Source organism: Oscillatoria salina IIICB1 (genome assembly GCF_020144665.1).
GTDB lineage: Bacteria > Cyanobacteriota > Cyanobacteriia > Cyanobacteriales > SIO1D9 > IIICB1.
The window spans coordinates 1-44,708 of sequence record NZ_JAAHBQ010000068.1 but is presented as its reverse complement, the minus strand read 5'-3'; the positions used below and the strand labels follow the sequence as shown (position 1 = coordinate 44,708).

The following is a 44,708-nucleotide window of genomic DNA, read 5'->3' as shown; positions in this document are numbered from 1 at the left end:
ACTTATGGTAAACTCTTTGAGCATTGCTAGTTTTGGTAATTCATGAGTAGCGATCGCGATATTTTCTCTTCTGGGGCTAGTTATTGGTCCGATCCTGATTTATCTCAAGCGGCTTTTATCGCCCCTAATGCGGTAGTTATGGGCAATGTGATTGTTAAAACTGGCGCGAGTGTTTGGTATGGGGCGATCGCGCGCGCAGATGTGGAAAGGATCGAAATTGGCGCACATACTAATATTCAAGATGGCGCTATTTTGCATGGCGATCCCGGAAAACCGACAATTCTCGAAGATTATGTCACCGTGGGACATCGGGCTGTGGTGCATTCGGCTCATATTGAAACAGGTTGTTTGATTGGTATTGGCGCGATCGTTTTAGATGGCGTGCGTGTGGGTAAGGGGAGTATTATTGGCGCAGGTTGTGTGGTGACGAAAGACGTTCCTCCCCGGAGTTTAATGGTTGGCATTCCCGCCAAACAACTGCGCGAAGTGAGCGAAACCCAAGCCGCCGAACTAATCGAACACGCGCAAAAGTATGAAAAACTTGCCCTGGTTCACGCCGGGAAAGGTAGTGATCTCGGCTTTAGTCCTTCATCTTGAGCAGCATTAGGCAACATTTAGTAAAAAAACTCTTGCAAATCTTCGCAATTGTGCTAAATATAAATATGAGAATAGTTTAAGATACTTAAAATTTTTATCAAGAGAGGGTAAGAAAAAATGGATTGGAGATTGATTGTTGTTTTTCTTCCGGTAATCGCGGCTGCAAGCTGGGCGTTGTTTAACATCGGCGCTGCTGCTATCCAACAAGTTCAAGCTTTTCTGAACAAAAGCTAAGCAAAACAATAACTATTAGCAACAGAAAACCGATTCCTAACACTGTCTGGGGGTCGGTTTTTTGGCTTTCTATCGCGAAACTTTACCTTGACACGCTTTTGGCAGTCGTTCGTTACAAAAGNAAAATACAAGTAAATGAGATATAAATAAAAGTTAAATAGATCGCATCTACCAAAAGTTATACTTTTGCTTAAAGGCGATCGCTTCCTTCGTATCGTCTAAATCTCGCTTGTGCCAGGATGACTGTGACTAATCAAACCAATGAATCGAAATTCAATCGGGATCTCGTTCGTTACGCCAAAGCCGTTAATGAAATTGAGCAAGCCGAATTCAAATCCACCTCAGAACAAGTTTTAGAAGTTTTGCTAGCCAGAGACGCGATCGCCGCAGCACTCTCTTCAGAAACCGCAGCCGATCCCGAAGCGATCGCCAAACTCTTCGACTTAGACAACCGTTTGCAGGAACAAGCCCCCAATATCACCAAAGTTGGCAAACTGGAAACTTGGCGAGAAAGCTTAAATCCGCCAGAATCAGCTTGGTGGTGGTACTTCCAACCCGAGACAGAAATCGATCCTTGGGATCGTTTGGACTGGTTGTGGAACAGTCTCGCCGCAGCTTGCTTGGGCTTAACCGCTAGCTTCACTGTAAGTATACTTCAAGCCATCTCCGTCAACGGCATTAGTTGGACAGAAACTTTTGCTACCCTCAGCCAAGGTGCAGGAATCGCTTTACTCGGACGAGGTTTAGTTACCACAGACGGACAAGAAAAAGTCAAAAGTATTCTCAACAATTTTCACATTCCCGATCGCTTTCAAAGCGAAGCAATCTGTGGCTTTTCTGCAATTATCTGCTTATTCACCTATCACCAATACCGCTACTTTTTACCTCAATTTTTCTATAGTCAAGGGCTAGCAGCATACGAAGAAGGCGATCTCTCCACAGCCGAAGAAAAGTATCAACAAGCGATCGAACTCGATCCCGATGAAATTAGATACAATCTTGAGTTAGGAAAAGTTTACGAATCTGTAGGCGAACTCGACGAAGCGATCGATCAGTACGAAGAAGCCCTTTCTGTAGGCGATCCCGAAGGCTTTAATAATCTCGGACGCTTGTATATTCAACGATTCGATCCTGTCAAAGGAAGAAAAGACCCCCTAATCGCCGAAACCTTGCTCAGACTTGGATTACAACGCGCTCGCGCCCAAGGAGAAGAGAATTCTAACATCAGATATCAACTCCACCGCAATCTCGGTTGGGTACTGCTGGAGCAAAAAAGATATGCTGAAGCGGAACAAGAACTCAAAAGAGCGATCGAACTCGACGATCGAATTGAAGGATATCAAATCGGGGGAGCAATGGCTGATTGTATGTTAGCCGAAGTCTACCAAGCTCAGGGAGACGCAGAAAATGCCCAGATTAAATGGCAAGACTGTCAAGAGCAAGCACGTCCTGAAACCCTAGACGAGTATCTCTGGTTTATCCAAATCGGGCAACGTCAACTAGCAAATTGTATCAACACCAGTTCGATTGTAACTGGTCTACGCGGTCAAATTCCCTCTGATTTTGCCGATGCTTGTGAAAGTACGGCTCCCATATCTAACTCAGCCGAAATTAGCGATCGCAGTGAAATCGAAGCCTTGAGAATTAAACTTTACGATCGCCTCAACGCAAGCTGGAATAATAAACCTGCTTTCGAGCAAGAATTAGTTTACCTCATTAGCGCTACTCAAGATGGAGAAATTGTTGATTATCAACCTCTAAGTAAACTAGCTGAATCTCGTGTTAGCGACACTCCCCTGACTGAGTTACTTACATCCCCAACAAACGAAGATGAGCCTCTCGCTCAGTTTCAAGTCATCTTTTCACCTGCTGGCAAAATTGAAGTTACTTCCTGGGGAAATTAGTTAAATTTCAGCTTACTCAACGACAAAATTCTTATTAACATTTTGTCGTTGACAGTTATTTTTGCAAGCGTTCCCAAGCAGTTCCTTCATAGCCAAAACTGAATAAATCTGGATGCAAAATTTCCGCTAATATTTCTAAAGAATCTCCTAATCTCGGTCCCGGACGATTAAAATAAGCATTGCCATCAGTCAGATAAACTTGCTTATTTTTCACCGCTTGCAAATTTGACCATTCTGCTTTTTCAGTTAAAGCCTGAATTTCTTGACGAGTGCGTTGTAAATCAAAGCCACAAGGCATAATTATAATTACTTCTGGATCTGCTTTCACCAGATTTTCCCATTCTAAATAAGGCGAATGTTCTCCAACTAAGCCAAACTCAGTTTTTCCCCCTGCTAATTTAATCATTTCGGGAATCCAATTACCCGATGCCATTAAGGGATCGATCCATTCCAGCGCCACTACAGATGGTAAACTAACTTCTGAGAGAACCTTGGTTTTGTTAGTACAGGCATCAATTCGCGCTTGTAATTGTTTTAAAACAGGTTGAGATTCAACATTTAAACTACGTCCAACTCGCTTGATATCTGCCCAAACTTCAGTTAATAAATTAGGTTGCAAAGATATAACTTTCGGATTACTTTGAGTTAATTCGTCAACCGCTTTTTCCACATCGCCAAAACTAACCGCACAAACATCACATTGATCTTGGGTAATAATATGAGTTGGTTTTAACTGCTCGATTGTCTCAGTTTTGATTTGATAAATACTCAAAGCTTGGGCTATTAAATCAGCGACATCAGCATCAATTTCCACACTAGGTTTCGCACTGTTTAATCGGGCTTCCGTGCAAATAGGTAAATTTTTGACTTCCGGTGGATAGTCACATTCATGAGAAACACCAACCAACTTTTCTGTTAAGCCCAAAACAGCGACAATTTCTGTTGCTGAAGGTAGGAGCGAGACAATTCTTAAATCATTTTCCTGAGTCATTTTTTAGTTTTCCCGATCGTCCACTTTTTTTTTTCAGGTTAAACTGTTAACTAGGAAATTGAATCTTCCGGACTTCGTATTTTACATTTCCAGTCAAGCTGGTTTATAATTGTATCTTTGGGTATTTAAGAAAATCACAGGAGAAAGAAAACTATATGTCTCGATATCGCGGACCGCGCTTGCGGGTGACACGTCGTCTAGGAGAACTACCAGGATTAACTCGTAAAACAGCACGTCGTTCTTATCCTCCCGGAGAACACGGTCAAGGACGACGTAAGCGTTCTGAATATGCTGTACGCTTAGAAGAAAAGCAAAAACTGCGTTTAAACTACGGTATAACGGAAAAGCAACTAATACGCTACGTTCGGAAAGCTCGTCGTTCCACGGGTTCCACAGGTACAGCGTTATTAGAACTTTTAGAAATGCGCTTGGATAATACAGTCTTTCGTTTAGGAATGGCTGGAACAATTCCCGGAGCGCGTCAGTTAGTAAATCACGGTCATGTTACTGTCAATGGTAGAGTAGTTAATATTGCTAGCTATCAATGTCGCCCTGGAGATGTAATTGCAGTACGCGATCGCGATCGCTCTCGCAAACTCGTTGAAGCTAATATGCAATATCCCGGTTTGGCTAATTTACCTAGCCACCTCGAATTTGATAAAAATACGATGACGGGTAAGGTGAATGGGGTTATCGAACGCGAGTGGATAGCTTTGCAAATTAATGAACTACTCGTGGTTGAGTATTATTCTCGGAAAGTTTAATCATCATCCGACGAGTGTAGAGACGTTACCTCGAACGTCTCTACTTGCAGTTATCCTAACCGCCAATTTGCGACATGGTACGAGTATAAATGCCTGTAGTAGTGCCTGAGTCTCGCTGCTTAAAGTTAATTTCTGGTTTAATCGCTAGCAGGTGGCTAACTTTGCTTCTTAACTCCGAGGTCTTGACGCGATCGCGCAAAGCTGCTTTAAGATTAATTTGGTTGGATTCATTGAGTAAACAGGGACGCAACCAACCATCAGCAGAAAGACGCATTCGGTTGCAGCGATCGCAAAAACATTCTGACATTTGCGAAATAAAGCCTAAAGTTCCCTTTGCACCAGGTATCTTAAACACATCCGCAGGACCGTTTCCGCGCACCTGAGACGCTTCTAAACCCCATCGCAATCTAATCTGATGACGTAATTCTTCCGAGGGTATCCACGCATTTTCACTGAATAATGCTTGATTTCCAATCGGCATAAATTCGATAAATCTGACGTGCCAATTTCGCTCTAAAGTTAATCCAGCTAAGTCTAACACTTCCCCATCATTGACACCAGGAATCACTACCACATTTAATTTTAAAGGGTTGAACCCCACTTCATAAGCCGCCTGTATGCCCAACCACGTTTGCTTCCAACGGCTTCTACTGCGATTTCCGATAATTTTGTCAAAAGTGTCAGGATTCAGCGAGTCCAGGCTAATATTAATGCGGCGCAACCCGGCATCATAAAGCGGTTGAGCCATTTTCGCGAGTAAAAAAGCATTCGTTGTCATCGCCAAATCTTCCGTTTCCGGCAGCGCAGCGATATCCTTAACTAAATCTACCACACCCGGACGCAACAACGGTTCGCCCCCAGTCAGCCGAAACTTGCGAAACCCAAGCGGAATAAACACTTCCGCGAGTAAAGTGAGTAATTCTGCATGAGATAACAATTCCTGTTGCAGTAGATAATCCAGTTCTGCCCCTTCTGGCATACAATACTGACAGCGAAAATTACAGCGATCGATGAGGCTGATTCGCAAATAATCTACTTGGTTCATCTTTAAAATATTTCTCAGTTAGTTCTTAATCTTAGGATACAAATTACTGAAAATATTTTTCCTCTACCCTAGTTCTGCCAGACCACGTTACTTAACGGAATAGTAAAATATTATTATCCTGTCTAAAATCTCCGATTTAGCCAGAAAGTGTCAAGCTCTAAATCCTGATAGTGAAAATTATGACAGAATTACTCCAACAAGCCCTCGAAAAACTCTCAAGTTTACCAACCGAAAAACAAGAAATGATTGCTCGTTTAATTGTACAGGCTCTCGAACAAGAGTCTGGGAATGTAGTAGAGACTAATGTTATTATTTCAGAAGCTTCCACTCAAGACCAACAAATAACAGAAACTACTACCCAACAAACTTTACCATCATCGGTAGGTATGGGAGCAAGTGGTCGAACAGATTTATCAAAACGCTGTCAAGAATTATTATGGCAAGAGGATTAATCGCAGATACGAGTGGTATTATTGCGCTATTAGACCGAGATGACAGCTATCATGAATTAGCGAAAAAAGCCATTAAAAATAAACAAGTTTTTGTTCCTGTAACTATATTACCCGAAGTCGATTATTTAGCTACCAAGTATCTTGGCGAACGAGTGGCTAGAGCTTTTTTAAAAGATGTAAACAACGATAATTTTCATTTGCTGCCTTTCGACTTAGTAGACTTAGGTAAAGCGAGTGAAATTATGGGTCGTTATCGAGATTTACCATTGGGGTTAGTTGATGCTAGTTTATTAGTGTTAGCCGAGCGCTACTCCCTTACTAAAATATTAACCTTAGACCGCAGACACTTTAATTTAATTCAATCAGATCGAGTTAGCTATTTAACGATACTTCCCTAAAATTTCCAATTAGAGGAATTTTCATGACAAGCGAGGAAATTAAAGAAAATACACCTCATTCTGGATATACTTTACCTGTTTTTGCTAGTGCTGCGGCAGTAGACGTAATTTTAGCACTAGCGGGCAAGATGCCCCCACTACAAATTTCTAATTAAAGGAATTTTCATGACAAGCGAGGAAATTAAAGGAAATACACCTCATTCTGGATATACTTTACCTATTTTTGCTAGTGCTGCGGCAGTAGACGTAATTTTAGCACTAGCGGGCAAGATGCCCGCACTAAAAATTTCTAATTAGAGGAATTTTCATGACAAACGAGGAGATTAAAGAAAATACACCTCATTCTGGATATACTTTACCTGTTTTTGCTTGTGCTGCGGCAGTAGCGGCGCTGAAATGCTTGCGTGGCGAACAGCAAATTGATACGGTAACGATAGATTTAATTCAACCTCCGCAAACTGTAAATATTCCCATTCAACAAGTTGCACCTCTCAACTCCCGAATGGCTTTAGCTGTGACGCGCAGCGATCCTGGTGCTAATCTGGATCTAACTCGCGATACTCCAATTTGGGCTTTGGTAGAAACTTTACAGCCAACCTCTTTACATCCTCACCAAATTACGATTAAAGGTGGAGAAGGAATTGGACGCATAGTTACTGCTGAGGGAAAAGCTGCTATTTATAGTTATGCTGAGAAGTTATTGCGAGCTAATCTTGCGCCTTACCTGAAATCAGAGGAAAAAATTGAGGTGACAATTATTTTACCTGAAGGTCGCCGCTTGGCACAACGAACTTCTAATGCGGCTTTTGGGGTGTTGGAGGGACTTTCGCTGCTGGGGACTACGGGAATTTCGCAACCTTTGAGCGCTCCGGAGCAGTTAGAATTGTATCGGGAAGAGTTACAGCAGAAGGCAGAAAATAGCGAGATTCTCGTGTTTTGTTTGGGCGAAAATGGTTTAAACTTGGCGCAAAGGCTAGGTATTGACGCCAAATATTTGGTGAAAACGGCGAATTGGATTGGTGCTATGTTAGTTGCGGCGGGAATTTCGCAAGTAAAGTCGCTTTTGCTGTTTGGCTATCACGGTAAACTGATTAAGTTAGCGGGAGGAATTTTTCATACGCATCACCATCTTGCTGATGGGAGATTAGAAATTTTGACTGCTTATTGTGCTGAGTGTGGTTTACCAACTTCTATTTTGCAGCAAATATTTGCTTGTCCAACTACGGAAGCAGCGTTGCAGTTATTGCGGGAGATAGATACTGACAGTGCGAGTACGTGGGTAGAACAAGTTTATGGTAAGTTGGCGACAGAGATTGCTACTCGCTCTCAAGATTATATCCAGAAGCACTGTGAAAGTGAAGTTGAGGTTGGGGCAATTCTTTTTGGACGAGAAAGAAAAATTATCGCCCAAAGTTCAAAGGTAACTACTTTGCTTGCCAAATTGTGCTAAAATTGCAAGAATATACAAAAATTAATGCGCGACTAAATTAAACAGCTTTTGTGCATCTATTCCTCCACCGAATAGATGTTTGTTGTATCGCTAAACAATTGGTTGCTGAAAGGCTCCACAAACCCCTTGCAAATTCAATTTTAACCGTGACTACCCAGACAGAAAAATTATCCAACCAGGCTGAGGCTTTACCAACAAAGCCGATAACTAAGAGCCTTAATCGGCAAATGATTGTTATTCTTGACTTTGGCTCTCAATATTCAGAATTGATTGCTCGTAGAATTCGGGAAACTCAAGTATATTCTGAGGTACTTTCTTATCGTACGACAGCAGAGCAGTTGCGTCAGCTTAATCCCAAAGGAATCATCCTTTCTGGGGGTCCTAATTCAGTTTACGATGACCTGGCACCGAAATGCGATCGCGAAATTTGGCATCTGGGAATTCCTATTCTCGGTGTCTGTTACGGAATGCAGTTGATGGTGCAACAGTTAGGTGGTGGTGTAGAAAGAGCAAAACGCGGTGAATATGGGAAAGCTTCGCTGTTTATTGACGATCCTACCGATTTGCTGACAAATGTGGAAGATGGTGCGACGATGTGGATGAGTCATGGTGACTCTTGTACGGAGTTACCTGCTGGATTTGAAATTTTGGCTCATACTGAGAATACACCTTGTGCGGCGATCGCGGATCACGATCGGAAACTCTATGGTGTCCAATTTCATCCGGAAGTTGTTCATTCTATCGGCGGGATCGCTTTAATTCGTAATTTTGTTTATCATATTTGTGATTGTGAGCCAACTTGGACCACAGAAGCTTTTGTCGAAGAGTCGATTCGCGAAATTAAGGCAAAGATTGGCGATAAACGAGTTTTGTTAGCGCTTTCTGGTGGTGTTGACTCTTCAACTTTGGCTTTCTTGCTTCATCGCGCGATCGGTGACAAACTAACTTGTATGTTTATCGACCAAGGCTTTATGCGTAAAGGTGAGCCTGAGCGATTGTTGAAGATATTTAATGAGCAGTTCCATATTCCGGTAGAATATGTTAACGCACGCGATCGCTTTCTCGAACAAGTGAAAGGTGTAACCGATCCTGAAGAAAAGCGTCGTCGGATTGGACATGAGTTTATCAGCGTTTTTGAATCAGAATCGCAACGTTTGGGACCTTTTGACTATCTCGCTCAAGGTACACTTTACCCTGATGTGATCGAATCTGCCGATACGAATGTCGATCCCAAAACTGGGGAAAGAGTTGCGGTGAAAATCAAGAGTCACCACAATGTCGGTGGTTTACCGAAAAATTTACGCTTTAAATTAGTCGAGCCTTTGCGTAAACTATTTAAAGACGAAGTGCGTAAAGTTGGGAAAGCGATCGGTTTACCCGCAGAAATTATCCAACGTCATCCTTTTCCGGGTCCCGGTTTAGCAATTCGCATTCTCGGTGAAGTTACGGCGGAGAAGCTGAATATCTTACGGGATGCGGATTTCATCGTTCGCGATGAGATTAGTAAGTGGGGACTGTATAATGAGTTTTGGCAAGCATTTGCGGTATTGTTGCCAATTCGCAGTGTAGGAGTTATGGGCGATCGCCGTACATACGCTTATCCGATTGTACTACGTTTTGTCTCCAGCGAAGATGGGATGACTGCGGATTGGTCGCGATCGCCTTACGATCTTTTAGAGGTAATCTCGAATCGCATTGTTAACGAAGTGAAAGGCGTTAATCGTGTCGTTTACGATATTACCTCGAAACCGCCTGGAACTATCGAGTGGGAATAAATTTATTCTCGTTCCCTGGCTCCGCCGGGGAACCCTTTCAGAGGCTCCGCCTCCAGTTAAACTTCACTGGTTGAAATCAAATTTAAAGCAGAATTAATAATTTCTTCTTTGTTAACCAAATTTGCTAATTCTTCAGTAAGATAACGCCCCCCTTCTACCTCTAAAGAAGCTTCATCAATAGCATTCAAATAAGCCTCGGCTAAAGTCTCTCGTAACTCTTCAGAAGTTAAATAATAACCTCCAGCTTTGCGTCGCTTATTTTTGCGCTGAATTTCTCGCACTGAATTGCGAATTGAAACATCCCAAGAACGAGTAGAGCGATTTTCTGCTTGTTGTTTAATCAGATGTAATAAGAGTATGATAGCATGACTACGAATATTATTTATCAGATCGTTTTTACTCATTTCTTCGAGTTCTTCAACAATAGCTAGCGATCCTTTAATATCTCCCTTAAGTAGTAAATTTTTCAGAGTTAGGATTTCTTCCATAAAATATACCTCTAACCGTGTAAGATTATTTTTCCACCTTCCCTGGTTCCCTGGCGGAGCCAGGGAACTCTTACGGAGGCTCCGCCTCCCACCATTTTATCGAGGCAGAGCCTCTGGAGGTGCGTCCCTAGGCGGAGCCTAGGAACGAGAGCTAATTTATTTCCCTGGTTCCCTGGCTCCGCCGGGGAACCCTTTCAGAGGCTCCTGCCTCCACCCATTTTATCGAGGCAGAGCCTCTGGAGGTGCGTCCCTAGGCGGAGCCTAGGAACGAGAGCTAATTTATTTCCCTGGTTCCACCTTCCCTGGTTCCCTGGCTCCGCCGGGGAACTCTTACGGAGGCTCCTGCCTCCACCCATTTTATCGAGGCAGAGCCTCTGGAGGTGCGTCCCTAGGCGGAGCCTAGGAACGAGAGCTAGTTTATTTTTCGCGGGGTAAGAGTAACCATGTCAAACCCCCAGAAATTAAGCCGACTAAAATGCTAATTGTGAGAGCGACGCTGAAGTTGAGCCAGGGTGCGGGAAGTGGTACAATGGCGCGGGAGTTGAAAGGCGGGTACTCTCTGATTTCTTCGGCGAAGTTAGCCACAGAGGAAGCTGTAACGGAGGCTGTACCCAAGCCAACGCCGATGTAAGCGACTTTGTTTTGGAAATGACGGTTTTGGGTTTCGCTGCGGCGATCGCGCTCCGCTTGCGAAATTTCCACCAATCCTCTGATAGTATTGATATATTGTTCCCGTACTTTTAAACCGGGAGATAAACTCGCATAGTCGCGTTCGATTTGATTCAGGTATCTTGGTGCAATAATATTTTGGAAGTCTGCGAGTAATTTTAAATCAGTTTCACCGATTTCGCTGGCTTTTTTTTGGATAACTTGTAAGCGTTTTTCGTAGCTGTTAAGATTAGTTTTCAAGCTTTGTAATTGGACGGCTAAACCTTCTGTTCCTATCGTATATTTGGTTAGTTTACCTAAATTTTCCAGTAAATGTTTTTTTAATTCTTGTAATTGAGCTATATCTAAAAATAATTGTGGATTTGTTTTAACTTCTTTAGTAATTTCATCAGGATGAAGAAAGAACCCTTCGCTTACTGATTTTTCTTTAATTATCCGGCTTTGTTGCTCGATCCAGGCGATTTTTTGTTGATAGGAAAAGAGACGAAGTAGTTCGTAATAAAAGCTAGTTATTTTATCTAAAATGTCTTGATTTGGCGCAAGAAAAATTATAATATTTGACTCAAGATCGGCAAAAAAAGGAATATTCGCTAATGTACCAGTTTGCAAATCTACCGTGTTTTTTGTCGGATTAAAAGTTTGATAAATGGTTTGAGCTAATGTTTCCGGTGCGGTGCTATTAGGAAAGTCTAAATGTCCTAAAATTAGCCAAACTTTGCCAATATTTGCTTGAATATCGAGCTTGGTTTTAAATTGTTCCAAACAGTTGACATCGGCAGGTTTTTGGTGTAAAAAAGAACAGCCGACTAAAAGATTATCTGTATCGCCAAAATCGAGGTAATTGTAAATACCTTCTAGTTGATAGGTTTGGAAATAATAATCGCGATTTTGGTGGTATTTAGCCTCGCTGGGAATTTGCAAACGTTGACGTAAATCCTCCAACTCCGCTAACCAAGATTTGTATTCTTTGGTGTTAGGTTCTCGCAGTTGATAAGCAAAGAGAAAAAGTTGAGGATAGCCAATTAAAGTTTGCACAAATGTTCAGCCCAATTACAGTAATCTGGAGTCGTTATATTTTCTGGTGGATTTGCTTGAAATTGCTCGTAAGATTTCCGCGAGTTTTCTATAACATCGCCTTGAAAAATATCGCTTAATTTATCAATTGATTCTACCACTACTGTCGCAGGAAGGGAAACATTTGTTTCTTCATCTTCTGCATTTTCTTGCGCCGTTTCTAAACTTCCTTTCGCGGGACGCATAATTTTATCTTTTGGTTGAGCATGATAGTGCGATCTGAATTCCTGGTAAGCTTTGTCATAGAATTGATTAATTTCTGCACGTTTGACTAAAAGTTTGATTTGTTTAATCAATAATTCCGGATCTCGATAATTTCCTAAAGCGTTAATTTCTTGATGTAAATCGTCGGGTAAAGTTGCTGGTAATTGTACCAACGCGACTAAAAAAGCTTTTAATCTATGAATATCTGATTGTTTCATTTTTTACGCCTCAAAAATAAACCTAAATTCTTTTCACCCACGTAGGGGCAATCCCCCTGTGGTTGCCCCTATTTATCTTGTAATCTGTAAAAATCAAATTGTCTCATCTTTCCACAAAAATAAAAGTTAATTATTGCCTGAATTGTTTTCACCCACGTAGGGGCAATCCCCCTGTGGTTGCCCCTATTTATTTTGTAATCTGTAAAAATCAAATTGTCTCATCTTTCCACAAAAATAAAGGTTAATTATTGCCTGAATTGTTTTCACCCACGTAGGGGCAATCCCCCTGTGGTTGCCCCTCATAATGTTTAGTCATCGGGCGATGATAAATGTTGCTCATCAGGTAATAACAATTATTACATATCTATTGATAAACGCAGCGAGCGAGACGCTCGCACTCCGGGTAATAATAATTTAGGGGCAACCACGGGGGTAATAATAATTTAGGGGCAACCACGGGGGTAATAATAATTTAGGGGCAACCACGGGGGTAATAATAATTTAGGGGCAACCACGGGGGTAATAATAATTTAGGGGCAACCACGGGGGGATTGCCCCTACAGTATCTTACCTGTGGTAATAATAATCCGGGGGCAACCACGGGGGGATTGCCCCTACAATACCTTACCTGTCAGGACGAAACCAGCCCAAAAATACGCACTGCGATAAGGAGGAAGATTTGCTTCCATTTTAGCTGAATCCTGCTCAATAATTGCCGCATCTGCTTCTAAATCTTCTTGACAATCTTCATTCGTAGCTGCTACATCCGCCGCTAATTCGCGATACCATTTCGCTAAATCTCGATAAGTGACGCTACGCAACCAATTTTGGGCTTGTTTCAGGGCAACCGGGGGCGTTTTTCCCGTTCGCAATTGGCGGTAAAATTCAATTATAATCAGCGCCGTCGAGATTTCATTCACAGTCCATAATGTACTGAGAACAAAGCTGGTTTGCTTCGCGAGAAAGGTACTCGCTAAACCGACAAATTCGCTGATTAATTCTGACTTTCCGGTTAAGCCAGTTTCGCAAGCAGAAAGACAAACTAATTCATACGCAGGTAATTCTAACTCGAAAATTTGTTTTTGGGTGAGTTGGGTTTGGTTGGCTAAAGCTAAAGCGGAGTAATTAGCAGCCTGCAAATTGTGTTCCGCGTGTCCGGTAAAGTGGAAAATAGCCGCAGATTGTTGCATCGCAGCGATAACATTATTTGCGTCGGCGTTTGCGTATAAATGGGTATTTTTTTGGTAAAAATGAGTAATAACCGCCGCTTCAAGTTCCGCAAAGAGTAAACCTGCGTTGGTTTCTGGTTCGATATTCAGTAACTTAGCGTTAGGGGTGAGGGGTGTCGCAGGTTTGGTAGCGAGGGATAAGCCGATTTTGGCGCTGGGGAGGTAGGTAATTGTGTTGTGGGTGTCTTGGAAAAAGTAATGTAAGGGAAGTAGATGTAAGTCGCGATGGGGAATTAAGATTAGTTCGCGGCTGTGGGTTATTTCGGCTTGAATTGCTGCTAAGTTGAGGATTGACGCGAGTTGGTTGAGTCGCGAGTCGATATCATTTTTCCAGGTGTCAGTGGTTGCGGTTTTCTTGCGGCTGTTTTCGTAGTCTTGTTTCCAGTCTTTCATCCAGGTTTCAAAGTCGGGAGAGTCGCCGAAGATGGTTGTTGGGGTGGAGAAAGTCTTTAATTCGGCGTTTGGTTTGAGGATGAAGGTGGTGATGGTTACGGGGCTGAGATGCCAGTAGATTATCGCCCGGTTTTGGTTCCCAGAATCGCTTCGATTGGTGAGAAGTGGTAAAATTTCCTGATAGTGGGGGCTTTCTGGGGTGGGTTGCATCCAAGTGAGACAGAGATTTTTCCTGGCTTCGGCTAAGACTAAGGCTTGGATTTTTTCGGTGGGGTTGGTAGACTGGGCGAGGCGATCGACTTCTAACTGGTATAAGCGGTCAAATTTGCGGGTGAGGCGATCTTTATTTAGGCGATCGGGGATTTCTAGAAGCCATTTTTCTAAGATGACAATAGCAGTATCCCAGGTTTGTTTGGCTTTTTCCTCGTCGCCGACGCTGCGATAAGCAATGACTAATTTTTGTGAGACTTCGAGATAGGTTTCCCGCAGTTTCGGGTTATCTTCTAAGATAGCTAGGGCTTCTCTATAACTTTTAATCGCCTCGCGGCAAAATATACGCCATTGATGTTCTTCTCGCTTCGCCTGGTAAAAGTATGCCTTGCCTTTGTCATAATGCAGTGTACCGCAACCGAGTTGGTATTCTGGGTTATCGGGATTGAGTTTCGTTAACCCCTCATCCCAGTTTTCAATCGCTGCTTGGTAGCCTCTGCTGTTGAAAATTGCCCAGCCGCGATTTTTCCAAGCTTGCCAAGAATCAGGTTTGATAGACAAAGCTTGATCGTAATCGGCGATCGCCTTTTCGTTGCGTCCTAAAGCATTATAGACAATGCCACGATTAGTATATGCGTCGTAGAAGTTAGGATTGAGGGTTATGACTTGGGTATAATCGGCGATCGCCTCTTCGTTGCGTCCTAATTCATCATAGACAGCGCCACGATTAGTATATGCTTGGTAGTGGTGAGGATTGAGGGTTAGGGCTTGGGTAAAATCGGCGATCGCCTCTTCGTTGCGTCCTAATTCATGATAGACAAAGCCACGATTAGTATATGCGTCGTAGAAGTTAGGATTGAGGGTTATGGCTTGGGTATAATCGACGATCGCCTCTTCATAGCGTCCTAAAGCATTATAGACAAAGCCACGATTGTAATATGCTTGGTAGTAGTTAGGATTGAGAGTTATGGCTTGGGTATAATCATCAATAGCCTCTGTGTAGCGTCCTAATTCAGCATAGACACTGCCTCGATTAGTATATGCTTGGTAGTCGTTAGGATTGAGGGTTATGGCTTGGGTAAAATCGGCGATCGCACCTAACAAATCTCCTGCATAATATTTCTCTCCACCTCGATTATATAACGCTGCTGCTTCTGGGCTTCTTGACACTGGAGGTAGATTAGCATCTGTCGCTTCGCTGAAAGTCACATCTGGTGGTGGTGAAACGGGTTGCAGTCGCGTAGCAATGGCTGTGGCTACTTGTCCTAATTCCCCTTCAATTTCTCTACCCAGTTTACGCAATCGTCGCCCTAATTCTCGATGTTGTTCGGTTGACTCCCATCGTTGTCCAAAATCACGCAACCATGCAGCTAGTTTCTTATCAGTGGTGTTTTTCCCGATTAAAAAGCCTTTGATCTTGCCGCGACTCCAGCCAGCGTCTACACCGTCGAGTAACTCCATAAGGATGTTTTCGTATTCGGTGTCAGTTTTGCGGGGTGGCTGGGGAGGTGGGGTAGGTGGTGGTGGTGGGGTGGGTGAGAGAAGTCGCTGGATGAGGTTTTTCAGCCACCGCCAGATTTTTTGCAGCATTTTTGGGTGGGTGTAGTTGTTTCTGGTTTGATTTTAGCAATTGGGGGAATAACCTCTCCCCCAACCCCTCTCCTACCAGGAGAGGGGAGAAGAATTGCTACTGTTTAGATTCTCGAAACTAATGATTACTCCCCCTTCCCTCGGAGGGAAGGGGGTTGGGGGGTTAGGTTAATTTCTCTCAGGTAGCCGAACCCGTAAACGGGCGGCTACACGGACTAGGTCCCCCTTCGCGGGCTAATTTGTTTGATTTCAAGCATAATTTTGGCTCGTGATTCGGGTTACGATAGAGAAACTAAGAGCTTGCAAGCTATGAGTGAAACTGTCTACATCGAAACGAGTATCCTGGGATATCTTACCGCCAGATCGACGCGCAATTTAATCGTGGCTGCACATATAGAATTGACAAGAGATTGGTGGGAATTTCATCGCCATGATTTTACTCTCTATATTTCTCAAGTGGTTTTGGATGAGGTAGCCCGTGGAGATGCGGAAATTGCGGCTAAACGTCTGGAGATGCTTGACGGAATTGAGTTAATCGAACTTAATCAAGTGGTAAAAGAGTTAACAAGAGAGTTTCTCCAAAGAAGTAATCTTCCTGCAAAAGCTGCTAATGATGCGATTCAGATTGCCGCCGCAACGGTTCATGAGTTAAATTATCTGCTAACTTGGAACTGTAAGCATATTGCTAATGCTCAGATTCAGAAAAAGCTGGCTGAGATTTGTGGGGATTTTGGCTATACGTTACCAATAATTTGTACGCCTCTGGAATTATTAGGAGAAAATTATGTGTAAAGATGAGATTTTAGCAGAAATTCATCGCATTCGTGAGGAACACGCGAAGTCTTTTAATTACGATTTGGATGCAATTTTTGCTGATTTGGTGAGGAAGCAGGCTGCAAGTGGGAGAAGGGTGGTGTCTCTGCAAGGGAAGTCTGGTGAGGAGAAGTTAGCAAAAACAAACCAATCATAGCCGAACCCGTAAACGGGCGGCTACACGAACTAGGTCCCCCTTCGCGGGCTAGATTATTTGTTATATGGAAGGGGTGTTGACGGTAAGGTGGAGGTGAAATATTCGCGTTTAAGGAAGATTTTTGATGAAGGTTGGTGTTATTGGTACGGGTTTGATGGGTGAGGCGATGGTGGAAAGGTTGTTGGCGCAAAATCTGGCGGTAATGGCTTATAATCGCACTAAATCGAAGTTGACATCTTTGCAAAAGGCTGGGGCTGAGGTTGCGGATACTCCACGGGAGGCTATTAAAGGATCTGATTGTACTATTTTAATGTTGGCTGATGCGGAGGCGATCGCGCAAGTTATTTTTTCTGAAGAGACGGTGACAAGTTTGCGCGATCGCACGATAATTCAAATGGGTACGATCGCACCTGCCCAAAGCAGAGATATTCAAGCTAAAGTAGTTGCGGCTGGTGGTAATTATCTGGAAGCGCCAGTTTTGGGTAGTATTCCCCAAGTTAAAAGCGGTGAGTTATTGGTGATGGTGGGTGCATCTGAGTCACAATATCAGCAATGGTTGCAATTGTTACAGCATTTTGGCGAGGAACCAATGTTAATTGGAAGTGTGGGTAAGGCTGCGGCGCTGAAGTTGGCTTTGAATCAATTAATTGCGGCTTTAACTACTGGTTTTGCACTAAGTTTGGGTTTAATTCAAAGGGAAGAGGTGGACGTTGAGCAATTTATGCAAATATTGCGATCGAGTGCTTTATATGCGCCGACGTTTGATAAGAAATTGAGTCGTATGGAAGCACGGAATTTCGCTGACCCTAATTTTCCCACAAAACATCTACTGAAAGACATAAATTTGTTTCTCGAACAAGCACAACTAGACAATTTAGATATTACTGGTTTGGAAGGCGTGCAGCAAATCGTGACCAAAGCGATGCAAATGGGTTTGCAGGAAGAAGACTACTCCTCAGTGTATAACGCGATCGCACCCCAGAACTAAACATAGCCCACGAAGGAAAACCGAATTTGTCTAACCGTTTGTTTACGGATCGGGTTAAGATTTAATTAACTTAGGTAAAACGCGATCGGCGATCGATTTGACTACTCCCCTCCCTCCGCGTTGCTAAAGGGAGGGGATTCACAAGTAGTTCTCTTTCCTCTTGCCGGCACAGTCAAGTTGCCTCTAGACGCTCAATATGTTGACATATAGCCGCATATATTGCGCTTACTTTTTTGAGTTTTATGCTTTCAAACATCCATCACTCAGCTAGTTTAGTACGCTCCTCGCTCTGAAGAAAGCTTGCAGTGGTTTAGTCATACTGCCGTTAGAGCCAATCTAACCGTTGTTTCTTACTTACCGGGATTTCGACCTACTAGAGCGAAGAATCACGTAGATTTTCGTTTTACTCGCGATCAACTATTGTACTAACTTTCTAGTTTCTTTTCAATCAAAGTCGCCGTAGAACAGCGAGGCTTTAAACCCATTTTTTTTGGTAAATGTAGAGACGTTGCAGCCAACGTCTCTAAAAAGCGAAGATTATTCTTCTAATTCCGAGTTAAACTCATTAAAAGAACGTAACTTGAGTTCCACTGATTCCGAACGAGGTAACAAATTAAACACCTCGCGAAACACATCATCTACATCCTCAAATTTAACTTGTCCCTTCCCGTCATAAACAACCTTACCCGACTCATCAATCAAAATTGTTTCCGGGACTACACCTTTATAATAATAGCCCGGTTCGTCGGGACTATAACTAGATTTAATCGGAATCGAATCAACATCAATCGGAATAAAACTAGCCGCGCGACCGTAAAAAGATTGTAACCGATTAACCACCACCGCAAACTGCTTACAATCGCTGCTATCATCCACATAAAATACCAGCAGCGCAGGCTTTTCGTACTTCATCGACTCAGCCAAAGATATTCGCGGCGGAATCAGAGAACCATTGCCCCCATAAAGTGCGAAAATATTACCATCGAAGCGATCGTCATCGATACCTGCTAGGGCTGGTGATGTATTTAACACCAGACAAGCAAACAAACTGAACAGAGTTACTAAGGAAACTGAAACTACACGCTTCCAGAGATGTCCCCCGATCGCCTGATTAAAAACTATAGTACCACAAGATCGGCGTAGCCTTTGCCAAAAAATCATAAAATTCAAATGTCGAATCCTTATTTTCACCAGATATTCACAACTAACTCGAGCGATCGCGCTGAATTATTATTTTAGCTGTTCTTGGTTTTTACTGGCGTTTCCCCCTCGCACTATCTGCTTGTAATAAATTTTACCAACATCTTTCCTTTTGACAATTAATTTCGATATTCTAGACTATTGGTAGGAGTAGACAGTCAAACAAGAGTTGCTTTTTGATGCCAATCATGCACCCAAGCAGCAACTCTTATGTTAAAGTATAAACCATAATTATTGTATATTCAGACTAAACAATTTCACAGGCAGGTAAAAAGTAATCATGTCCGATCTTAGTAAAGATGAAATGCGGGAAAGACTCGGTAATATTGAGCAAATTCGCGACCTTTTGTTTGGTGACAAAACGCGCCAATTTGAGCAACGCTTTCAAAAAGTTGAAATAGAGTTAGCTGAACTTAAGCAAGAGATGCGCGAAGAATTTCAGCAAATTCAAGATTCTTTCTCGGCTGATTTAAATGCGGCTGTAGATTCTTGGGAGAAAAAACTTAAATATCTCAGTTTGACTAGTCACGAAGAAATGACTAAAATTCGTCAACAAACTGACGAAGAACGAGAAAAAGTCATTTACCGCATGGAAACTATTCATAGTAATTTAAATAGTCGTACTAATGCTTTGAGTTCAGAATTAGAACAATCCAGAGAAAAGTTAAATCAAGAGGTAAACAATTTACAAATTTTGGTCTTGGAAGAACTGCAAAAGCGGTTTGCTAACCTGAAAGAAACTAAAATTTCTCGGGACGATCTTGCTGAAGTTTTATTTGAACTTTGTATCAAAGTTAAAGGTTCGGATTTTGTTCCCGATTTGAAAGAAGCAGCAGATAGTAAAATGAAGGCAGAGTTTTTGTTACCTGATGATGGCAAAAATGAAGAAAAGAAACATTCGATCGAGCGGGATACTAAAATCCAAGAATAAGGTAAGGATATGTTGAAAATAATATAAGAGGAAAAAGGTGCATTGAAAAAGTAACCGATAGCAGCTTATGAAAAGTTCAAGATTATCTTCTAATAGCGATCGAGAAAAATCAATTTTGCCTGATGAATCTAGCAATAATAATAACCGAGAACAATTAGAAAATTTGCTCAAATTGTTGTGGGAATTAGGTATTTTAGATGCTAACTTAACGCCAGATTCTCAAGTTATTTTGGCTGAGGATAATTCAGGATTTAAATCGAGTTTAGAAAAGAAAAAGTTAAAACAGTCAAGGGTAAATGTTGAGCAAGAAAAAGGGGATTGGGTAGGGAGAAATTCCCAGGAAGATAATCCGCGATCGCCACTTTTTTCTTTCCCCGAAAGAGAGCTAGTTGCTGACGAAATTGACTCAAAATCTGAGAAAAATGAATCCCAGGAAACTGGTAACGAAGTAACAGATTTGTCAAATAATTCTGCGGAACTCGATTTTCTTTGGTCGAGTTTAGAAAATTTGCTCTTTGATTCAGAGTCGGGTAAAGCTGTAGGTAGTTCTGTGGAGACCGAAGTTAACAGTAATACTTTAGCACAAATTGAACAAAAAAGCAAGACCGAGCGCAGAAGTTTGCCAGCGACTAAATTTGAGTCAGAAATAGCCCAAAAAGAGCGCCAAAAACTAGCCGAAGTAGAAAGTAAAACCGAACCTGAGAAGCGAAAGTTTATCGAGTTAGAGTGGGAAAAAACAGCTGGAGCGAGCGAGTTAGAAAATCAGCGAGTAGTAAGAGAAGAAAAAAATAATATTTCGGTAGGAGCGAACGTAGAAAACAAAGAACAAAAAAAGATAACTCCTGGAATTGTCGAGCGAGGGGAAGTGCTAACGACAGACAGTGCTGAGTTAGGTAAACTGCGTCAAATAATTATTAATCTCGAAGCTAAATTAAAGGAGTTAGAAAATCAAGTATATGAACCGACAGAATTAATTAATCCGCTCATACCTTTAATGACCGAATTATTAAAAATGCGCGTCAACGATTCGCGGGAAATCATGATAGAAACCTTAACACCCGTAGTTGACGAATTAATTCAAGAGCGAGGTTTGTACAACCTACGAGGAATGAGTAGTATCCTCGCGGAGATTCTCCCAGAAGCAATTACTCACGAAATCGAAAAACAACCAGAAGCGATCGCGCGCGCGATCGCTCCCGAAATCGCGATCGCTATCCGGGAACAAATCAGACTTCAGCAAGGTGCGATCGCAAAAACTCTCGGTCCGGAAATGGGTAGAGCAATCAAGGCTCAAATTGCTTACGAGCGTGACGCAATGGTAGATGCACTATATCCAGTAATTGGTAATACTGTTGCTAAATACATGACAGAAGTAGTGCAAAGTATTAATCAAAAAGTAGAAAGCGCCCTTTCTCCAGAAGGAATTAGCCGCAAAATGCGTGCTGCTTTTCAAGGAGTTTCGGAAGCCGAATTAATCTTACGAGAATCTTTAGGATTTTCGATCCAAGCTATCTTTTTAATTCACAAAACTTCTGGCTTACTAATTCGCGACGTACAACCGATTGAATCACAAAAATTAGAAGGCGATATGTTAGCCGGAATGCTAACCGCGATCCGGAGTTTTGTCTACGATTGTATTGTCCAAAATGGCGAAGTTTCGGAACTAACAGAGATTGAATACGGTAACTCAAAAATTGTTATTGAAGTAGCCGGATACTGCTATCTAGCAGTGGTAATTGATGGCGCACCATCAAAAGAATTTATTGAAAAAATGCGCGCTACTCTAGGGAAAATTGTTGAAGAATACGATCGTGAAATTCAAGAATTTGACGGCGATCCAGGCACAATTCCTGAAGCGATTGAAGAATTTTTAAAAGCATTACTTAAAGCCGATAAGAAAACTGAAGACAGAGAGAAAAAAACCCCTGCTCTAGGGTTTTTAAAACTGGGCTTACTTTTACTATTTCTGTTAGGAATACCTGGGGGATATTACCAGTATCGTAGTTGGATAGCTCGCCGAATTGAAACAAAAACAGCCATAGCTTTAGATGCAACTCCTGAGTTATCAGTTTATCGCCTAGTTCCAGAATTCAAGCGAGATAAATTAATTTTAAAAGGACGAGTACCGAGCGAATCTTTACGCTCTTTAGCAGGTGAAGTTGCAGGTGAAATTGCACCAAATTTTGACTTAAATAACCAAATTATCGCTGTTGATGTACCGACAAATCCAGAATTAACTATAGCAGAAATAGAGCGAGTAACATCTTTATTCAATCAAAAAAAAGGAATCGAAATTTTTGCTCGCTACGAAGCTGGGAAAGTAACAGTTAACGGTAATATCGCTCAAATTAGCGATGTTGCAAAAGTTACTCAAGTTTTAGAGCAAGTTCCTGGAGTTAGATCGGTTGTTAATGTTTTTCAACTAGGAGAACCTCTCTTAAAAAAGCGAATTTATTTTGATTCCGGTTCAGCCAACTTGAATTTATCAGAAATAAACAAGACACTGATTCCGATTAGCGAATTACTCAAGCAAAATCCCCAAGTCAAGTTAAAAATTATTGGTCACGCAGATCGTCAAGGAACAAAAGAGCAAAATGAAGATCTGGCGATTAAACGAGCTAAAACTGTTCGAGATGCTTTGCAAAAGCGAGGTATTGAAGCAACAAGATTAGAAATTTTTGGTAGTCCAGAAAGTCCTCCAAATATTGCTATTAATCAGCCGTTACGCTTGAGTAGAGTAGTTAGATTTGAGCCATACATAAGTACGCAAGAAGAGTAAGTTAAGTATGTCAGTAATTTCTAAAAAAATTTGTTTAGTTGGTGATTTTAGCGTTGGCAAAACAAGCTTAATTCGCCGCTTTGTAGACCGTCAATTTAGCGATCGGTATTTATCAACAGTAGGAGTAAAAATTTCCCGCAAATCAGTTGAAGTACCTGCTCCAGAAGGGACAGGAAATCAGCAAGTACAGTTGATCGTTTGGGATATTGAAGGACAAACGAAGTTTAAAGCGATCGCACCTAGTTATTTACAAGGAGCGAAAGGAGCAATTATTGTTGCTGATGTAACTCGTTCGGAAACAATTGAGAATCTACAGCAACATCTCGATTTATTTTTTTCGGTTTGTCCCAAAGGTCTTGCAGTTATTGCTTTGAATAAATTAGATTTGGTTAGCGAAGAAGAACTTGAAGCACAATTTAAACTTGTTCATTTTCCCGAACAACCCCAAGTAATTGCTGCTCATACTACATCAGCAAAAACCGGGAAAGATGTCGATGAAATTTTTCACAAATTAGCTTATAATATGCTGAAAATAAAATGAAAATTGACCAAAAAAAAGTTATAGCTCTTAGCCAAATAGAATATTTAGTCATTAACAAAAATTTTCTGATTCAAGAACTATCTCCTCGGGTCGGAAAGTTTGCCGATCCTGCTGAAAAACCCCAAGTAGGATCTGATGTGCGTTTGAGTTTTCCGGAATTATTTGGTCTAGAAGATTTACTCAGCGAAATTATTGATGGAAGGAAAAAAAAATTCGATCTTAAAGGAATTGCTCGCAGTTCGGCTGAGGGAAATTTGTTATATTTCGATTTATATTTTCAGGGAGAAGAAGATCGCTTACTTCTAGTCATTCAAGATGTTACAGAAAGTAAAATTATCGAACAAAGATTGGTTCAAGGTGCGAATGAATATAGCTTGTTGTTAAATGATTTATCAGCAGCAAAAGATTATGTTGATAAAATTATTTCTGCGATGCTTGATGCTTTGTTGGTAACGACGAAAACAGGAAAAATTAAAACAGCAAATCGCGCCGCAGTTGAAATTTTTGGTTACGAGCGAGAAGAGTTAATAGGTAAACCAATCTCAGTTCTTTTGAGCGAAGATCGAGAAAACTTTTTACCGGAAAACTTGTTAGGTAAATATTCTGAAGTGACTTGTATCAAGAAAACTGGAGAACAAATATTTGTCGCTTTTTCTGGTGCAGCGATTGGCGGGATAGCGCCAGCAACCCAAGCGGTGTACCGCAAGGTTGGTGTAGCGATCGCGTCAGAGAAAACCACAAATAGTGATTTGGTTTTTATTGGCAGAGATATCACTAAACGCAAGCAAATTGAAATGCAATTGTTTTTATCGGGGAAACAATCGCGCTTTTTGCGTTTGGTGAGTGAGAAACTGCGGGAGTCGCTGAAATTAGAAGAGATTTTTAACTCAATCGTGACAGAAGTGCGGGACTTTTTTGAGTGCGATCGCGTCTTAATTTATCAGTTTTTACCTGGTTCTACTTTAACTTCAAAAGCTGAAGTTGTCGCCGATCGATCTATTCCTGAGTTAGTTAATAATTCTGCCTATCCTCAGTTTGAATCAAGCTTACTTCAAGCTTATCAACAAGGAAAAATAAGCGCTAGATCGAACCTGGAAACAGCTAACTTTGCTCCTAGTTATTTAGAAACCCTGAAAGAGTTTTCAGTACAATCTGAATTAGTAATCCCAATTTTGTGTAAAGCTGCCCTTCTTAATAGTCAATTAGGTATTTTATCGCGAAAATTATGGGGTTTTTTAATTGTTCATCAAACTCAAATAAGAGTCTGGGAAAAATGGGAGATTGATTTAATTGAAGAACTTGTCAAACAACTGGCAATAGCTATTCAGCAAGCCGAATTATACCAACAATTACAACTTACTAATCAAGAATTAACCCAACTAGCAATTATCGATCCGCTCACCAAATTAGCTAACCGTCGTACTTTTGAGGAACGTCTTATTTTTGAGTGGTGCAGACTTTACCGCGAGCAACAACCCTTGTCGATAATTCTCTGCGATCTTGATTATGGTAAAGCTTATCTCGATACTTATGGGCTTCTGGCGGGTGATTTTTGTTTGCAAGAAATAGCTAATATTTTGTCTGAATTAGTCAAACGTTCCGCCGATCTTGTAGCTCGTTATGGTGGTGATGAATTTGCGATTATTTTACCTAATACTTCTCAACCAGGCGCTATCCACGTCGCAGAAACAATTTGTCTGACTATCCTCGAAAAAAAGATACCTCATCACCGATCGCTAGCGAGCGCATATCTTTCTCTCAGTTTGGGAGTTGCGAGCATGATTCCTGACAGTAATTATACTCCCGAAAATTTAGTCGAAGCTGCCGATCGCGCTTTGAAACAAGCCAAAGAAACCGGGCGATCGCGTGTCGTTGCGGCTCATATAATAAAGTAACCTGAGTGTTATTGAGCGATATGACTGAGAAAACTTCCCGCAAAACGCCTTTATTTCCCTCTCAACCTCGTCTTTCTGCGACAGAAATAGCCCAACGCACCGCCGCAGATAACGCTTTCGCCCAACGCTGTCGAGAGATATTTTGGCGCGTCTATCCTGAATTAGTAGGCGATTATTATAACTGGGCAATTATAATCGAACCAGAAAGCGGCGAGTATTTTGTCGATCTCGATCCAGAAGTTGCTTTTCAAAAAGCTCGACAAAAGTACCCCAATGCGCGAATTTTGGAAAAGCGTCTGAATGAAACTGGGTGTGTGGGGAAAATATGATTCAAGGTTATTTTGGTAACAATGGAGAGTTATATTTTGAAATTGAGTTAGTCACTGCCGATCGAGAGATAATTGCTGTAGATGCTTTAGCAGTTAAAAATATTTTTTTGACATCAACTATTTAACGCGATCGCACTCTAAATTAAAGCTCTCTTTCCTGTTAGCACTCCCTTAGACAACTCCGAGCGAGATTCACAGTCAATCACACCAAGCAGGTATAACCTTAATTATACCAATGTGAAAAATCTTGTTTAGGACTAGCAGGTATGAAACACTTTTTACCAAATATAATTACCCCCAACCACATCAGTTATATATTAGTCAATCGAGATTTGATTATTCTTAGCTACTCTCCTGGAATTACTCAGTTTTTTGATTCTGTAGACGAGCTTACCATCGGAGAAGATATCCGTAACGGTTTTCCCGAACTTTTTGGCTGCGAAGAAATTTTAGTTGCTGTTTTAGACGGAGAGCAAGATTACTTTGATTTAAAAGCAATTACTCGTCAGACATTTAACCAAGAAAATATTTATTTCGATCTTTATTTTAACAAATATTTTGACTCAAAAAATAACTGTAATTGTTTAATTATTTTTCTCGAGAATGTGACTGATAAAATGAGTTTAGAGCAAACGTTGGTTCAAGCAACAAATGAAACTCAATTATTAGTTAATGCTTTAGAAAAAACTCGCGACTATACCAATAAAATTGTTACTTCCATAGCTGACGCCTTAGTAGTTACTACCGCAAGTGGAAAAATCAAAAAAGTCAACCAAGCTGCTTGCGATTTATTTGGCTATCTAGAAACAGAAATACTCGAACAAAAATTAACTTACTTGGTTGACAATCCTCAATTTGATTTATCGTTGCATCATGAAAATCTTTTACAAAAAAAAGAATTAATTCTCGAAGTCGTTTGTCGTTGTCAAAATGGAACTAAAATTATTGTTGCTTTTTCTTGTTCTGTAGCAGAAACAGAAATAAAAGACTCTTATGAGTTTATTTATGTGGGACGAAATATCACCGAACGCAAGCGAACGCAACAGCGTCTAACCGCCCAGTATGCGCTAGCAAAAATTCTTTCTGAATCCCATGATTTGGAAATAGCAACCCCAAAAATATTGCAAGCAGTTTGTGAATCTTTAGAATGGGAAATAGGCGAACTTTGGATGCCAGTTTTTGATTCGGAAAGCGAACTTGTAAACACCAATTCCAACTGCTTGCAACGAGTGAAAATTTGGTCTAAACCCGAGGAAAAAGTTACAGAATTTATTGAAGTTACGGGTAGAGTTACGCTCATAGCCGGATTTGGATTAGCAGGAATAGTTTGGTCAAGTGGTTCTCCCAAATGGATTACCGATCTGATTAATAATATTTATTTTGGCAAACAATCTTTTGCTGTTAAAGTAGGACTAAACTCGGCTTTTGGTTTTCCAATTAAAGAACGAGAAGAAGTTTTAGGAGTGATGACTTTTTTTAGCAGCAAACAACAGCCACCAGATCCAGAACTGTTGCAAATGATGGCGGCTACGGGAAATCAAATCGGTCAATTTATTAAACGCAAACAAGCCGAACAGAAGTTGCGCGAAAGTGAAAAAAGATATCGAGATTTGTTTGAAAATGCAAGCGATCTCATTCAAAGTGTCAATGTGGAAGGTAAATTTTTATATGTTAACAATGCTTGGCGAGAAACCCTTGGTTATAGCGACGCAGAAATTCGGAAAATGACCATGTTTGAAATTGTCCATACCGATTCTCGGCAACATTGTTTATCAACTTTTCAGAAAATTATCTCAGGAGAAAATATCGAACGAGTACAAATAGCATTAATGAGTAAAAAAGGTGAAAAAATTTCTTTAGAAGGAAGCATTAATTGTAAATTTGTTGATGGAAAACCAGTGGCTACACGAGGGATTTTTCGGGATATTACTGCCCGCTTACAAGCAGAAGAAGCTTTGCGACAGCAACAACAGCAAACTGAAACTTTACTGCTGAATATTTTGCCCGAAGCGATCGCCGAACGTCTCAAGCAGAATACTAGCACGATCGCCGATAGTTTCGAGTCGGTGACGGTGCTATTTGCTGATTTGGTTGGCTTTACCGAGTTAGCTTCCCAATATCCAGCTATCGAAATAGTCGAAATGCTGAATGAAATTTTCTCTGAATTCGATCGCCTCACCGAACAGTTGCAGCTAGAAAAAATCAAAACGATCGGCGATGCTTATATGGTAGTCGGTGGATTGCCGATTCAGCGTCCGGATCATGCGGAAGTAGTTGCGGAAATGGCACTACAGATGCAAGCAGCGATCGCGCAATTTAATCTCGAAACCGGAAAAAGCTTTAAAATTCGTATTGGCATACACACGGGATCGGTTGTCGCTGGCGTAATTGGCAGGAAAAAGTTTATTTATGACCTTTGGGGCGATACAGTTAATATTGCTAGTCGTATGGAATCTCACGGTATCCCCGGTTGCATTCAAGTGACGGCGGCTACTCGATCTCGTTTGGGCGATCGTTATCTTTTGCCAGAACGTGGCACAATCCCTATTAAAGGCAAAGGAGAAATGACTACTTATCTGTTATTAGGGAAAAAGTAATTGGTGACTGGGGACTGGTGACTGGTGACTGGGTTGAGTTATCAGTTTATCCGCTAATTCCTCCTTATCTTCCTAATCCCCAATCCCCAATCCCTAATCCCCAGTCCCCAATCCCTAATCCCCAATCCCCAATTATGGTGTAAATATGCAAGTAGCTGATAAAGTACGTTTAGGTTTAGCAGTTGGCGTAGCGAAAACAGTCACGTCCCTAGTGCGATCGCTGAAATTAGGCGCAGCTTCGGTTTTACCGGGCGAAATAGCGACTCGCGTCCATTCTCAGGTACTTCCTCAGTTATTCGCCCAAGTGAAAAAGGGTGTAATTTTGGTAGTGGGTACGAATGGAAAAACGACGACTTCTTTGCTGTTACGAACAATTCTGGAAAGTCAAGGTGCAAAAGTTGTTCATAATGCCACTGGTGCAAATTTAATTAATGGTTTGGCGACGGCGTTATTAGCTAGTACGAAATTAACTGGTAAACTTGATGCTGATTATGCGATTCTCGAAGTAGATGAAAATGTCTTACCTTTGGTTTTGCGCGATTGTCAGCCCAAGTATATTTTAGGTTTGAATTTGTTTCGCGATCAGTTGGATCGTTACGGCGAAGTTGATACAATTTCTCAAAGATGGCAGCAGGCGATCGCGCCTTTACCTGATGATACTGTAGTGATTCTCAATGCAGATGACCCTACTTTATCTTACTTGGGTCAACAATTACGTCAGCGAGTGTTATTTTTTGGTTTAAGCGAACCCGAACTTTACCTGGATGAAATTCCTCATGCAGTAGATTCAATTTACTGTCCGAGTTGCGGACATCTCCTTGATTATGAAGGAGTTTATTTATCTCATCTCGGTGATTTTAGCTGTCCGAGTTGCGGTTTTCACAAAAGTCAGCCCGCCGTTTATAGTCCGGAGTGGGGTCAAATTCTGATCGGAGTTTATAACAAATATAATACTCTCGCCGCCGGATTGTTAGCTAAAGAAATTGGCATCGATACAGCAACAATTTTTGACGTAATTAAGAATTTTCGGGCGGCTTTTGGTCGGGCGGAAGAGTTAACTGTTGCTAATAAGCACGTCCGCATTTTATTATCAAAAAATCCGGTAGGAATGAATGAAACAATTAGGGCGGTTAATGACATCAAAAAAACTGGGAAAGCCTCCACAACTTTAATTGTCCTTAACGATCGCCTTCCCGATGGTACAGATGTATCTTGGATTTGGGACGTAGATCTGGAAAAATTGGTCAGCTTAGGAGGCACAATTGTCGTGAGTGGCGATCGCGTTTATGATATGACCCTGCGCTTACAATATTGTCTCGAACAATTAGCACAAACTCCCGAAAATTTCCAGCTAATCATCAAGGAAAATTTATCTGAAGCGATTACCACAGCTTTAGAAATTACTCCTGCTGACGAAACCTTACACATTCTTCCTACCTATTCGGCGATGTTAGAAGTCCGAGAAATTTTAACAGGAAGAAAAATTTTATAGTCGATCCTAAAAAGCGTAATTTGTCAAGGTAATTAGTAAAGATATTTTCTGGAAAAATTAGTCTTAAATAAAGATGGAATTAAAGATTGGTTGGCTGTATCCCAATTTAATGAGTACCTACGGCGATCGCGGAAACGTCATCTGCTTAAAACGTCGCTGTCAGTGGCGCGGAATTGACGTATCAGTCATCAGTTTAGACCGAGAAAGCGATCCCGCGACCTTTACCAATGTTGACATTTTCGTCGGTGGTGGGGCGCAAGATCGTCAACAAGAAATCGTCATGCGGGACTTACGCGGTGCAAAAGCAGACCAACTACGCGATCGCCTCGAACAAGGAATTCCCGGCGTATTTACTTGCGGTTCTCCCCAACTCCTCGGTCACTACTACGAACCAGCCTTAGGACAGCGAATTGAAGGCTTAGGAATCCTCGATCTCGTCAGCAAACATCCTGGTATAGATGCCCGTCGCTGCATCGGTAATGTAGTCTTTGAATTGACCGCCTCACCTCTAGCAGAGGACTTAAAAGCCAACTTGGGGAAAAACCCAGTAATTATTGGCTTTGAAAATCATGGCGGACGTACCTATTTAGGTCAAGTAGAACCCCTAGGAAAAGTTATTAAAGGCTACGGTAACAACGGCGAAGACGGTACCGAAGGCGCATTTTATCGGCGGGCGATCGCCACCTATTCTCACGGTCCTCTTCTACCCAAAAATCCCTTCCTCGCCGACTGGTTAATTCAAACCGCCCTTCATCAAAAGTACCAAACCGAGATTTTCTTAACAAAACTTGATGATTCTCTCGCCTTACAAGCGCGTGAAGCAATGTTTAAACGTTTAGACTTACATAGTTGACTCACTAACCCTTAAACTGTTGAGAGGACTGAATTTAGAAATGGGGGATAAATAAATCTTTAGTCGAAACTGCATCCTACATAGGACAGTTAAGACCCAAATCTCAATCCCCTTACTTTGCTAGCTGATGTCAATATCACAAAAAGGCAAAGATTGACCAAAAATTTCGCAACTATTAATCTAATTATCGCGCTAATATGACCGGAAAAGGAATAGAAGGTAATGCTGCTGGCATTCTTATTCTCATTCTCCCCATAGCATTGGCGATCGTCTTAATTTTAAAAGCGTGGCCCCTGCTCTTGGGACTAGCATTGCTAGCCATTGCTTTTAAAATGTGGCAAGAACATCAATGGAGACAGTGGAGCCAAAAAGTCAACCCCTTGTTTAGTCAATTAATCACCGAAAATCAGGGTTGTATAACGCCACTTGATTTATCCTTGAAAGCAAACTTAACTGCCAACAGTGCTAAACGCTTCTTAGAAAAGAAAGCAGAAGAATATGGGGCGCAGCGAAAAAACTACGAAGGCAAAGGTATTGTCTATTATTTTCTTACTGCTAGCGCTTTAGGCAGTATTTTTGACCAAAGCGAACCCACATCGGAGTTAGAATTTGAGCCAGAAAAACTACCCGCAGGAAAACGAACATCTGCGACAGAAGTAGCCAAACTACTCGACAACGAAGAAGAAGTTTCTCAAAAAGCAACAACAGATACCGCTAGCACCCCAGTTGAATCACCTGTGGAAAAGGAAACCGAAGTATCTTCACAAATAGAAACAGATACCGCTAGCACCCCAGTTAAATCATCTGTAGAAAAGGAAACCGAAGTATCTTCACAAATAGAAACAGATACCGCTAGCACCCCAGTTAAATCACCTGTGGAAAAGGAAACCGATACCCCCAGCACCTCAGTTGAATCACCTGTGGAAAAGGAAACCGATACCCCCAGCACCTCAGTTGACACTGAAAAAGTAGCCAGCGAGGAAGAACAAAAAGCTTCAACCGAGAGCGAACAAAAGTCAGAAAATGCTGCTCAAGGTATAATTCAAGCCGAATTAGCCAAACGGCTAGAAGTTCATTCCAGTACCGTCGGCAAGCGTAAAACCGACGCAGATTTTGCAGAGTGGAGCCAAAGCAAAGATCCAGAAGGCATTGCCTGGGAATATTCCCCAGATACTAGAATGTTTTCTCCGATAGAAACAAACCAAGAGTAGGATCTTTTTCGAGGTGGGCAGTTTGCCCACCCTAATTTTTCATTCAATTTGGCGTAAAGCAATTCCAGCAAATTTGTTCAGTGTCACAAGATTTACTAACTTCTCAAAGCTTACTAAGCGTCATTCTAAGATTAGGTTTTGCCCTGCTGTTTGGAGCAGTGATTGGTTGGGAACGAGAAAGTAGAGAAAAACCTGCGGGTTTCAGAACTCATATCTTAGTTAGTATTGGTTCAGCTTTATTCGTACTTGTACCGATTCAGTTAGGAATAGCTGAAGAAAGCGTAGATGCTTTTAGTCGAATAATTCAGGGAGTAGTCTCTGGAGTCGGTTTTTTAGGTGCTGGCGAAATTGTCAGCCAATCTCAACCAGAAACAGGGGAATTTCGGGTTCGCGGTTTAACTTCTGCCGCAGCCCTTTGGGTTTCTGCTAGCTTCGGAATCCTTGCTAGTTGTGGTTTGTGGCAGATTGGCTTAATTGCTACCGGAATATCAGTGATTGTCTTGCAAATCTTTAAAAAATTCGAGTAAGTGCGATTTGCTCTGTCTATACTACATCCAGTTCATTTTCTCCAAAAAGTTCGTGTTTGATCCTATTTTTGCCAGTTTCTTTCACAGCATACATTAACGTATCTGCTTGTTTGAGAATCGATTGTGCTAAGTGAACTGTATTCGCTAATTGCACAAACTCTACTAACGTCACCGCACCGACACTAAATCCTACCGGGAAAGACTGAATTTGTACTGCTTCTATCAGTTTAGATACAATTCTTACCAAAGCTTTTTCGGCTGATTCGTAATCGGTTTCTGTTAACAATAACGCAAATTCATCTCCACCCATACGAGCTACTATATCTGTGTCACGGGTTTCCCTCGTTAAAACCGTACCGATCAAGCATAGTAACTGATCGCCCTTATTATGACCATAGCGATCGTTAACTGTTTTAAAATCATCCACATCCAAATAAGCAAGAGTTAGGGGACTTTTGTAGCGATGATTGCGTTTGATTTCATCTTCGAGCATTTCAAAAAAGAATCTTCTATTAGCAACTCCAGTTAACGAATCGCTTCTAGCGAAATCTTTTTCACGATCGTAGGCACGTTTTTGGGCTGCCAATAAGTGGGTAATAATGATAAAGAAACTAAATCTTACTGCCGCATTCCAATAAGGAATTGACGGATTTAAAGTCAAACAAACTTCTTCAGCATAGTAGGCATTCAACCAAGCAACTGCACTTAAAAAGGAAATAACCATACCGGCAATTTCATGCCAAAACCAGGTAGTAAAAATAATCGGCAATAAATAAAAAATCGCCAGACTAATATGGTTAATTACTAGATAATCAATTGTCCCGATAAGTAGCAATTGGATAATGCCAATGCCAAAAATTATCGGCTTGGGGATTTGTTGTAAATATGAAATAATTTTCACTGCTAAGAGGAAGAGGTGAAATACTTTTTACTTTCGACGATCAATTATAATCTGTAATTTCAGTTATGGTGTCACTAAGCTAAGGATATTTAAGTTGTACTATTTAAGAAATTTAAATTATTGTTGACAAATTTGATGCTGGGGAACTGTTGTTTCTTGACAGCTAAAGGTTGATGCTTAAAACATCAGTATGACAGCTTGTCTTTGGACAAAGTAGAGAAAACTGCTTTATCATCTCGGTTGGCAAAGTCACGCAGATGATTATGGCAGCCGATAGGAAAAAAAAGCTTGTTTCTTTTGGAATTGCAGCTCATGGAATTATTGCTATTGGGATTGCTCCTCATGGGATAATTTCAGTTGGGGTTATCCCGATGGGTGTGGTTTCCGTTGGTGTAGTCCCAATGGGTATAGTTTCGACTGGTGCAGTATCAATGGGATTAGCTAGTGTTGGTGTGGTATCGATGGGATTGGCTAATTATTGCGTTACTGGAATGGGACTCTGGCAATTTAACTCTACAGAGCATTTGCACCAAAATCATCAAAATCACCAAAATCACCAACACGATCGCGTTGAGTAAGTTAATTTTTTCTTAGGTACGGAGAGGGAGGGATTTGAACCCTCGAAGACGTTGCCGCCTTAACGGTTTTCGAGACCGTCGCATTCAACCACTCTGCCACCTCTCCACGAGATGTTGGTCTTTTGCTATTTTACTGATTTTTGGGGTAATTGACTAGTAGAGAGGAGCGATCGCCTTAAAATAAAGAAGCGTCGCGATCGACTATTGAGTGAGTAGTTTGGAAACCACCTCCAGGAGTCCATTGGATAGCACCATCGCGACTTGTCATGTAGAATTTAATCTTGTTTTCAGATAAGGTTTGGAGGATATGGGGGGCGATATTTCTGGTAGAGGCGATCGCGATTTTTGGTTGTAGTGTCTCTAACCAGTCTAAGCGGATGTTGTTACCTGAGAACAGTAACACTTTCAAGTCGAGATTTTGTTTGTCTAGGGTTTGCATTAGCGATCGCGCTGATTGAAGTTGTTCGGCTAGTTGCTCTGGTTTGGTATACTGACTCTCGCCTACCAATAACCATGTTTGCTTGCCTAGTTGTAACTCTAATACTGGAGGTTCGCTACTAATTAAGCGGATTAAGTTACGTTTGAGTAAGACGCTACTACCTGTTTCTAAAGTTTGCGCTGGTATCGCTGTGGCGATCGGGTTATCTTCTGGTAAGGGTTTTTGCCCTGCAACTGTATTATAGAGAAAATTAGTTACAGGCAATTCACTCAAAATTAGCTGCCAACCGCTTTCTTCTGGAGATTGTACATCTAAAGCTACTGCCCAATCTAATTGATTAATTCCTTGCTGACGGAGGAAAGGTAACACTGTATACTGCGCTGTTTCTAGATCGCCACTATTAATTAAAGTGACAGCACGTCGGTCTTGAATTACTAACACTGGCTCATTTTCGGTGGCAAGCAAAGTTAGTTGAAACAAAGTTGCTTGTCGAAACCAAAAAGGCACGATTAACAGTAACAAAGCCATCAAAGTTACCAACCACCAGCGACGTTGCCATTTTTTATTCCACCAGACTAAAGCAAGTAATCCGTAAAGAGCAATTAAACTGAAAAGAGAAATTTTCCCCACGGCGAAGGAACTATTCGGCAAATTGGTAAAATATTCGACAATCGAGATTAGCCACTCGCTCGGGTAATTGAGTAATTCAGCCAGGGTGCTACCTGCGATCGGAAAAACGATCGCCACGAAAGCGCTGAGAAAGCCACCCAGACTGACGATCGCCACTAACGGCATCGCAGCGATATTCGCGGGAATTGTATAAGGTGCGACAACATGAAAAACATAGATAACGAGCGGTAAAGTCCACAAACTTGCCGCAATTGGGACAGTAAATAAAGCGGCGATCGCTGGAGGTAGCCAATCCAACCATTTTGTCACTACTGGTACTGTAACAATTAATCCTAGTGTTGCTAAAAAGCTAAGTTGAAATCCTAAATCCCGAATCCAGAGAGGATTAAACAATAGTAGCGCTATCGCCGCTAGCAGCAATAAACCTAAAGGTTTACGTTTCTTCCCTACGACTAAAGCAAATAGTGCCCCAAATCCCATTAAAGCCGCCCGCATTACCGAAGCTTGCAAACCAGTTAAACCAACGTAAATAAATAAAGTTATCGCCCCCACTACAAACTGAGTTTTCGCCGAAAATCGCGCTGTTAAGCCCAAAACCACACCCAAAAGCAAAGAAACATGAAAACCCGAAGCCGCTAAAACATGAGCCAACCCAGCCTTAACAAAGCGATCGCGAAGATCGTAAGGTAAATCTACCGCTCGCCTGCCCAAAACCATCGAACTAACTAATTGTCCTTTCGGACTACCTAACCAGCGTATTTGGGCGCGGATAATACGCTGTCGTAGCTTCCACCAGCCCCAAGGCGGTTTTACTTCGGTTTCAGGCAAAATTACTTCTCTACCGCTCAAACCCGCAAAAGCACCTTCACGAGCGAGATAAGCACTGAAATCAAACGCGCCTGGATTGGGAGCAGGGTTAGGCTGATATAATCTACCAGAAACCGCTAGGTTTTGACCTGGATATAAACCTGTAGCTTGCAAGAGCGGAAGAGTAACGTATAACTTACCCGATACCGACTCATTTTCATTTAGTTGCGTCGCCTCAAACCAAAAAAAAGCGCGATCGCTTCTCGTTAAACGCGGCTCAGTTAAAATCTCACCTTGAATAGTAACCTCTTCTGGGGCATTTTCTACATAACGACTCACATCATTTTTGACTGGGTGAGGTATCCGCAACCAAAAATAAACAACTGCTAAAGCCGCAATTAAACCAGCTAACAGCCAAACTTTTTTCCTCGGTCCCGTGCGCCAAAAGCGATGGATAAATTTCGCAACTAAAACACCGCAAATTGCAATACCTAAACTTAATCCAATCCACTGCCACCAAGCCGCCTCACGAGCAGGATAACCTAAAACTGTCGTAGACAGCAAACCACAAATATAAGCCAAACCTAAAACAGCAGCCGCGCTACTACTTTTCATTGCTTTTAAACCCAGCTTTAACCCTAGTAAACCATAAAGCCGTCCTATAAGGACGGGGCTAATAACCCAAATTTTTCGGGAAGTAAAACTTTAGATAGAGGGAAAAAGTTACTGAATCGGTCAAAATCAATAACTAAGTAGTAGTTTTCACAATACTTCCCCTGAAAGACGCGATTAGCGTAGTTAGGGGAATTTGTTTTTTTAACAGTCAATCCTTTTTCCGTTTGGTTTGATGGCACCGCATAGCAATGCTCCTTCTATGTCAGCACCGTCGAAATCTGCTTGTGTGAGATTAGCATTTCTGAGATCGGCATTCCGGAGATCGCTATGCTGAAAATTGGCATCTCTCAAGTTACTATTGCTTAAATCTGCGCCTCTTAGGTCTATTCTACTTAAATCTGCGCCGGCAAGGTTTAAGCCGCTAAGATTTGCTCTCGTCAAATTTTCACTACCTATTTCGTTAAGTTGATTATTTTGCCAGTAATAATTATTCCACTCAGCACTAATCAGGTTCGTATCGATTAAATTGGCATTGGTCAATCTTACATTTGCTAAGTTTGCACCTGCAAGATTGGCACCAAATAAAAGGCTATTGCTGAGGATCGCACCTTGTAAGTCGGCATTACTAAAATTAACTCCTGTTAGATTAGCATTGGTTAAATTGGCGGCGACTAATCTTGCTCCACTCAAGTTTGCACCACGCAAATCTGCACTTTCGAGAAACGCATCTCGAAGATCGGTATTACTTAAGTCAAAAAATCTTAAGTTAGCGCCACTGAGATCGCAGCCACGACATTCGCGCTCTTGAAATAATCTGGTAAGATGTTCTGGGTTGGCGGCGGAAACTGGGGCAGTTAAACATGCGGAAGCTAAAAAGAAAGTAGTAGCTAAAATTTTTCGTTTCATTTCTGAATCTTGGTAAGTTTTTTCTTTAATTATCGTCGATCTAATTTTCTAGTTGAGGCAAAGGAGATTCTTGGTGCTAGTTTTTATGCTATTTCTTCGGTGGTGTAGCGATCGCTTTGAGCTGGCTTGAGTTCGATCTCTGCTCGATTTCTTTCATGCTCTGCGCTCTAGTTAGCTTATTTTGGTCAAAACTCATGTAATCTAAATCACTGCTGTGAGGGGTACTTGCTCGCTGGAAACTTATTTCTGCCGTCACTAAAAAAAGCGATCTAACTCACAGTTGGGCTGAGATAGCGATCGCGTCACTAAATCCCAAAACAGGAGATATTGAAATTATAGTGTTTCGGCTGAAAAAGAGGCGATCGAGATGTTTGAGAGTGCTGTTGTGTTTTACTCAATCGTAGCCCTTGTGGTTAGTTCTATTTGCTTGGTAGCTTTTTTCTTGGATACCACTACACCCAAAACCGATCTTATCTCCTGGAGTGCAATCTTTATAGCTACCTTCTTTTGGCCCCTGGTTGTGCCAATCTCCTGTTGGGAACTTGCTACCCATAAGAGTGCCAACACAATAGCTATCCCAGAGCAAGATTATTTCTTCGCTGCCTCTAACTCGAGAAAGCCGTCTCCCAGAGTCGCGCTACACTGAACAATCTTACTTGGTAATCCTCCCAAAACGACAAATTTACCCCATCAGCCAATGCTGTTGGGGTTTTTCTCAGCTTGGCTATCTACTTATTTAGCCGATATGATAGCAACATTTTACTTAACTGACCATTTTTTTTGATATTACTTAATATTTGCAGCAATGGTTAGAAAAACTTATGAGAATCAAAAGTAATTCAAACCATTTTTGTGTTTCAAAGTCAAGAAATTAGTTAGATAATTAACATAACCAAATTGGTAAGAAGAATAACATAAAAGTAAGTTAGAGAGAAGAAAAAATTATGGATATGATTTGGTTTTATTTAGTCTTGATGACTATTTTCAACACAGCAATGTGTATTTTGTTACCGAGGTTGCTGACAATGAATTGGTTAGAAGCGATCGCGGCATATCTCGGCGAAACGAAAGAGCGACAAGCAATAGAGAATCAAGTTGCACGGGAAAACATTGCTCAATCCTAATTGGGAGCAAAAGTCAATGTAGACAAATTCGGCGGTGTCTCTCGATTGCGTCATTCCGTGTCAGCAAAGAGTTTACCGTAAATGTTAGGTTCGCCAGTGGAGACAAGATTTTTGAGATATCATTAGCCAAGATTTGTCAATTAGTCGTAACATTAATTTAAGTTGTCGGGTAAATTTTACCTGCAACTGAGAATTGACAATTGACAACAAAAGATTGATAAATGCAACAAACAGCTTTATATATCATTGCTATTGGCATTTTTGCGATGACGCTTTCGGTGTTATTAGCGCCGATCTTGAATATTAACCCGATTCTCCCCGCCGCTAGCACCTTGGGAGTATTAAGTTTAATAACTGTAGACACTCTCAGTTGGCAGGGGAAAGGTGCTAACTTATTTTTAGACTGGGTATCGTCTTTTTCTCCTCAACATCGCCAAAGAATTGTCTGTCACGAAGCAGGACATTTTTTGGTAGCCTATTTTCTCGGTATTCCCATCGAAGGTTACACGTTGAATGCTTGGGAAGCATTTCAGCAAGGACAATCGGGAGTAGGTGGGGTAAAATTTAACACAAAAGCGTTAGAAAAAAAGGCGATGGCACCGGGAGAGATGCGCTTGCTTTTAGATCGTTTTTGTACAGTTTGGATGGCAGGCATTGCCGCAGAAAGTATAATTTACGGTACTGTAGAAGGCGGTGATGAAGATCGAGCCAAAGTTAAGCAAGCTTTGAGCGATTTTTCTCATCGAGAAGCAGAATATCAGCAAAAAGAAGCTTGGGCGCTCCAAGAAGCGAAAACTTTAATTGAAAAATATGCTTTAGCTTACGAAGCTTTAGTAGAAGCAATGACAAAACGCACTCCGGTACAAAAATGCGCCCAAATTATCCAGGAAAACTGTGGAGAAATTGACGCGATCGCCTCTTAGGAATTAGGGATTGGGAATTAGGAATCCACTCGAAAGACTTAAACTCAAAAAGCGTCCTTGGTGGAAGCTATGGTAACTTTTATTCTTGTTTTGACATTGAAGCGATGCGCGAATATACTTTCACTTGGCGAAAAAGACTTAAGCTTTTTTGGCAAGAGCACGAGCATATTCTTGAATTTCAGTAATTGCGAATACTGACTTAAATTGTAACCCGACAGACTGATAAAATTCTGCACCGCCTTGCTGTCTGTCTACCAAAGCAATAATTTGCTCGACTTTGTAACCCACATCCCGCAAACGTTCAACTGCTTGCATAGCTGACTTACCCGTCGTCACCACATCCTCCAAAACGACAACTTTTGCATCAGGTGACAAACTCGGACCTTCAATGTAAGCTTTGGTTCCGTGTCCCTTGGCTTGTTTACGAATAATTAAAGCTGGTATCGGTCGATTTGCCAATGCCGAAAGTACACTTACTGCTGTTACCATCGGATCTGCACCCAAAGTCAAACCAGCTACTGCTTGGGTATCTGCGGGTAACATCGGTAGCAATAATTGTCCCACAGCTAAAGCTCCTTCAGCCCGGAGAGTAACTTGTTTACCATTGAGGTAGTAAGAACTCTTTTGTCCGGAAGAAAGGACAAAATCGCCCTCGGTATAAGCCAGTCGCGCAAACAAATCGAGTAAAATCTGACGTTGTGGAGAGGGATAGAGAGTTGATTGATTATTCATAGGACAATTAGAAAACTTGAGGTCAGAAGTATCTTTCCTCGCAAAGATTCCCTTAAAATGAGGACAATTAACTATCTTATCGGTTAGCTATGTCAAATCGGCTATTTAATTTGTTTGCGAGTTTAGCTTTTACTGCTACTGCCAGTTTATTTGCGGCAGAGGCGATCGCGCAAACCACGATCTCAACAGAACCAATTCCTGACTTGATTGAACGCGCTTTGAATAACGAGTCAGAAAATTTCTTCGATAACACTGTCACTTTCCGCCGTCAGATTGATTTTATCTTTGGACCCGGCTCAATTACACGGGCTTCTTATATCGAAAACGAAATCAATCGTGACTTAGAATTGGTTGATCTTCTTTATCGAGATCTACTTTATCAACAGGTTGCCAGCGATCCAATCATCCGAACTCCTGACTTACGCAATCCTTTTGAAACTTCTTTGCGACTCAATCCATCTTATCGAGCGCTAGGTCAACCTGTCATTGGCGGTGAGTTCGTCTTTGAAAGACTGCCTTTGCGATAACATATTTTTGTCTTTTTGTCAATCCAGGGTGCAGGAGTCGAACCTGCCTTGCGCGAATTATGAGTTCGCTGCCTCAACCGCTCGGCCAACCCTGGAGGTGTTGGCTTGCACAACCCGATTTTCGCAAACAGTAAATTTTTTCGGTTGTAGTTTTCCTGAAAACCATCTCGAAAGATTGTGCAAGTATTATTATAGCAAGGTGGGTAAATTTGGGAAGCTGGAATTGGCGATCGCTGACTGGGAGGAGGGGGAGAATAAACTGATAACTGGTCACTGATAACTGATAACGGAGAATAAACTGATAACTGATAACTGCATAACTGATAACTGATAACTGATAACTGATAACTGGTCACTGATAACTGGTCACTGATAACTGCATAACTGATAACTGGTCACTGTTCACTGATAACTGATAACTGATAACTGATAACTACGTTCCTCGTCGTGTTATGAAACTCAATTCAACTGTAGCGCTTACTTTAATTTTGCTGACAATGATGTTAGGTTCCGGTTTTGTCAGTGGTTTGTGGGGCTTTACACTAGGTCATGAAGCCCTCAAAGGAGTTAGTCAACCGGATGTTAGCCCGACGAAAAAACTGGCGACTGACAAGCAAGCTAACCCGGGTAAAGAGGGAATAGCAATCTTAAGCGAAGAAGAAATTCTTTCGGTGGTTAATGATTACGTCAACGGTAAGGGTAAAGAAGAAGCAGAACAGGAAAAGAAAGAAAAAGAGCAAAAACAAGAGCAAGAAGCAGAAACTAAAGCTGAAAACAACGAATCCGATCGAGCTGAGTCGGAGGATAATGAGGACGAGGAGCAGATCGCCAGCGCTAATGAGAACTTTCCCATTAAAAGTCAAGATCGCGGGGTGGTCGTGGAAGTTGTGGAAGCTAAACAAGAGGGAGGTTCGATGTTACTCAAGGTGAATCTTCAGAATGATGGGGAGGAAGTGGTGCGCTTTCTCTATAGTTTCTTGGATGTGAGAGATGACCAAGGGAAAGCACTGAGTGCGATTACTGAAGGTTTACCGGGAGAATTGCCTGCTAATGGAGAGAAATTTTCTGGTACAGTAAGAATTCCTACAGCTTTGTTAGAAGACTCGCAACAGTTATCTATGGCTTTGACTGATTATCCCGACCAAAAACTTCAGCTTAAATTGTCTGATATTCCAGTTGTGAGGTAGGTTAGGCTCTTACCTAAATCTGGATGTTAATGTTTGGCTTTGTTTTCGATTTATTGGCGAATCTTCCTCACGTCGAGCTTACTGGTCAAGATGTGCTGGTTCGTTTGTTGTCGGTGCTGCTGCTGATTGCGATTAATGCTTTTTTTGTGACGGCTGAGTTTTCGATTGTTTCGGTGCGGCGATCGCGGATTAATCAGTTGGTGGAAGCGGGCGATGTCCAAGCTCAAACGGTACAATCTTTACATCGCAGTATTGACCGTCTGCTTTCGACGACTCAAATCGGGATTACGCTTTCGAGTTTGGCTCTGGGTTGGATCGGTGAAAGTACAATGGCTGTATTAGTTACAGTCGCGATGGTTAATTTACCTTTACCGATGAGTATGAAAGAGGCGATCGCTCATTCTTTGGCTATCCCGATCGCGTTTTTCTTGATTGCTTATTTGCAAATTGTTTTGGGCGAACTTTGTCCAAAATCGGTGGCTTTGCTTTATTCTGAGCAATTAGCACGGTTTTTCGGTCCGCCGAGTTTGGCGATCGCGCGCATTTTTAATCCTTTTATCTGGATTTTGAATCAATCTACTCGCTGGCTTTTACGCTTGGGAGGTATTCAATATGCAGGTCAAGGTTGGTACAATCGAGTTACACCGGAAGAGTTACAGCTAATTATTACTACTGAACGCGAGTCTATTGGTTTAGAAGCTGAGGAAAGAGAGTTACTCAATAATGTCTTTGAGTTTGGTGAAGTTTTAGCCCAAGAAGTGATGGTTCCGCGAACGAATTTACGCGCAATTCCTAGCACCGCTACGTTTGCAACTTTGCTCAATGAAGTTTCTGCTAACGGTTATTCTCGTTATCCGGTAACAGGCGATTCTTTGGATGATATTCGCGGGATTATTAATTTCAAAAAGTTAGCTAAACCTTTAGCCCAAGGTCACTTGTCTCCAGATACGCCGATTTTACCTTGGGTGCGTCCAGCGAGGTTTGTTTCTGAGTTTACACCATTGAGCGAACTTTTGCCTTTGATGCAGCGATCGCACTTGAAAATGGTAATGGTTGTTGATGAGTTTGGTGGTACTGCTGGTTTAGTTACGCTTAACGATTTAGTAGCAGAAATTATCGGCGATGAAGCTGAATTAGAAAATCCAGAAGTAGTTGCTTTACAAATGCTTGACGAGCAAACTTTCCTTGTTGAAGCACAAATGGATCTCGAAGAAGTTAATGAACTTTTGGATATTGATTTACCAATAACTGACGAATATCAAACTCTCAGTGGTTTTTTACTTTACGAGTTACAAAAGATTCCTACTCAAGGAGAAACTCTTCATTTTGATAATCTCGAACTAACTGTAGTTGCGGCCGAAGGACCTCGTTTGCATAAAATTCGCATCCATAAGCGCGAAGCTAATGCGGAACAATTAGCTGAAATAATTACCCCAGAAGATCCAATAATTCCTGATGAATCTGTTTCTCCGGATACCACTTTAGAAGCTACAGATGAGGAAAGTTAGAAGGATTTATTGTTAGATATGTTTTTGGTTCAAAGTTTCACAAGCAATAAAATTTTGCATAACTATGACTTACAAAATAAATATTTCTATCGAAAAAAACAGAAGTCGGCTACACAGTTTCTTGTCCTGATTTAGCAGCCGGAAAATTTCAAGCGCAGTCCTTAGAGACTGTATTCAATTGTCTTAAAGAAGCGGTTGAGCATGACTTACAGGAAAGGAAAATCAATGAAACAGATAAACCTATTTGGGAATTTGCTCAAGATTTAATTGAAGATATGACGCAAGAAGAAATTAAGCAACTTCCTACAGCTTAACTGTTTTAGCGCGTTTTGTTACCTCAAAAAGGTTAACTTAACTTACTCTTCAATAACCTCAAATAAGTCTTCGATTAAAACGTCAAAGGTTCGTGCTAGCTTTTGCAGTGAAGACAAGTCAACGGTGTTTCTCTCCGGTAAGCGAGTATAGGTTTTCACTGTACTATATGGTACACCCGATCGCTGGGAAACTTCTTTCAACGTCCAGCCTTTTTCACCAGCAAACTCTTTAATTCGTGAACTACCTCAGCCTGAAGGCGTGAGGCTTCCTATCCAACAGACTGCGAAATAGTAGATTTCTTGCGTCCTCTACTATCCCGTCTTACATCTGGGCGATAGGCGATCTCCCCCGTTCCAGAGGATAAAATACGCAGTCCTTCATCTCTGATGTTCTTAGCAGCATTTACGTCTCGATCGTGCGTAGTCTGGCACTTCTGACACTGCCAAGTCCTCACATCAAGGGGAAGGCTTCTTACTTGATTGAGGCAAACGTTGCAGGTTTTAGAGCTAGGGAAGAATCTATCTACTTCAATGTAAACCTTTCCTTCCCACTCAGCTTTATACTTCAACATAGTACAGAATTGACCCCAACCCACCTGACTAATTGCTTTAGCGAGACAGTGATTCTTGACCATGTTTTTGACAGCTAGATTTTCCACAACAATGACTTGGTTCTCGTCCACTATCCTGCGTGATAGCTTATGGTGGAAATCCTCTCTGCATCTTGATATTTTGTTATGCACTCCCGCTACTTGTTTACGGGTTTTGTTGCGACTATTAGAACCCTTCTGTCTCCTAGATAACCTCTTTTGCTTGGCTCTTAGGTTGCGTTCATGTTTCACTATCCAACGAGGATTATCAAATTTAGAACCATCACTGGTAATAGCAAAATGAGTCAAACCTAAATCAATACCAACAGCTTTTCCTTCAACTGACTTTTCAGGAATATCTTTTTCATCATCAACCAAGACAGACGCAAAGTATTGACCCAAAGCATTCATCGACACCGTAACCGTCTTGATTTTTCCCTCAATAGGTCTATGTATCTTGGCATACATCACTCCCATCTTTGGGAATTTTATACCGTCTTCTACGATAGAAACGTTTTGAGGATAGCTGATTGACTGGTTGCGATGCTTTGATTTGAACTGGGGGAAAGATGCTCTCCCCTCAAAGAAGTTAATAAAGGCTCTAGAAAGGTTGAGGGCGACTACTTGTAGGCATTGAGAATAAGGCTCGTTCATCCATTCGTACTCTTTCTTGAGATTAGTTATCTCTTTTTGAATAGCGAAGCGATTTAGACCTTTTCCCGTTGCTTTGTAGGCTTCATTGGTAAGGTTGAGAGCGTAGTTCCAGGCAAATCGGCAGCAACCGAAGCTTTGAGCAAGATGGTATCTTTGCTCTGCGGTTGGGTAGATTCGGAACTTTGTTGCTTTCAACATTACCGTAAAAAGTATTAATGATAAATTAATTATAGCACAAAAAGGAAATAAGGCGCAAGGTACATCCTCCACCTAAA

General features: G+C 41.5%; 43 protein-coding genes and 2 tRNA genes. 30 read left to right on the top strand and 15 right to left on the bottom strand.

Translation table 11 applies throughout. The annotated features are described in order from the left end of the window. Nucleotides 1–42 precede the first annotated feature (42 nt). The 3 genes from G3T18_RS18865 (at nt 43) to G3T18_RS18855 (ending at nt 2,735) form a co-directional block, all read left to right on the top strand. Nucleotides 43–597, top strand: coding sequence for a gamma carbonic anhydrase family protein (locus tag G3T18_RS18865; protein WP_224412131.1), 555 nt, complete (start codon nt 43–45; stop codon nt 595–597). 117 nt (nt 598–714) lie between these two features. Continuing rightward, nucleotides 715–831, top strand: a complete 117-nt coding sequence (locus G3T18_RS18860) for a photosystem II protein Y (protein ID WP_224412130.1) — start codon at nt 715–717, stop codon at nt 829–831. A 245-nt stretch (nt 832–1,076) separates the two neighbouring features. Next, nucleotides 1,077–2,735 (top strand): tetratricopeptide repeat protein, encoded by a 1,659-nt coding sequence (locus G3T18_RS18855; protein ID WP_224412129.1) that lies wholly within the window; start codon nt 1,077–1,079, stop codon nt 2,733–2,735. Between the two features lie 55 nt (nt 2,736–2,790). On the opposite strand, the gene G3T18_RS18850 is transcribed toward G3T18_RS18855, so the two are convergent. Then, nucleotides 2,791–3,726, bottom strand: coding sequence for a cobalamin-binding protein (locus tag G3T18_RS18850; RefSeq protein ID WP_224412128.1), 936 nt, complete (start codon nt 3,724–3,726; stop codon nt 2,791–2,793). A 155-nt stretch (nt 3,727–3,881) separates the two neighbouring features. On the opposite strand from G3T18_RS18850, the gene rpsD reads away from it, so the two are divergent. Beyond that, nucleotides 3,882–4,490: a 30S ribosomal protein S4 gene (gene rpsD / locus G3T18_RS18845; protein WP_224412127.1), complete on the top strand. Its 609-nt coding sequence runs from the start codon at nt 3,882–3,884 to the stop codon at nt 4,488–4,490. Nucleotides 4,491–4,545: 55 nt separating this feature from the next. On the opposite strand, the gene moaA is transcribed toward rpsD, so the two are convergent. Further along, nucleotides 4,546–5,535, bottom strand: coding sequence for a GTP 3',8-cyclase MoaA (gene moaA, locus G3T18_RS18840; protein ID WP_224412126.1), 990 nt, complete (start codon nt 5,533–5,535; stop codon nt 4,546–4,548). Between the two features lie 179 nt (nt 5,536–5,714). On the opposite strand from moaA, the gene G3T18_RS18835 reads away from it, so the two are divergent. The 6 genes from G3T18_RS18835 (at nt 5,715) to guaA (ending at nt 9,610) form a co-directional block, all read left to right on the top strand. Then, nucleotides 5,715–5,987, top strand: a complete 273-nt coding sequence (locus G3T18_RS18835) for a hypothetical protein (RefSeq protein ID WP_224412125.1) — start codon at nt 5,715–5,717, stop codon at nt 5,985–5,987. After that, a complete protein-coding gene (locus tag G3T18_RS18830; RefSeq protein ID WP_224412124.1) occupies nt 5,972–6,385 on the top strand; it encodes a type II toxin-antitoxin system VapC family toxin in 414 nt (137 codons plus the stop codon). Before G3T18_RS18835 ends, G3T18_RS18830 begins: the two co-directional genes overlap by 16 nt. Before the next feature lie 23 nt (nt 6,386–6,408). After that, nucleotides 6,409–6,540 carry a hypothetical protein gene (locus G3T18_RS25600; RefSeq protein WP_263480491.1) on the top strand — a complete coding sequence of 44 codons (132 nt, stop codon included), beginning with the start codon at nt 6,409–6,411 and terminating at the stop codon, nt 6,538–6,540. A gap of 10 nt (nt 6,541–6,550) precedes the next feature. Next, a complete protein-coding gene (locus tag G3T18_RS25595) occupies nt 6,551–6,682 on the top strand; it encodes a hypothetical protein (protein ID WP_263480490.1) in 132 nt (43 codons plus the stop codon). A 10-nt stretch (nt 6,683–6,692) separates the two neighbouring features. Next, the gene (cbiD, locus tag G3T18_RS18825) at nt 6,693–7,835 is read left to right on the top strand and encodes a cobalt-precorrin-5B (C(1))-methyltransferase CbiD (protein WP_224412123.1); all 1,143 of its coding nucleotides are present in this window, start codon (nt 6,693–6,695) and stop codon (nt 7,833–7,835) included. Nucleotides 7,836–7,981: 146 nt separating this feature from the next. Further along, nucleotides 7,982–9,610 (top strand): glutamine-hydrolyzing GMP synthase, encoded by a 1,629-nt coding sequence (gene guaA / locus G3T18_RS18820; protein WP_318014006.1) that lies wholly within the window; start codon nt 7,982–7,984, stop codon nt 9,608–9,610. Between the two features lie 56 nt (nt 9,611–9,666). On the opposite strand, the gene G3T18_RS18815 is transcribed toward guaA, so the two are convergent. The 4 genes from G3T18_RS18815 to G3T18_RS18800 form a co-directional block, all read right to left on the bottom strand. Beyond that, a complete protein-coding gene (locus tag G3T18_RS18815; protein ID WP_224412122.1) occupies nt 9,667–10,098 on the bottom strand; it encodes a DUF29 family protein in 432 nt (143 codons plus the stop codon). Between the two features lie 417 nt (nt 10,099–10,515). Then, a complete protein-coding gene (locus G3T18_RS18810) occupies nt 10,516–11,802 on the bottom strand; it encodes a hypothetical protein (protein WP_224412121.1) in 1,287 nt (428 codons plus the stop codon). Continuing rightward, complete coding sequence (locus G3T18_RS18805; protein WP_224412120.1) at nt 11,790–12,263, bottom strand: hypothetical protein; 474 nt, start codon at nt 12,261–12,263, stop codon at nt 11,790–11,792. Before G3T18_RS18805 ends, G3T18_RS18810 begins: the two co-directional genes overlap by 13 nt. Nucleotides 12,264–12,877: 614 nt before the next feature. Then, nucleotides 12,878–15,685 (bottom strand): CHAT domain-containing protein, encoded by a 2,808-nt coding sequence (locus G3T18_RS18800; protein ID WP_224412119.1) that lies wholly within the window; start codon nt 15,683–15,685, stop codon nt 12,878–12,880. Nucleotides 15,686–15,994: 309 nt separating this feature from the next. Here G3T18_RS18800 and G3T18_RS18795 point away from each other — a divergent pair, with 309 nt between their 5' ends. The 3 genes from G3T18_RS18795 (at nt 15,995) to G3T18_RS18785 (ending at nt 17,643) form a co-directional block, all read left to right on the top strand. Further along, nucleotides 15,995–16,477, top strand: a complete 483-nt coding sequence (locus G3T18_RS18795) for a type II toxin-antitoxin system VapC family toxin (RefSeq protein WP_224412118.1) — start codon at nt 15,995–15,997, stop codon at nt 16,475–16,477. Then, the gene (locus G3T18_RS18790) at nt 16,470–16,655 is read left to right on the top strand and encodes a hypothetical protein (protein ID WP_224412117.1); all 186 of its coding nucleotides are present in this window, start codon (nt 16,470–16,472) and stop codon (nt 16,653–16,655) included. Before G3T18_RS18795 ends, G3T18_RS18790 begins: the two co-directional genes overlap by 8 nt. A 124-nt stretch (nt 16,656–16,779) precedes the next feature. Continuing rightward, complete coding sequence (locus tag G3T18_RS18785) at nt 16,780–17,643, top strand: NAD(P)-dependent oxidoreductase (protein WP_224412116.1); 864 nt, start codon at nt 16,780–16,782, stop codon at nt 17,641–17,643. A 537-nt stretch (nt 17,644–18,180) separates the two neighbouring features. Here the strand turns inward: G3T18_RS18785 and G3T18_RS18780 are convergent. Further along, nucleotides 18,181–18,804 (bottom strand): thylakoid membrane photosystem I accumulation factor, encoded by a 624-nt coding sequence (locus tag G3T18_RS18780; RefSeq protein WP_224412115.1) that lies wholly within the window; start codon nt 18,802–18,804, stop codon nt 18,181–18,183. Between the two features lie 319 nt (nt 18,805–19,123). Here G3T18_RS18780 and G3T18_RS18775 point away from each other — a divergent pair, with 319 nt between their 5' ends. The 11 genes from G3T18_RS18775 (at nt 19,124) to G3T18_RS18730 (ending at nt 31,998) form a co-directional block, all read left to right on the top strand. Next, nucleotides 19,124–19,774 carry a hypothetical protein gene (locus G3T18_RS18775; RefSeq protein ID WP_224412114.1) on the top strand — a complete coding sequence of 217 codons (651 nt, stop codon included), beginning with the start codon at nt 19,124–19,126 and terminating at the stop codon, nt 19,772–19,774. Between the two features lie 67 nt (nt 19,775–19,841). Continuing rightward, a complete protein-coding gene (locus tag G3T18_RS18770; RefSeq protein ID WP_224412113.1) occupies nt 19,842–22,553 on the top strand; it encodes an OmpA family protein in 2,712 nt (903 codons plus the stop codon). Between the two features lie 7 nt (nt 22,554–22,560). Beyond that, on the top strand, nt 22,561–23,094 hold the full coding sequence (locus G3T18_RS18765; RefSeq protein ID WP_224412112.1) for a Rab family GTPase: 534 nt from the start codon (nt 22,561–22,563) through the stop codon (nt 23,092–23,094). Next, nucleotides 23,091–24,989: a diguanylate cyclase domain-containing protein gene (locus tag G3T18_RS18760; protein WP_224412111.1), complete on the top strand. Its 1,899-nt coding sequence runs from the start codon at nt 23,091–23,093 to the stop codon at nt 24,987–24,989. The genes G3T18_RS18765 and G3T18_RS18760 overlap by 4 nt, the downstream gene beginning before the upstream one ends. A 20-nt stretch (nt 24,990–25,009) precedes the next feature. Next, a complete protein-coding gene (locus G3T18_RS18755; protein WP_224412110.1) occupies nt 25,010–25,318 on the top strand; it encodes a hypothetical protein in 309 nt (102 codons plus the stop codon). Continuing rightward, on the top strand, nt 25,315–25,443 hold the full coding sequence (locus tag G3T18_RS25590) for a hypothetical protein (protein ID WP_263480489.1): 129 nt from the start codon (nt 25,315–25,317) through the stop codon (nt 25,441–25,443). The genes G3T18_RS18755 and G3T18_RS25590 overlap by 4 nt, the downstream gene beginning before the upstream one ends. 141 nt (nt 25,444–25,584) lie before the next feature. Then, complete coding sequence (locus G3T18_RS18750) at nt 25,585–27,915, top strand: adenylate/guanylate cyclase domain-containing protein (protein ID WP_224412109.1); 2,331 nt, start codon at nt 25,585–25,587, stop codon at nt 27,913–27,915. A 145-nt stretch (nt 27,916–28,060) separates the two neighbouring features. Further along, entirely contained in the window at nt 28,061–29,407 is a 1,347-nt protein-coding gene (locus tag G3T18_RS18745; protein WP_224412108.1) for a Mur ligase family protein, read from the top strand. 73 nt (nt 29,408–29,480) lie between these two features. Beyond that, nucleotides 29,481–30,260 (top strand): type 1 glutamine amidotransferase, encoded by a 780-nt coding sequence (locus G3T18_RS18740; protein WP_224412107.1) that lies wholly within the window; start codon nt 29,481–29,483, stop codon nt 30,258–30,260. Nucleotides 30,261–30,457: 197 nt separating this feature from the next. Further along, on the top strand, nt 30,458–31,471 hold the full coding sequence (locus tag G3T18_RS18735; RefSeq protein ID WP_224412106.1) for a hypothetical protein: 1,014 nt from the start codon (nt 30,458–30,460) through the stop codon (nt 31,469–31,471). Between the two features lie 80 nt (nt 31,472–31,551). Next, complete coding sequence (locus G3T18_RS18730; protein WP_224412105.1) at nt 31,552–31,998, top strand: MgtC/SapB family protein; 447 nt, start codon at nt 31,552–31,554, stop codon at nt 31,996–31,998. Between the two features lie 16 nt (nt 31,999–32,014). Here G3T18_RS18730 and G3T18_RS18725 read toward each other — a convergent pair whose 3' ends face one another. Then, nucleotides 32,015–32,899, bottom strand: coding sequence for a GGDEF domain-containing protein (locus G3T18_RS18725; protein WP_224412104.1), 885 nt, complete (start codon nt 32,897–32,899; stop codon nt 32,015–32,017). 257 nt (nt 32,900–33,156) lie between these two features. On the opposite strand from G3T18_RS18725, the gene G3T18_RS18720 reads away from it, so the two are divergent. Further along, nucleotides 33,157–33,477: a hypothetical protein gene (locus G3T18_RS18720; protein WP_224412103.1), complete on the top strand. Its 321-nt coding sequence runs from the start codon at nt 33,157–33,159 to the stop codon at nt 33,475–33,477. Between the two features lie 19 nt (nt 33,478–33,496). Here G3T18_RS18720 and G3T18_RS18715 read toward each other — a convergent pair. The 3 genes from G3T18_RS18715 to G3T18_RS18705 all read right to left on the bottom strand — a co-directional run bounded on the left by G3T18_RS18715 (nt 33,497) and on the right by G3T18_RS18705 (nt 36,874). Further along, a tRNA-Ser gene (locus tag G3T18_RS18715) sits at nt 33,497–33,583 on the bottom strand. A gap of 69 nt (nt 33,584–33,652) precedes the next feature. Next, nucleotides 33,653–35,968, bottom strand: coding sequence for a ComEC/Rec2 family competence protein (locus G3T18_RS18710; protein WP_224412102.1), 2,316 nt, complete (start codon nt 35,966–35,968; stop codon nt 33,653–33,655). A 201-nt stretch (nt 35,969–36,169) separates the two neighbouring features. Next, entirely contained in the window at nt 36,170–36,874 is a 705-nt protein-coding gene (locus G3T18_RS18705) for a pentapeptide repeat-containing protein (protein ID WP_224412101.1), read from the bottom strand. 944 nt (nt 36,875–37,818) lie between these two features. Between G3T18_RS18705 and G3T18_RS18700 the strand changes: the two genes are divergently transcribed. Beyond that, on the top strand, nt 37,819–37,998 hold the full coding sequence (locus G3T18_RS18700; protein WP_224412100.1) for a hypothetical protein: 180 nt from the start codon (nt 37,819–37,821) through the stop codon (nt 37,996–37,998). Between the two features lie 221 nt (nt 37,999–38,219). After that, nucleotides 38,220–38,921, top strand: a complete 702-nt coding sequence (locus G3T18_RS18695) for a M41 family metallopeptidase (RefSeq protein WP_224412099.1) — start codon at nt 38,220–38,222, stop codon at nt 38,919–38,921. 138 nt (nt 38,922–39,059) lie between these two features. Here G3T18_RS18695 and pyrE read toward each other — a convergent pair whose 3' ends face one another. Continuing rightward, nucleotides 39,060–39,653, bottom strand: a complete 594-nt coding sequence (gene pyrE / locus G3T18_RS18690) for an orotate phosphoribosyltransferase (protein ID WP_224412098.1) — start codon at nt 39,651–39,653, stop codon at nt 39,060–39,062. An 89-nt stretch (nt 39,654–39,742) separates the two neighbouring features. Between pyrE and G3T18_RS18685 the strand changes: the two genes are divergently transcribed. Next, nucleotides 39,743–40,180, top strand: coding sequence for a hypothetical protein (locus G3T18_RS18685; protein ID WP_224412097.1), 438 nt, complete (start codon nt 39,743–39,745; stop codon nt 40,178–40,180). A 22-nt stretch (nt 40,181–40,202) separates the two neighbouring features. Here G3T18_RS18685 and G3T18_RS18680 read toward each other — a convergent pair. After that, a tRNA-Ile gene (locus tag G3T18_RS18680) sits at nt 40,203–40,275 on the bottom strand. Between the two features lie 357 nt (nt 40,276–40,632). On the opposite strand from G3T18_RS18680, the gene G3T18_RS18675 reads away from it, so the two are divergent. Together G3T18_RS18675 and G3T18_RS18670 are read left to right on the top strand one after the other, a co-directional pair. Beyond that, the gene (locus G3T18_RS18675) at nt 40,633–41,367 is read left to right on the top strand and encodes a hypothetical protein (protein ID WP_224412096.1); all 735 of its coding nucleotides are present in this window, start codon (nt 40,633–40,635) and stop codon (nt 41,365–41,367) included. Nucleotides 41,368–41,390: 23 nt separating this feature from the next. After that, nucleotides 41,391–42,875 (top strand): hemolysin family protein, encoded by a 1,485-nt coding sequence (locus G3T18_RS18670; protein ID WP_397333967.1) that lies wholly within the window; start codon nt 41,391–41,393, stop codon nt 42,873–42,875. Nucleotides 42,876–43,231: 356 nt separating this feature from the next. Here G3T18_RS18670 and G3T18_RS18665 read toward each other — a convergent pair whose 3' ends face one another. After that, entirely contained in the window at nt 43,232–43,423 is a 192-nt protein-coding gene (locus G3T18_RS18665; protein ID WP_224412132.1) for a helix-turn-helix domain-containing protein, read from the bottom strand. Between the two features lie 35 nt (nt 43,424–43,458). Next, entirely contained in the window at nt 43,459–44,631 is a 1,173-nt protein-coding gene (locus G3T18_RS18660) for an RNA-guided endonuclease InsQ/TnpB family protein (protein ID WP_224412095.1), read from the bottom strand. Nucleotides 44,632–44,708 lie beyond the last annotated feature (77 nt).

Excerpts from the sequence above, each read along its gene's own strand:
- G3T18_RS18755 (WP_224412110.1), top strand. The coding sequence starts at position 25,010 with ATGACTGAGAAAACTTCCCGCAAAACGCCTTTATTTCCCTCTCAACCT.
- G3T18_RS18865 (WP_224412131.1), top strand. The coding sequence starts at position 43 with ATGAGTAGCGATCGCGATATTTTCTCTTCTGGGGCTAGTTATTGGTCC.
- G3T18_RS18785 (WP_224412116.1), top strand. The coding sequence starts at position 16,780 with ATGAAGGTTGGTGTTATTGGTACGGGTTTGATGGGTGAGGCGATGGTG.
- G3T18_RS18770 (WP_224412113.1), top strand. The coding sequence starts at position 19,842 with ATGAAAAGTTCAAGATTATCTTCTAATAGCGATCGAGAAAAATCAATT.
- G3T18_RS18750 (WP_224412109.1), top strand. The coding sequence starts at position 25,585 with ATGAAACACTTTTTACCAAATATAATTACCCCCAACCACATCAGTTAT.
- G3T18_RS18830 (WP_224412124.1), top strand. The coding sequence starts at position 5,972 with ATGGCAAGAGGATTAATCGCAGATACGAGTGGTATTATTGCGCTATTA.
- G3T18_RS18775 (WP_224412114.1), top strand. The coding sequence starts at position 19,124 with ATGTCCGATCTTAGTAAAGATGAAATGCGGGAAAGACTCGGTAATATT.
- G3T18_RS18790 (WP_224412117.1), top strand. The coding sequence starts at position 16,470 with ATGTGTAAAGATGAGATTTTAGCAGAAATTCATCGCATTCGTGAGGAA.
- G3T18_RS25595 (WP_263480490.1), top strand. The coding sequence starts at position 6,551 with ATGACAAGCGAGGAAATTAAAGGAAATACACCTCATTCTGGATATACT.
- G3T18_RS18670 (WP_397333967.1), top strand. The coding sequence starts at position 41,391 with ATGTTAATGTTTGGCTTTGTTTTCGATTTATTGGCGAATCTTCCTCAC.
- G3T18_RS18710 (WP_224412102.1), bottom strand. The coding sequence starts at position 35,968 with ATGAAAAGTAGTAGCGCGGCTGCTGTTTTAGGTTTGGCTTATATTTGT.
- G3T18_RS18735 (WP_224412106.1), top strand. The coding sequence starts at position 30,458 with ATGACCGGAAAAGGAATAGAAGGTAATGCTGCTGGCATTCTTATTCTC.
- G3T18_RS18780 (WP_224412115.1), bottom strand. The coding sequence starts at position 18,804 with ATGATTTTTTGGCAAAGGCTACGCCGATCTTGTGGTACTATAGTTTTT.
- G3T18_RS18795 (WP_224412118.1), top strand. The coding sequence starts at position 15,995 with ATGAGTGAAACTGTCTACATCGAAACGAGTATCCTGGGATATCTTACC.
- G3T18_RS18850 (WP_224412128.1), bottom strand. The coding sequence starts at position 3,726 with ATGACTCAGGAAAATGATTTAAGAATTGTCTCGCTCCTACCTTCAGCA.
- G3T18_RS18815 (WP_224412122.1), bottom strand. The coding sequence starts at position 10,098 with ATGGAAGAAATCCTAACTCTGAAAAATTTACTACTTAAGGGAGATATT.
- rpsD (WP_224412127.1), top strand. The coding sequence starts at position 3,882 with ATGTCTCGATATCGCGGACCGCGCTTGCGGGTGACACGTCGTCTAGGA.
- G3T18_RS18800 (WP_224412119.1), bottom strand. The coding sequence starts at position 15,685 with ATGCTGCAAAAAATCTGGCGGTGGCTGAAAAACCTCATCCAGCGACTT.
- G3T18_RS18805 (WP_224412120.1), bottom strand. The coding sequence starts at position 12,263 with ATGAAACAATCAGATATTCATAGATTAAAAGCTTTTTTAGTCGCGTTG.
- G3T18_RS18740 (WP_224412107.1), top strand. The coding sequence starts at position 29,481 with ATGGAATTAAAGATTGGTTGGCTGTATCCCAATTTAATGAGTACCTAC.
- G3T18_RS18720 (WP_224412103.1), top strand. The coding sequence starts at position 33,157 with ATGATTATGGCAGCCGATAGGAAAAAAAAGCTTGTTTCTTTTGGAATT.
- moaA (WP_224412126.1), bottom strand. The coding sequence starts at position 5,535 with ATGAACCAAGTAGATTATTTGCGAATCAGCCTCATCGATCGCTGTAAT.
- G3T18_RS18745 (WP_224412108.1), top strand. The coding sequence starts at position 28,061 with ATGCAAGTAGCTGATAAAGTACGTTTAGGTTTAGCAGTTGGCGTAGCG.
- G3T18_RS18695 (WP_224412099.1), top strand. The coding sequence starts at position 38,220 with ATGCAACAAACAGCTTTATATATCATTGCTATTGGCATTTTTGCGATG.
- cbiD (WP_224412123.1), top strand. The coding sequence starts at position 6,693 with ATGACAAACGAGGAGATTAAAGAAAATACACCTCATTCTGGATATACT.
- G3T18_RS25590 (WP_263480489.1), top strand. The coding sequence starts at position 25,315 with ATGATTCAAGGTTATTTTGGTAACAATGGAGAGTTATATTTTGAAATT.
- G3T18_RS18760 (WP_224412111.1), top strand. The coding sequence starts at position 23,091 with ATGAAAATTGACCAAAAAAAAGTTATAGCTCTTAGCCAAATAGAATAT.
- G3T18_RS18675 (WP_224412096.1), top strand. The coding sequence starts at position 40,633 with ATGAAACTCAATTCAACTGTAGCGCTTACTTTAATTTTGCTGACAATG.
- G3T18_RS18860 (WP_224412130.1), top strand. The coding sequence starts at position 715 with ATGGATTGGAGATTGATTGTTGTTTTTCTTCCGGTAATCGCGGCTGCA.
- G3T18_RS18835 (WP_224412125.1), top strand. The coding sequence starts at position 5,715 with ATGACAGAATTACTCCAACAAGCCCTCGAAAAACTCTCAAGTTTACCA.
- G3T18_RS25600 (WP_263480491.1), top strand. The coding sequence starts at position 6,409 with ATGACAAGCGAGGAAATTAAAGAAAATACACCTCATTCTGGATATACT.
- G3T18_RS18765 (WP_224412112.1), top strand. The coding sequence starts at position 22,561 with ATGTCAGTAATTTCTAAAAAAATTTGTTTAGTTGGTGATTTTAGCGTT.
- G3T18_RS18660 (WP_224412095.1), bottom strand. The coding sequence starts at position 44,631 with ATGTTGAAAGCAACAAAGTTCCGAATCTACCCAACCGCAGAGCAAAGA.
- G3T18_RS18705 (WP_224412101.1), bottom strand. The coding sequence starts at position 36,874 with ATGAAACGAAAAATTTTAGCTACTACTTTCTTTTTAGCTTCCGCATGT.
- G3T18_RS18685 (WP_224412097.1), top strand. The coding sequence starts at position 39,743 with ATGTCAAATCGGCTATTTAATTTGTTTGCGAGTTTAGCTTTTACTGCT.
- G3T18_RS18700 (WP_224412100.1), top strand. The coding sequence starts at position 37,819 with ATGGATATGATTTGGTTTTATTTAGTCTTGATGACTATTTTCAACACA.
- pyrE (WP_224412098.1), bottom strand. The coding sequence starts at position 39,653 with ATGAATAATCAATCAACTCTCTATCCCTCTCCACAACGTCAGATTTTA.